The sequence below is a fragment of the Nonomuraea sp. NPDC050547 genome, assembly GCF_044457345.1.
GTDB lineage: Bacteria > Actinomycetota > Actinomycetes > Streptosporangiales > Streptosporangiaceae > Nonomuraea.
Map to the genome: position 1 here is coordinate 1 of NZ_JBITGW010000037.1, position 56,947 is coordinate 56,947.

The window sequence follows — 56,947 nt, forward strand, 5'->3', positions numbered from 1 at the left end:
CTGCGTGGGTGAAGTCAGCAACTCCACTACGCCGGAGGTCTTCTTCATGATCAATCAATCATGGCCACGTGTCATCAAGATCATGGCCAAGTACATCTAGCGGGCGCGTGAGCGCCACAGGAGCCAGACGAAGTACGGCGTGCCGATCAGCGCCGTCACCAGCCCGGCCGGAACCTGGGCGGGGGCGATGACCGTGCGGCCCAGGGTGTCGGCCAGGCTGACCAGGAGCGCGCCCAGCAGCGCGGCGACCGGGAGCACACGCGCGTGCTTGGCGCCGACCAGGGCCCGCGCGGCGTGCGGGGCGACCAGGCCGACGAATCCGACCACGCCGACGGCCGACACCGCCGTCGCGGTCAGCACGACGGAGGCGGCCAGGGCGGCCAGCCGTACCGGCTCAAGGGGGACGCCGAGCACGCGCGGCGTGTCCTCGTTGAGCGCGAGCAGGTCCAGGTCGCGGCGGAGCCAGGCGATCAGCGGGACGGACACCACCAGCGCCAGCGCGACCGGGATCAGCTGGATCGGCATCCTGCCGTAGGTGGAGCCGGACAGCCAGGTCAGGGCCTTCGCGGTGTTCCAGGGGTCCGACTTGACGATGATCAGGACGGTCATCGCCGTGCAGGCCGCCTGGACGGCGACGCCGATGAGGACGAGCCGGTCGGAGTTCAGGCCGCCGCGCCACGACAGCAGGTAGACCAGGCCGAACGCGACCAGCGCGCCCGCGCCCGCCGCCCCCGTCATCGCCCAGATGCCCGCCATCGGAACCGTCGTCAGCAGGGCGATCGCGCCCACTCCCGCGCCCGTGGTCACGCCGAGCACGCCGGGCTCGGCGAGCGGGTTGCGGCAGACCGCCTGCACGGCGGTGCCGGCCACGGCGAGCGCCGCTCCGGCCAGCAACGCGGCGAGCACGCGCGGGTAGCGCTGGTCGAGCACGTAGGTGAGGGCCCGTCCGGTACGGCCCTGCAGCCAGTTGGCCACGTCCCCGGTGAGCAGCCACGTGTCGCCGCCCAGCATGCCGAGCACCGCGGCCCCGGTCAGGAGCGCGAGGCAGATCGCGACGACGACGAGGAAGGCGACGCGGGAACGGCCGACGACCGTGCGTACGGCGGGCGGCTGCCGGGTGGGACCGGCGTCGCGGTAGCGGCGGGCCAGCCAGATCATGACCACCGCGCCCAGCAGCGTCGTGACCACGCCGGGCGGCACGTCCACCCCGGCCTGCGCGCCGAGCACGGCCCGCAGCAGGATGTCGGAGCCGAGCACGATGAGCGCCCCGGCCAGCGCGGACAGCGGCAGCAACGAGCGGTTGCGGTGCAGGCCGGGGATCGACCTGGGCAGCAGCCGCACGATCACCGGCGCGCAGAGGCCGACGAAGCCGATGGGACCGGCGATCGTCACGGCCGCCGCCGCCAGCACCACGGCCAGCAACGTCAGGACGAGGCGCAGCCTGCGCACGTTGACGCCGAGCACGGAGGCGGTGTCGTCGCCCAGGCCGAGGATGTCCAGCTTGGGACCGGCGGCCATGGCGGCCAGCAGGCAGGCCAGGATTACCGGGCCGAGCTGGGTGACCGCGTCCAGGTCGCTCTGGACCAGCGAGCCGCTGCCCCAGGCGTACAGACCGGTCGTGCCCTCCTGGAAGAGGATCATGACGAGGTTGGTGAGTGAACCGAGCGCCAGCGCGGTGGCGGAACCGGCCAGGATGAGCCGGGTGGTGCCAGTACGCCCGCCCGCCGACAACGCCAGCACCAGCGCGGCGGCGGCCAGCCCGCCGAAGAAGGCGAGGCCGCCGGAGAGCACGACCGGCAGCGAGAGGCCGAACGCGGCCGCCGTGGCGACGGTCAGGTAGGCGCCGTTGCTGACGGCGAGCGTGTCCGGCGAGGCCATCGGGTTGCGGGCGACCGACTGCAGCAGTGAGCCCGCCGCGCCGAGCGCGACGCCGACCGCGACCCCGGCGAGCAGCCGGGGCAGCCGGGAGGCCAGCAGTACCCTGACCGCCTCGTCGCTGCCGCCGAAGACGCCGGACAACACGTCCATGGCGCCGACCGACGAGGTGCCCTGGGTGATGTGCACGGCCGAGACCAGCACGAGCGCCGCCAGCGCGAGGAGGAAGACCCCCGCGGTCCCGACCCGCCTCAGCGGCGTGATCGGGACCTCGACGGACGTGAGCGTGCTCAAGCGGTGAGGGCCTTGACGAGCGCCTCCGCGTACTGCTTGCACGACGCCGGGCCACCGAAGGTCCAGATGCCGTCGGGCAGCTTGGTGACGCCCTGCTTCTTCACGAACGGCAGCGACTTCCAGATGGCGTTCGAGGCCAGGCCGTCGGCGAAGACGTCGACGCCGTCGGAGGCGCTGTAGAAGAAGCGGGTGTCGGCGTCCTTGAGCGCGGTCAGGCCCTCGACGTCGGTGTTGCCGAGGCCCCAGACCTTGTCGACCTTGCCGGTCCAGGCGTTCTTGAGCCCGAGCCCCTCGGCCACGTCGGAGACCAGCGCGCCCTTGCCGAACAGGCGGACGGAGATCGTGCTGCCTTCCTTCCACCCGTCGGCCATGGCGAACGGCTTGCCCGCGACGCCGGCGGCGGCCAGCTTCTGCTTGCCGTCGGCCAGGGCGGCGTCGAAGTCCGACAGCGCCTTGTCCGCCTCCGCCGTCTTGCCGACCGCGGTGGCGAGCGTCTTGAACTCCTCGCGCATGCGCTGGAAGTTGCCCGTCGCGTCGCTGCCCTTGAAGACCAGCACCGGCGCGATCTTCTCCACCTGGGCCACCAGGCCCTCGTCGTCGGTCTCCATGACGACGAGGTCGGGCTGGAGGGAGGCGATGGAGTCGACGCTCGGCTCGGTACGCAGGCCCACGTCCTTGACCGACGCGTCGAGCGGGGCGGCGGTCACCCAGGTGGCGTAGCCCTTGACGTCGGCGGCGCCGACCGGCATCACGCCGAGGCTGGCCAGCATCTCGGTCTCGCCCCATTCGAGGCTGACGACTCTGCTGGCCGCGCGCTCAAGGGTGATCGGCTTGCCCCGCGCGTCGGTCACGGTGACCGGGGTGGCGGTGGCGGGAGCCGTACCTCCGGAGGTGGAGGACGCGGCGGGGGCGGGGGTCTCGGTGGTGCCGCAGGCGCTGAGAGCGGCGATCGCGGCCAGGGCCGCGAGGGCCGTGCGCAGGGGGAGCATGTCTTTCCTGTCAGGTCGCGACGGGCAGGTGCCGGCCGATCGGCCGGGTGCGCACCGTGCCCGTCTGGGGGTCTTGCGTGACGTCGATGCGGATGCCGTAGGCGTCGGTGAGGAGCTCTTCGGTGAGCACCCCGGCCGGCGGGCCGTCGGCCCGGACCCTGCCGCCGTGCAGCAGCACGATGCGGTCGGCGATCTCGGCCGCCTGGTTGAGGTCGTGGAGCACGAGGCCGATGGCGACGTCGTGCTCGTCGGCCAGGTCGCGGACGAGCTCCAGCAACTCGACCTGGTAGCGCAGGTCGAGGAACGTGGTGGGCTCGTCCAGCAGCAGGACGGCGGTGTCCTGCGCCAGGCAGGTGGCCAGCCACACGCGCTGGAGCTCGCCGCCGGACAGCTCGTCCACCGGGCGTTCGGCCATCGCGGCGACGCCGGTGAGCGTCATCGCGCGGGCGACGGCGGCGGCGCCGTCGGGGTCGCCGGCCTTCCAGCGGCCCCGGTACGGGTGGCGGCCGTAGCCGACCACGTCGCTGACCTGTACCCCGCTCGGGGTGGGGCGGCTCTGCGCGAGCAGCGTGACGCGGCGGGCGAAGTCGCGGGGCGACAGGTCCAGTGCGGACCCGCCGTCGCCGAACGTCACCGTGCCCGCTTCGGGACGGTGCAGCCTGGCCAGCGCGCGCAGAAGCGTGGACTTGCCGCTGCCGTTCGGACCGACCAGAGCGGTCACCTGGCCGGGGCGGAGGTCGATACGGCCCTCTTCGACCACGCACGTACCGTGGTAGCTGAGGCGGAGATCGGCTCCGGCCAGCGAGATCTTCCCTGTCACGGGCATAAGGTTAGGCTACCCTTGCTTAAAGTCAATCCTTTGTGACCAGCTGTCGATTTCCGCTCGCCTCGTTTGTCGGATGGGTAAAGCACCGGACGACGAAGGAGACCGATCATGTCCAGAGCCATGAGGTGCGCTGGCAGGGCGAGCTGGAGGGCTCGCCGGAAGAGGTCCGGGAGGCCATCACCGTCCGCGCGGACGGCCGGCTGTGGAAGATCGACTACGAGCCGCGTGTGGGCGGCAGTGAGACAGGACTCACAGCGGCGGGCGGCACCGTGACGGTCTGGCCGCGGATCCTCATCCTGTACGGCGAGCTGCTGCGGATCTGGGCGTCACCCGTGGTCGCGCTCAACCGGGCGGTGGCCCTGGCCATGGTCGAGGGCCCGGCCGCCGCGCCGGAGCTCAGCGACAACGCCGCCGAGCAGGAGTTCCTGCAGGAGCGAGCCAGAACTGTCGGTGCCATGTGGCACGGTGTGGAACTGTGGCCCAACCCCTGAAAGAGCTCGTCAACGCCGCCTCCGTCGGGGTCCTCGCCGACGGTCTCGCCGCCTCGCTGCCCGGCTTCGCGCGCGAGCGCTTCGTCCACGAGGCCGTCTCCGGCCTCGGCCCGCTGGAGCTCAAGGACCGCGTGCGGCACGTCGCGAGCACGCTCGGCCTGGTCGCCGGCCTGCCGTTCCCCTCCGTGGCCGCCGCCCTGCGGGCCGGCGCGCCCAAGCTCGACATGTGGAGCGGCTGGCCCGCCACCGACTACGTCGCGCTCCACGGGCTCGGCCACCTCGACGTCGCGATGGAGACGCTGGCCGCGATCACGCCGCACGCCACCGCCGAGTTCGCCGTGCGCCCCTTCCTGGAACGTCACGGGCGGGCCGCCCTGGAGATCATGTACGGCTGGGCGGACTCGGCCGACGAGCACCTGCGCCGCCTGGCCTCCGAGGGCACCCGGCCGCGACTGCCCTGGGCCACGCGGGTGAGCTGGCTGATGGAGCCGGGGCCGACGCTGCCGATCCTCAACCGGCTGCGCGACGACCCGAGCGAGTACGTGCGCCGGTCCGTGGCCAACCATGTCAACGACTTCACGAAGGGGCATCCGGAGGCGGCGATCGCGTTGCTGGCCGGGTGGCGGGCTTCGGGCGGGTCGTATGTGGAGAAGGTGGTGCGGCATGCCGTACGGGGGTTGTTGCGTGAAGGGCATCCCGAGGCGCTGGGGCTGGTCGGGGCTCGGGCGGGCGGGGGCGCGGTGGAGTCGCTGACGCTGGCGGCCGGGCAGGTGGCGGTGGGGGAGAAGCTGCCGTTCACCGTGGTGGTCACGGCCTCTGAGCCCGGACCTGTGGTGTTGCGCTACGCGGTGTGCCGTGAGGGGTCGCGGCGGGTGTTCCACCTGGGCGAGCGGGTGGCCGGGGTGGCGGGGGAGGCCTTCTCCTTGACCAGGTCCCACTCGTTCCGGCCGGTGACCACCCGCGTGGAGCCTCCGGGGCCGCGCACGCTGGAGATCATGGTCAACGGCGTGGTCAGAGCCAGCGCCGCCTTCCACCTCACCCCCTGACCCGGCCTGCCCGCGCCGCTGAACCCCCACCCCCGAAATCCCGGCACCACCCGCGGCACGACCTGCTGAACCCCGCTAACCACCGGATCCCCAACACACCCAGCCGGCCCCCGGCACTCCGCCGAATCCCCCGGACGGTTGCCGGGGCCCGACCCGTGATCTGGGACGCCCGCCGGATCCCCGGCTCGACCAGCCGGGCTCCGGATTGCGGTCAGAACTCCGGGACGGTTGTCGGGGCCCGATCCGTGCTCAGGGGCACCCGCCGGATCTCCAGCTCGACCAGCCGGGATCCGGCGTCGCTGCCGGAACGCCGGGATGTCCGCCGGGACCGCAGGGCGGTCGCCCGGCGTTCGGAGGGGACAGGCGCCCGTGGGGTGAGCGGTCGTAACTCAAGGGGACCGGGGCGTGGGTCGGCTGGGGGGTGTGCGGGCCGGGCGGTGGGCTCGGGGGTCTGGGCACGGGGTGTGCGGGCGGGGCTGTGGGCGCGGGGTCAGGGTGGGGTGGGGCGGTCGCGGCGGGACTGGCGGCGGCGGGTCATGCGGTCCGTTGGGTCCGTGGGGGACGGGGTGGGTTCGGGGGTCGGCCGCTGGGTGAGGTGGTGGGCCAGGGTGGCGATGGTGGGGTGGGTGTAGAGGGTGGTCAGGGGGAGGCGGCGGCCCAAAGTGGTTTCGAGGTGGAGCTGGACCTTGGCCATCAGGAGCGAGTGGCCGCCGGTGTCGAAGAAGTTCTGGTCCCTGGGCACCTCGGGGAGGTCCAGGGCGGTGCGCCAGGCGGCGGCGATCACCTCTTCCAGGGCGGTGAGGGTGGACGGCGTGGCGACCGGCCGGGGTGCGGGGAGCGCGGCGGTGTCGACCTTGCCGGTCGGGGTCAAAGGGAAGGCGCTGAGGGCGGTGAACGAGGTGGGCAGCATGTACTCGGGCAGCACCTCGGACAGGGCGTCGCGGAGCCCGGCCGCGGATTCGGCGATGACGTAGGCGTGGAGGTGTTCGTCTCGGGCCACGACGGTCGCCTTCGACACGCGGGGGAGCGCCGACAGGGCAGCCTCCACCTCGCCCGGTTCCACGCGGTGGCCGCGGATCTTCACCTGGCGGTCCAGGCGGCCGAGGTAGGAGATCTGGCCGTCGGGCAGGAGGCGGCCCAGGTCGCCGGTCAGGTAGAAGCGGGTGCCGTCGGCGTCCGTGCCGAACCTGGCGGCGTCCCCGGCCGGCGCGCACCAGTAGCCGGCCAGGTAGGGGCTTCTGATCACGATCTGCCCCTCCGGGCCGGCCGGCTCCAGGGTGACCCGGGTGCCGGGGAGGGGGCGGCCGATGGGGACGACTCCGGCCGGTACGAGGGCGGCGTCGGCCTGGGTGAGGTGGTTCTGGACGGCGAAGGAGATCTCGGTGGCGCCATAGCCGTTGACGAAGACGCAGGAGCCGCCGAAGTGGCGGCGGAAGCGCTCCAGGTCGGCGCCCACCACGGCCTCGCCGCCCAGCACGATGGCGCGCATGCGCGACAGCCGTTCACCGTCCGCGAGCGCATCCACCAGATAACGGAAAACCGTCGGCGTGGAGTGATAAATGGTGATCTCTCGGGCGGCGACGGCCAGCTCCGACAGGCCCGCCGCCCGCACGTCCACCGGCACCACGCACGCCCCGTTCAGCAGGGCGGAGAACGTGTCGGTCACCGCCATGTCGAAGCTGAACGACGACAGCACACTGACCCGGTCGGACGGCCCGATCCGCAGGTTGTTCGTGTGGGCGGCGACCTGGAACAACACCCCCCGATGCGTCTGCACGACCCCCTTGGGCTCCCCGGTCGAGCCGGAGGTGAACAGGATGTACGCCGCCGAGTCCGGATCCACCGGCACCCAGCCGGACGACGACTCCCCGGCCAGGGCGGTCACGTCCACCACGCGGCACCCCTCCAGCAGCTCACCCGCCGAAGCCAGGTGGCCGGGCGAGGTCAGCACCACGTCCGCGCCGGCCAGGGCGGCCATGCGGCGCAGCCGTACCGGCGGATAGCGCGGATCGAGCGGAACGTAGGCCGCGCCCGCGCCCAGCGTGCCGAGGATCGCGGCGATCGTCTGCGCGCCGTGGTCGAGCAGCAGCGCCACCCGCCGCGCCCCGCGCACCGCGGACGCCACCCGCCCGGCGCGGCGGGCGAGTTCGGCGTAGGTGAGGCCGTCGAGCGCGGGCCGGTCGGGGTGGGTACGGGCGGCGGCCAGGAAGCGGGCGGGGATCGACTCCGCCAGCCACTCGGCGCGGAACTCCCGGTGCTCCGGGACGACGAGCGTGCTCACGTCATCGCCACCAGGACCTTGCGCGTGCCGGTGAAGGCGTGCCGGCCGTGCAGGACCAGCATGTTGTCGATCACCAGGACGTCGCCCTCCCGCCACGGCTCGGCCCACTCGCCGGCGCGGGCGACCTCGCGCACGTGGTCGAGATCGGCGGCGGGGATGGGGGCGCCGTCGCCGTAGAGGGCGTGCAGGGGGAGTTCCTCCTCCGACTCGACCAGGCCGAGCAGCGCCTCGGCCTCGTCGGCGGGCAGGGAGGAGACGTGCCACTGCTCGGCCTGGTTGAACCAGACCTCCTCGCCGGTCAGCGGGTGTTTCCTGGTGGCCGGGCGCGTCTGCCGTACGCGGAGATCGCCCTCGTCGCTCCAGGCGAACCGCGCGCCCGCCGCGCGCAGGACCGACTCGACCTCGGCGCGGTCGGCGGTCTCGTAGGTGTCCTGCCAGGACTTGCCCAGGCCGAAACCGCCGTGGAGGTTCTGGAGGTAGGTGACGCCGCGGGTGGTGAAGCGTTCGCGCACCTCGGGGTCGAGCGCGGCCAGCAGGACGCGGCCGTCCGAGATCGGGGTGGCGCCGCCGGTGTCGGCGGCGTCGAGGCAGCAGAAGAACAGGCGCTCGGGCCACAGCGCCGCCTGCGAGAGTTCGTTGTGCAGGGAGATGCGGTATTCGGCCGGGTACTCGGTGGAGGTCCAGACGCCTTCGTGTACGGCTTCGCGCGGCGAGTTGCCGTGCCGGTAAGTGGTGAACGGCTCGCCGAACGCGCGTACCACCGTGTGGAACTCCTCGGCGGATGAGACGCCGAGCCCGCGCAGGAGCACGGCGCCGTGCTCGAGCAGGAGTTCGGCCGTCTTCACCGGGTCGGCGTGGTCGAGCGTGGCGACGGTGGTGGCAGGCATGGTCACTCCTGAGGGGTGGGCATCGCGCGGGTACGGGGCACGGGGGACAGGGCCAGGATGACCACGGGGACGAGCGCCCCGAGCGCGCAGATGATCAGCGTGGGCCGGACGCCGATCCCGGCGGCCAGCAGTCCGGCCAGGGCGGCGCCGACGGGCGCGAAGGCCAGCGCGACGGCGCGCTGCGAGGCCATCACGCGGCCCTGAAGCCGGTCGGGTGTGGCGCCCTGCCTGAGCACGGTGTGGTTGACGCCCGCGATCGGGCCGGTCACGCCGAGCAGGAACTGCGAGATGCCGATCATGGTCAGCGCGAGCCAGAACGGCCCGGTGGCCAGCGCGATGAGGATGAGCGAGCCGTTGCCGACCACGGTCGCCCAGAAGAAGCCGGGCCCCATGCCGATCCGCTTCATCACCGGTACGGCCAGCAGCGACCCGAGAATCGCCCCCGGAGCGCCGACCGCGAACATCACACCCACCCAGTACGGCTCCATGCCCAGGCTCTTGGTGATCCAGAACGGCAGCAGCACCTGGATGCCGGTGAAGAAGAACATGTAGAAGCCGCTGGCGATGACGCCGGGCCGTACCAGAGGCTGCCGCCAGACCCAGACCAGCCCCTCCTTGATCGAGGAGATCACGCCCGGCCTGTCCTCGGAGGGATCCTGCCGCGGCTCCTCCTTCTTGATCAGCGCGCACAGGACCGCGGAGGCGAAGAACGAGACCACGTCGATGACCAGGATCACGGCGGCGCTGACGGTGGTGACCAGCGCGGATCCGAGCGTGTTCCCGGCGATCTTGCCGACCGAGGTGCTGAGCTGCAGCTTGGCGTTGCCGTCGCCGAGCTGCTCGCGCCCCACCAGGAACGGCAGGTGCGACATGTTGGCCACCTCGAAGAACACGTACATGGTGACCAGTACGAACGACACCAAACCCAGCCAGACCAGGTTGAGCGAGCCGGTCAGCCAGAGCACGGGGATGAGCATGAGCGCGAACCCGCGCACCACGTCCGTGACGATCATCGTGGGCCGCTTGCGGAACCGGTCCGCCCAGAACCCGGCGAACAGGAACAGCAGCATCGGCACCCGCCCGATCGCGCCGAGGAAGCCGAGCTGCTCCTCCGAGGCGCTGAGCAGGACGATCGCGACGAGCGGGAAGGCCACCTCGGTGACGGCGTTGCCGAAGGCGGAGGCGGTGAACCCGCTCCACAACTTCAGGAAGTCCCTGTGCTTCCACAGGCTGGGCGTCTCGGGCGGCGCATCACTGGCCGTCGTCTCCTGTGCCATGATCCATCCACCTCCTCCATTCGGTTGCGGTGCGGGCGACGTAGGGCGGGAAGAACGAGCTGAAGCGGGCGCCGGGCAGGTAACCGGCGTCGAGCCGGTCGCAGACCGCGCGCCAGCCGTAGTCCTCGTCGAGGGAGACGCCGTCACCCTCGGGGATGAGCAGGACGGCGCGGCCGTCGTAGGGCTCGTGGGTGTAGTGGCCGACGGCGTGGGCGTTGGCGCGGAAGACGTCCAGGTAGCGCCGGATGTAGGCGAGGTCGTCGGGTCGCTGCCGGAGTGTGCCCTCGCTGGAGGCGGCGTTGATGACCGACAGCAGTTGCTCGGCCGGTTCCAGGTGCCTGAACTCCTGGATGTCCACCGTGGTCAGCCCGCCGGCCAGCGCGTGCCCCATGAGCTCCAGGTCGTCCTCCAACGACCTGCGTACGACCGGTTCGTCGGCCGAGGACCAGGCCAGGAAGACGGCCGGAACCTCCTCGCCGTCCGAGCGCAGCCGCCTGGCCACCTCCAGCGCGATGTTGCCGCCGATGCAGAACCCGCCGAGCACGTACGGGCCGTGCGGCCGCACCGAACGGACATAGGCGGCGTAGGCCTCGGCCATCTCGGCGATCGTCGCGTGCGGCGTCTCGCCTTCGGCCAGGCCGTGCGCGGGGATCGCGTAGACGGGCTGGTCCTCGCCGAGCGCTGTGGCGAGCGGCTGGTAGCGGAAGACCTCGCCGCCGAGCGCGTGGACGAGGAAGACGGGGGTACGGTCCCCGCCTTCGCGCAGCGGGACGATCCACCCCTTGCCGACCGGCGTGTCCGCGTCGTGCCGCAGCGCGGAGGCGAGCTGGGCGACCGTGGGCGCGGGCAGGATCGTGGCGACGGGCACCTCCCGGCCGAGGTCCTGGCGCAGCCGCATGGCCAGGCGCAGCGCGAGCAGGGAGTGGCCGCCAAGGGCGAAGAAGTCGTCGCGGATCCCGACCTCTTCCACGCCGAGCACGTCGGCGAACAACGTGGCGAGGTGCTCCTCCAGCTCGTCCCGCGGCGCCTCGTACGGCGGGCGCGGCGCCGGAGCCGGATCGGGCAGCGCTTTGCGGTCGAGCTTGCCGTTGGCCGTGGTCGGCAGCCGCTCCAGCGACAGGAACGCGCCCGGCACCATGTGCTCGGGCAGCCGCGCCCGCAGGAACGCGGTGACGTCGGACAGTTCGGCCACGGTGCCGGGTTCGAGCACGACGTAGCAGGCCAGCCCGCCCTTGTACGGCACCACGACGGCGCTCCTGATGTGCGGATGCAGGCTGATCGCGGCCTCGACCTCGCCCGGTTCGACCCGCATGCCGCGGATCTTGACCTGGTGGTCGATGCGGCCCAGGTACTCGATCTCGCCGTCGGGCAGCCAGCGGGCCAGGTCGCCGGTCCGGTACATGCGCCCGCCGTCCGGGTGCGGGGTGAACTGGGCGGCGGTCAGCCCCGGCCGCCCCCGGTACCCGTCGGCCAGCCCGGCTCCGGCGATGCACAGCTCGCCCGGGGTGCCGATCGGGATCCGCTCGTTGTTCCGGTCGAGGATCTCGACGCGGACGCCGGTGATGGGTCTTCCGATGGGGGTACGGCTCTCGCCCGGTTCGCAGGCGTGCCAGGTGACGTCGACGGCCGCTTCGGTCGGGCCGTACAGGTTGTGGAGTTCGACGCCGGGGAAGGCGGTGTGGAAGCGTTCGGCCAGTGAGGTGGGCAGGGCTTCGCCCGAGCAGATCACCCGCCGGAGCGACGGCAGGACCGGGGTCTCCTCGACCAGGGCCTCCAGCATCGACGGGACGAAGTGCAGGGTGGTCACGGCGTGTTCGCGGATGAGGCGGGTCAGGGCCGCCGTGTCGCGGTGGTCGTCGGGGCCCGCCACGATCGTTCCCGCGCCGGTGATGAGCGGCCAGAACAGTTCCCAGACCGAGACGTCGAAGGTGAACGGCGTCTTGTGCAGGATGCGGTCGCCGGGGGTGAGGGGGAAGGCGTCCGACATCCAGAGGAGGCGGTTGGAGATGGCCGCGTGGGAGACGACCACGCCCTTGGGGTTGCCGGTGGAGCCCGAGGTGTAGATCACATAGGCCGGAGCATGTGGCGAGATTTCCGGCATCGGGCCGCCCTCCTGCGCGGCCACGGGGGAGAGGGTCGTGCGGCCGGGGAAGCGGCCCGCCTCCTCCGTGATGATCACTTGGACGTCGGCGTCGCCGGTCAGGAAGGCGAGCCGTTCATCGGGATAGGCAGGCTCCAGCGGTAGATAGGCGGCTCCGGCGGTCACCACCGCGTGTACCGCCACCAGCAGGTCCACGCTCCGTGGCAGGCACACCCCCACCACCGACCCGGCCCCGGCCCCGGTCGCTCGAAGCGCACCGGCCAACTCCCGGACCCGTCCCGAAAAATCGGCGTAAGTCAGGGTGTCGCCGGAGGGCCCCACCACGGCCACGGCCTCAGGCGTCCGTTCCGCCTGCGCCGCCAGCAGCGCGGGCAGGGTGCCGGGGACGCCCGGCCCGGTGGCGTTCCACCCGGCGATCATCGCCGCGTCCGCCGCCACGTACCCGCCGCTCTCCCGCGGATCGATGGCCAGGTCGGCGGCGACGTCGGCGAAGGCCCGCCGGTAGTACGCGGCAGCCCGCTCGATCTGGCCGGCGGCGAACTGCGTGCGGTCGTACTTCAGCGTCAGCCCGAGCCGCCGCGTCCGCGGCGACCAGGTGAAGTTGGCGGCGTAGGCGAGGTTCGTCTGCTCGAAGAACTCGGTCTCCGACACGGCCAGGCCATCCCCGCCCAGCTCGCGGTAGGCCTTGAAGTCCCGGTAGTCGAAGAGCGCGTCGAAGGCCGGGGCCCGCCCGGTGAGCCGCTGGATCTCGAAGAGCGGGTAGTGGCGGTGGGGATGGAGCGCGACCTCGGTCTCGAAGACGCCCCTGATCAGTGCCTCCCAGGTGGGCACGTCGGTGCGTACCCGCAACGGAACGGTGTTGAGGAACAGCCCGAGCACCTCGCCCGCCGCCTCGTGCTCGGGCCGCCCGTGTGTGACCACGCCGGTTACGGCCTCGCCCTCGCCGGTGAGCAGGGCGAGGACCCGCAGGTGGCAGGCGAGCAGCACCGTGCGCAGCGGCACCCGCAACCGCGTGGCCGCCTCCGCCAGGCCCGCGACGACGGGCTCGTCCATGGCGACCGGGCGGGACACGGCCTGCTCGGTGTCACCGGCCCGGTAGCCGGGCAGCCGGGGAAGGACGCCGTCGGGGGCCTCGTCGAGCAGGTCCCGCCAGAACCCGGCGGTCTTCTCGTCGGCGATCGCCGCCTTCTCCGTGGCCACGAAGTCGCGGAAGCTCGGCTCCAGCGGCTCCACCGGCAGCGGGGTCCCCGCCAGGTGCGCGGAGTAGCGGCGCAGCAGGTCGCCGGTGAGCGTGGAGACGCTCCAGCCGTCCAGGATCGCGTGGTGGAAGCTGAGCCCGAGCCCGAACTCCTTCGCTCCCCTGACCTCCACCGCCACCCGGAACAGCGGCGCGTCCCCGTAGTCGAACGCCCGGCCACGCTCCGCCTCGCCCCAGGCCCCGATCGGCTCGGCGACCTCGGTCAGCGGCGGCTCGACCTCGTCCCACACGAGCTGGAGCGGTTCCTCGAAGCCGGTGAGGTCGAACGACGTGCGCAGCACCGGGTGCCGCGCCATGACCTCCCGCAGCGCCGCACGCAGCGCCGCGGCGTCGTAGCGTCCGTGCAGCACGAGCGTGAACACGTCGTGGTACGTCGGCGACCCCTCCTGGTAGGAGCTGTGGAACAACATGCCCGCCTGCAGCGCGGTGAGCGGGTAGGCGTCCTGCAGCGCCGTCATGGTCGCCCTCCTTGGAAGCGTCGCTTGATGCGGTCCAGGTCACCGGCCCCGAGCAGGCCGAACGCGGCGCGGGTAGCGCTCTCGGCGGCGGGGCCGTGCTCCAGCGTGGTGGCCAGTTCGCGCACGGTCTGGTGTGTGAACAGCCGCTCCAGGGCCAGCAGGTAGCCGCGGCCCCGCAGCCTGGCCACGACCTTGAGCGACTGGATGGAGTCGCCGCCCAGGGCGAAGAAGTTGTCGTGCGCGCCGACGTCCCCGACGCCGAGCACCTGTGCCCACACCTGTGCGACCGCCTCCTCCTCCGGCCCGGCGGGCGGCTCGTGGACGGGCGCGGCGGCCGGACGGGGTTCGGGCAGCGCGCTGCGGTCGAGCTTGCCGTTCGGGGTGAGCGGCAGCTCCTCCAGCACCGCGTACTGGGCCGGGACCAGATGCTCGGGCAGCCGGGCGCGCAGGTGGGCGGTGAGCGCGGGCAGGTCGATCTCCGGCTCGGCGACCAGGTAGCCGACCAGCGAGCCGCGCCGGGCGAGGACCACCGCGGACCTGACCGAGGGGTGCGCGGTGAGCGCCGCCTCGGTCTCCCCTGGTTCGACCCGGATGCCGCGGATCTTGACCTGGTGGTCGATGCGGCCCAGGTACTCGATCTCGCCGTCGGGCAGCCAGCGGGCCAGGTCGCCGGTGCGGTAGAGGCGGCCGTGCGGCGACGGCGTGAACTGCCGCGCCGTCAGCCCCGGCCGCCCCAGATACCCGTGGGCCAGGCCGACGCCGCCGATGCACAGCTCGCCGGGCGCGCCGATCGGGACCCGCTCGTTGTTCCGGTCGAGGATCTCGACGCGGACGCCGGTGATGGGTCTTCCGATGGGGGTACGGCTCTCGCCCGGTTCGCAGGCGTGCCAGGTGACGTCGACGGCCGCTTCGGTCGGGCCGTAGAGATTGTGCAGCTCGACGTCCGGCAGGGCGGCGTGGAAGCGCCCGGCCAGTGAGGTGGGCAGGGCCTCGCCCGAGCAGATCACCCGCCGGAGCGAGGGCAGCGCGGGCCGTTCCTCCAGCAGGGCGTCCAGCAGCGAGGGCACGAAGTGGACCGTGGTCACCCGGTGCTCGCCGATCAGCCGGACCAGCTCGGCGGTGTCCCGGTGCGCCCCGGGTCCGGCCACGACCATGCCCGCGCCGGCGATGAGCGGCCAGAACAGTTCCCAGACCGAGACGTCGAAGGTGAACGGCGTCTTGTGCAGGATCCGGTCGCCGGGGGTGAGGGGGAAGGCCTCGGACATCCATCGCAGCCGGTTGGAGATGGCCGCATGCGAGATCACGACCCCCTTGGGCGTGCCCGTGGAACCCGAGGTGTAGATCACATAGGCCGGAGCATGTGGCGAAATTTCCGGCAGACCACCCCCCGCGTCCCCGCCCGCCGCGCTCGGCAACAGAGATGCGGTGGGCAACAGAGATGCGGTGGGTGACTGGCGGGCGGTGGCGGGGAGAGAGGCGGTGGGGGGCACGGTCGTGTGGCCGGGGAAGCGGTCGGCCGCGTCGGTGATGATCACGTGGGCGCCCGCGTCGCCGGTCAGGAAGGTCAGCCGTTCGTCGGGATGGGAGGGCTCCAGCGGCAGGTACGCGCCCCCGGCGGTCACCACCGCGTGCACCGCCACCACCAGATCCACGCTCCGCGGCAGGCACACCCCCACCACGGACCCGGCCCCGACCCCGGCCGCTCGAAGCGCACCGGCCAACCCCCGGACCCGTCCCGAAAAATCGGCGTATGTCAGGGCGTCACCGGAAGGCCCCACCACCGCCACCGCCTCCGGCGTCGCCGCCACCTGCCGGGCCAGCAGCTCGGGCAACGACGGCGACGACGCGAACGAGCCGGTGTCGTTCCACTCCTCGATCAGCGCGTTCTCGGCAGGGGTGAGCAGCGGCAGCGAGGAGACCGGCCGGTCCGGATCGGCCACCGCGGCGGTCAGCAGCGCGAGGAAGCGGGCGGCCAGCCGTTCGACCGTGCCCGCGTCGAACAGGTCGGTGCGGTACTCCAGGATGCCGTGCAGCCCGTCCGACTCCCGCCGCAGATAGAGCGTGAGGTCGAACTTGGCGTGCGCGGTCCCCGACGGCAGCCACTCGAACCGCAGCCCGCCCGCCGACACCGGCGGCCGCTCGGCGTCCTCCAGGCTGAGCATCACCTGCACCAGCGGTGTGCCGCCCAGGTCACGGCGCGGCTGCAGGTCCTCGATGAGCACCTCGAACGGCACCTCGTCGTTGGCGAAGGCCTCCAGCGACGTCGTCCTGACCTGCTTGAGCAGCTCGCGGAAGGTCGGGTCCGCCGACAGGTCCGCCCGGACGGCCAGCGTGTTCAGGAAGAAGCCGAGCAGCGGCTCCACCTCGGGCCTGGGCCGGTTCGCCGCGGGCGTGCCGACCAGGATGTCGTCCTGGCCGGAGTGCCGGGCCAGCAGGACCGAGAAGGCCGCGAGCAGTGTCATGAACAGCGAGGCGTTCTCCTCGGCGCCCAGCCCGCGCAGCCGCTCGGCCAGCGGCGCCGGAACGCTGATCGGCACGTTCGCCCCCGCGTAGCTCCGCCGGGCCGGTCGGGGCCGGTCGGCGGGCAGTTCCAGTCGCTCGGGCCGCCCGGCCAGCCGTTCACGCCAGTACGCCAGCTGCGTCTCCCGCAACGGCCCTTCGACCCGGGCCCGCTGCCAGGCGGCGTAGTCGGCGTACTGCACCGGGAGCTCCGTCAGGCCGGGCCGCCGGTCCTCGCCCAGGGCCGCGTAGATCTCGGCCAGCTCGCGCTGGAACAGCACCGCCGACCAGGCGTCGTTGACCACGTGGTGCAGCGTGACGAGCAGGACGTGGTCGTCGGCCGCCATACGGACCAGGTGGGCGCGCAGCGGCGGCTCGGTGGTCAGGTCGAAGCGCCGCGAACCCTCCTCCTCCAGCAGCCGCAGGGCCCGTGCCGGTCCGCCGCCGGGCAGCTCGGTGACGGCGAAGGGCACCTCGGGCTCGTCCTCGACCCGCACGATCAGGTCGTCGTCGCGTTCTTCCAGCCGTGTTCGCAGCACCTCGTGGCGGTCGGCGACGCCGAGCAGGGCGCGCGCCAGCCGTACCGGATCGAGGTCGCCGCGCACGCGCAGGCAGACGTGCGTGTTGTAGACGGCGGCGGCCTGTTCGAGCTGGTCGAGGAACCACAGGCGGCGCTGGCCGTAGGAGGCGGGCAGGCCGGTGCCGCGCGGGACCGGCACGACCGGCGGCAGCCGCTCGCCCCGCCTGCTCAGGGCCGCGTCGATCTTCGCGGCGAGCCCGGCGACGGTCGGGTTCTCGAACAGGGCGCGCAGTGGCGGCGCGGCCCCGAAGGCGGTTCTGACCCGGCTCATCAGCTTGATCGCGAGCAGGGAGTGGCCGCCGAGCTCCAGGAAGCTGTCGTCCCTGCCGACCGGGCCGCAGTCGAGCAACTGCCGGAACAACGCGGCGACCAGTTCCTCGCTCGCGCCGGACGGCGGCGCGCCCGCGCTCGCGGCGGCGGCGGCCGGCGCGGGCAGTCGGGAGCGGTCGAGCTTGCCGTGCGCGGCCAGCGGCAGCCCGTCCATGGAGACGACGTGCGCGGGCACCATGTAGTCGGGCAGCCGCTCGGCCAGGTGCGCCCGCAGCGCGGCGGCCTCGACCGCGCCGACCACGTACGCGGTCAGCTCGCCGTCGCGGGCCACGACGGCACACTCGCGCACGGCCGGGTACGCGGCGACCGCCGCCTGCACCTCACCGGGCTCCACGCGGAACCCGCGGATCTTGACCTGGTCGTCGGCCCGGCCCAGGAACTCCACGGAGCCGTCGGGCAGCCGCCTGGCCCGGTCGCCGGTCCGGTAGAGCCGGGCGCCCGGCACGCCGGAGAACGGATCGGGCACGAAGACCGCCGCGGTCGCGGCCGGGCGGCCGAGGTAGCCGCGGCTCACGCTCACGCCGCCCACGCACAGCTCGCCGGGCACCCCGTCGGGCACCGGCCGCAGGCCGACGTCCAGGACGTAGGCCGTGGCGTGGGGCAGCGCGTGGCCGACCGGGGTGATGGTTCCGGCGCCGTGCGGCGTCTGGTCACCGGCCAGGGCGAGCACGCCGACGGTCGTCTCGGTGGGGCCGTAGTGGTTGACGACCGACCGTTCGGGACCGGCCGCGGCGCGCAGCTCGCGTACCCACTCCCAGCGTGAGGCCTCGCCGCCGAGCACGAGCGTGCGGCGGGGCAGGAGCGCGGCCGGGTCGGGCAGCCCGCTCTGCAGCGCGGCCAGGTGCGACGGCGTGACCTTGTAGATGTCGACGGCCTCGCGGCGCAGGTGCTCGGCGACCCAGTAGGCGTCGGTGGCCAGCTCGCGCGGCACCAGGTGGAGCGTGCCGCCGGTCAGCAGCGCGCCGAAGAAGACGGTGATCGCGAAGTCGTAGGTGAGCGGCTGCAGCATCGACAGGCGGCGGCCGGGCGCGAGGCCGAGCAGGCCGGTGACGCCGGAGACGTAGGCGGTCAGCTCGCCGTCGGCGACGCCCACGCCCTTCGGCCGCCCGGTCGAGCCGGAGGTGTAGATCACGTACGCGAGCTGGCCGGGATGCCGCGCCACCGCGGGCGCCGCCTCGCCGGGCGCGTCGGCCGGGTCGAGGATCGGCAGCCCCGTCTCGGGCAGCCTGGTCGCCCGGCCGGTGACGATCGCGGTCGCCCCGGAGTCGGCCAGCTGGTAGCGCACCCGCTCCACCGGATGCCGCGCGTCCAGCGGCAGGAACGCCGCGCCCGCCTTCAGCACGGCCAGCACCGCGACGGCCAGCTCCACCTCGTTGCCGAGCAGGACCGCGATCGGCGTGTCCGGCCGCGCGTGCGGGGCCAGGAGCGCGGCCAGCCGCCCCGAGCGCCGGTCCAGCTCGCCGTAGGTCAGCGCGCCGCCGTCCGCGTCGGCGACCGCCACCGCGCCGGGCCGCTCGCGCACGAGCGCGGCGAACACCTCCGTGACGCTCCTGCGCTCCGGCATCTCCCCGGTACGGCCCCGCGGCTCCTCCCCGGGCAGCAGGATCGGCAGCCGCCCCACCGGAGTGGCCGGATCGGCGAGCACGCCGCCGAGCATCAGCCGGTACCGGGCGGCGAAGTTCTCGGCCCACTCCAAGTCGAACAGGGCCTTGGCGTACTCCATCCGCCCGCTGATCCGGTCGCCCTCCTCGACGAGGTCGATCAGCAGGTCGACCTTGGCGGTGCCGTTGCGCAGCTGGATGTTCTCGGCCAGCGGCAGCAGGTTGAAGACGATCTGGTGCAGCGGCTCGCCGTCGGCGCCCTCGGTGCGTACCTCCTCGACCAGGCGCTCGTAGGGCACCTCCTGGTTGTCCAGCGCGTCGAGCAGGTTCGCCCGCACCTGGGCGAGCAGTTCGGTGAACGGCACCTCGCGGCGGCAGTCACCGCGCACCACCACGGTGTTGACCATGATGCCGATCAGCCCGGCGGTCTCGGGCCGGTCCCGTCCGGAGACGGGCGTGCCCACGAGCACGTCCTCACGGCCGGTCAGCCGCCCGACCAGCGCCTGCAGGGCGGCCAGCAGCACGGCGAACGGCGTCGCGCCGCGGGCGGCCGCCAGCTCGCGCACCCGCCGCGTGAGCTCGGGCGGCAGGTCGAAGCCGACGTCGCCGCCCGCGTGCCGGGAGATCTCCGGGTCGGGGGCGCGCGGGGAGAGCTCCAGCGGGGGCGGCGGCTCGGCCAGCTGCTTCTTCCAGTACGCGAGCTGGTCGGCCAGTTCGCCGTTGTCCCACCGGCCGCGCTGCCAGGCGGCGAAGTCGCCGTACTGGATGGGCGGTTCCGGCAGGGTCTTGCCGTCGTAGAGGGCGGCCAGGTCGGTGATGAAGATCTCCACCGAGGTGCCGTCGAAGATGATGTGGTGGAAGAGGAAGAACCCCTGCCACTCGTCCTCGCTCAGCCGGAAGAGCTTGGTCTGCCACAGCGGCGCCCGGTCCAGCGGGATGGGGCGGGCGGCGTCGGCGGCGTGGATCTCCGCCAGCCGCGCCGCCTGCTCGCTCCCGTCCAGCCCGCGCAGGTCGGTCCGCTCGACGTCCACGTGGAGCTCGGGCAGCACGATCTGCGCCAGCTCGCCGTCGCGCAGCTCCAGCCCGGTGCGCAGCGTCTCGTGCCGCTTCACCAGCTCCCGCAGCGCCGCCTCGAACCGGTCCGGGTCCAGGCCGCGCCGCAGCAGCTTGACGAACGCGATGTTGTACGCCGTCAGACCGGGCTCCATCTGGTCCACGAACCAGAGGCGCTCCTGCCCGAACGAGGCGGGGAGCACGTAGCCTTCCATGCTCATCCGCCCATGGCCGTACGCAGGCTGAGCGGCCGCATGTCCGTCCAGACCTGGTCGATGTGGTCGAGGCACTCCTGCCGCGAGCCGGCGAAGCCGGACTCCCGCCAGCCTGCGGGCGCCGGGCGGTCGGCGGCCCAGACGGAGTACTGCTCCTCGTCGTTGATCACTACCTTGAAGTCCGGCATCGCGAGCTCCTTTCCGGGTGGGTGGGTTCTAGGACATGCGCCGGGCGACGCGGGGGATCGGCGCCGACGCGGACGGGGCGGCGGCGGGGGCCGCGCCGTCCTGGGCGGCCCTGAGCGATTCGATCTTGGCCGCCATCTGCGCGATGGTCGGCGCCTCGAACAGCGCCCGCATCGGCAGCCGCACCCCGACCGTGGTTCTGACCTGCGCGATGAGCTGGACCGCGACGAGCGAGTTGCCGCCCAGGTCGATGAAGTCGTCGTCGGCGGCGATGTCCTTCACCCCGAGCACCCCGCTCCAGATCCCGGCCAGCGTCGTCTGCAGCTCGCCCTCCGGCGCCAGGAAGTCGCCGTCGCGGACCACCCGCACCGCCTCGGCCGCCTGCTCCGGCGCGGGCTCGTCGGCGGAGAAACGCCGCTCGCCCTCGATGATCTCGGCGATCGCCATCGAGCTGATCACGATCTGCGCGCCCGCGTCGGCGGCCAGCGCGCGGCGGAACGCCTCGACGCCGTCCACCGGCCGGATGCCGTCGCTCGGCTCCCCGCTCGCCCCGGCATAGCTCCAGCCGGTCGGCGCGGACTCGGGCACGTCGCCCAGCGCGCTCACCGTGCCCGGCTCCACCTGGCGCACCTCGAAGTCCTCGATCTCCACCAGGACCTTGCCCGACTCGTCGATGAGCGTGAAGTTCAGCGCCACCATCCGGCTGTCCCTGCGGAAGTCGCCCATGCGCAGGTGGCTGTAGAAGCGGTCGGGCAGCCGGTCGTGGACACGCACGGTCCCGTACGCCAGCGGCATGTAGGAAAGCCCCGTCTGGCGGCCGTCGCCGGTGCCGAAGGAGGTGGCGATGTCGAGCAGCACCGGGTGCAGCCCCCACCGGTCCAGGTCGGCGGCCACCGCGTCGATCGCCTCGACCAGGCCGATCTGCTCGCGCTCGCCGAACCAGACGTGCTCGGGGTGGTGCCAGCTCGGCCCGAAGTTGAGCACGCTGTCGTGGACGCCGACGATCTCCTCGGCGGTGGCCTTGCGCAACCCGCCCAGCAGCGCGTCCAGGTCCACCCGCGCGGGCGGCCGCGCCTCGGCCCAGACGGCGCTGCCCCGGGCGTGCATGCCCTCGTGGGTACGCAGCTCCAGCTCGCCGCCGTCCGCTGTCGTGACCACCTCCACGACCACCTCGCCGGTGGTGCCGGGCCGTACGGCCAGCGGCTTGACGAAGGCCAGGTCGCGCAGTTCGATGACGTGGCCGGGACCCGGGCTGGGCACGACCGCCTCGAACGCCGCCCGCACGCACTCCAGCTGCCCCGTCCCCGGCATGATCGGGACCTCGCCCATCCGGTGCTCGTCCAGCATCGCGTGGGTCTCCGCCGAGATCGGGCCGCGTACCTCGTGGCCGATCCGGCTGCGCAGGATGCCGTGCTCGACGGGCACCGCGGCGGTGACGCCGGCGTTCCTGCCGACGGCGGCCGGGGCGTCGGTGTCGGCGGCCATGCCCACCTCCAGCCAGACGCCCCAGTTGAGCGAGAGGACGCGCGGGCCGCCCTGGCGGGAGCGAGCGAAGGCGTCCTCGAAGGCGTTGCCCGCCGTGTAGTCCACCTGGCCGAAGCCGCCGGCGATGCCGGTCACCGAGGAGCACAGGGCGACGAAGTCCAGGTCGAGGTCGCCGAAGGCGTTCCAGAGGGCGAGCGTGCCGTAGATCTTGGGGGCGAGGACGGCCTGCGCCTCCTCGCGCTCCTTCAGCTCGACCATGCCGCCGCCGGGCAGGCCGGCCGCGTGCACGATGCCGTCGAGTCCGCCGAGCTCGGCCACCGCCTCCTCGCGGATCCGGCGCAGCCGTACGGGGTCGGTGACGTCGGCGGCGACGACCTTCACCGAGCCGCCCGCGGCCTCGACCCGCCGGATCGCGGCCGAGGCCCGCGCGGTGCGGGGGTCGCCCTCGGGCAGTCCCGAACGGCTCAGCAGCACGATCCGCGCGCGCAGCCGGGTGCCGAGCTCCTCGGCCATGGTGATGCCGATGCCGCCGGTGCCGCCGGTGATCAGGTAGCGTCCGCCGGGCTTGAGCACGTCGCCCGGCACGTCGGCGGGCAGCGGCGCCGGGCGGAAGCCGCGCTGCCAGCGCCGCCCGTTGCGCAGGGCCAGCGTGCCCTGCTCGGCGGGCCGGCGCAGCTCGGCCAGCAGCGCCTTCACCGGTGTGCCCGCCGGGTCGAGGTCGAGGTGGCCGACGGTCAGGCCGTCGATCTCCACCGGGGCGACCTGGGCGATCCCGGCCACGGTGGCGTGCTCGGGACGGGTCAGGTCGTGGCCCAGCACGTCCTGGGTGCCGTCGGTGACCACGTCGATCCGCACGCCCGCGGCCACCTGCGCGGCGGCCAGCGCCTGCGTCAGCCAGAGCAGGCTGTAGAGACCGTTCTCCTGGGCGGCGGCGGTGGCCTCCGGGTCGGTCCCGGCCGGGTGACCGGTCAGCGGCCAGGCGTGCACGATCCTCGCCGGTACGCCGCCGTCGTTCACCAGCGCCTCGACCAGCGCGTCATAGCCCGCCCGATCGCCGGGCACGAGCGTGTACCCGTCCGCGAGCCGGGCGAAGCCGGAACCGGGACGCACGGTGACGACCTCCGTGCCCCCCGCCCGCAACGCCGCGACCAGTTCCTCGCCCCGGGCGTCGCCGGCGAAGGCCAGGCACCGGGCGAACGGCTCACCGGCCGCGACCGTCGGCACCTCGTTCCAGGCGGGCACCTCGAACCAGTCGTCGAGACCCCGCGGCCCCGACGGCAGCACCGGGGCGGCGACCGCCTCCGGCGCCGACGGGCTGAGGAAGTGGTACTCACGCTCGTACGGATAGCCGGGCAGCGGCGCCCGCCGCCCCGGCACCGGGATGTCCACCGCGACCCCGGCGGTCCACAGCCGCCCGGCCGAGGTCAGCAGCGTCTCGGCCGCGCCCGCCCGCTCGGTCGCCGCGGGCAGGCTGGCCAGCGGCGCCAGGCCGTCCTTCGGCGTCTGCATCCTGGCCAGACCGGCCAGTTGCTTGCCCGGCCCGCACTCCAGCAGCACCCACCGGCCCTCGGCCAGCAGCGTCGCCACGCAGTCGGCGAAACGCACCGGCCGCCGCAGATGCCGGGCCCAGTACGCCGGGTCCACGGCCTCCTCCGGAGTGATCCAGTCGCCGGTCACGTTCGACAGGAACGGCAGCAGCGGCGCCTGCCTCGGCACCGCGGCGACCACCTCGGTGAACTCGGCCAGGATCGGGTCCATCATCGGCGAGTGGAAGGCGTGCGAGGTGCGCAGCGCGGTGGTCTTGACGTCCTCCTCGTCCTTCAGCCGCGCCGCGAACGCGTCCACCGCCGCCGCGGGCCCCGCCACCACGCAGACGCCTGGGCCGTTCACGGTGGCGATGCCCACGCCCTCGGGCAGCCGCGCCGCCACCCACTCCTCGTCCCGCTGTACGGCCAGCATCGACCCGGCCGGCATCGACTGCATCAGCCGGCCACGGGCGCACACCAGGCGCACCGCGTCGGGCAGGGTGAAGACACCGGCGAGCGTGGCCGCCACGTACTCGCCGATCGAGTGGCCGATCATGGCCGCCGGCTCGACACCCCAGTGCCGCCAAAGCTTGGCCAGGCCGTACTCGATCATGAAGAGGGCGGGCTGGGTGCGGCGGGTCTCGCGCAGCAGCGCGTCGGACTCCGGGCCGCGGCCGAACATCGCCGCCCGCAGGTCCTCGCCCAGCTCGGCCGCGGCGAGCTCGGCGCACTCGTCGATCGCCGCGGCGAAGACCGGCTCCGTCTCGTACAGGTCCGCGCCCATGCCCGCGTACTGGGCGCCCTGGCCGGAGAACAGCAGCGCGACGCCCGGCGCCGGGTCGCCTGCGGTGCCGGTGAGGAAGCGGCGGCGCTCGCGCAGCGCGCTCACCGCGTCGGTCAGGTCGGCGGCGACCACGCCCGCGCGGTGTTTGTAGACCGAGCGGCCCACGTCGAGCGTGTGGGCGACGTCGTCCAGGACCAGGTCCGCGGTCTTCTCCAGGTGGGCGGCGAGCTGGTCGCGGGCGGTGCTCAGGGCGCCGGCCGTACGGGCGGACAGGCGCAGCAGGCGGGGACGGCCGGCGGGGGCGGGACGCGGCTCGGGCGCGGGCGCCTCCTGGAGCACCACGTGCGCGTTCGTGCCGCCGATGCCGAACGAGCTGACCGCCGCCCGCCTCGGCTCGCCTCCCGCCAGCCACTTGGTGGGCGCGGTGACCACGTAGAACGGGCCGGCGTCGAAGTCGATGGCCGGGTTCGGCTCGTCGAAGTTGATGCTCGGCGGGATCATCCCGTGCTCCAGCGTGAGCACCGCCTTGATCAGGCCGATCACGCCGGAGGCCTGGCTGAGGTGGCCGATGTTGGACTTCACCGAGCCGATGCCGCACCAGCCGGTGTCCTGGGCGTCGCGGCCGTAGACGCTGGTCAGCGCGGCCACCTCGATCGGGTCGCCGAGCGCGGTGCCGGTGCCGTGGGCCTCGACGTAGCCGACGGTGCGCGGGTCCACGTTCGCGACGCCGAGCGCCTCCTGGATGACCGCGGCCTGGCCCTCGACGCTCGGCGCGGAGAAGCCCGCCTTGCCGGCGCCGTCGTTGTTGATCGCGTTGCCCAGGATCAGGCCCCTGACGTGGTCGCCGTCGGCCTGCGCGTCGCTGAGCCGCTTGAGCATGATCACGCCGGTGCCGCTGCCCCAGATGGTGCCGTCGGCCTTGGCGTCGAACGGGCGTACGTGGCCGTCGGAGGAGGTGAACCCGTCCATGGACGGGTAGCCGAGCCCCCACGGGAACTCCAGGCACACGCCGCCGGCCAGCGCCATGTCGCACTCGGCGCTGCGCAGCGCCTCGCAGGCCAGGTGGACGGCCACCAGCGAGGACGAGCAGGCCGTCGAGACCGTCATGCTCGGGCCGCGCAGGTCCAGGCGGTAGGAGACGGTGGTGGCGATGTAGTCGATGTTGTTGCTGACCGCCACGCCGACGCCGATGGCGCCGAGCGACTGGGCGGCGTGGGTGCGGATGTTCAGCCACTGGTAGACGCTCGGGCCGGTGCCGGTGTAGACGCCGATGTCGCCGTCGAAGCGGGTGGCGTCGTAACCGGCGTTGAGCAGCGTCGCGTGCGCCTGCTCCAGGAAGACGCGCAGCTGCGGGTCGGCGATCTCGGCCTCGCGCGGGTTCATGCCGAACAGGCCCGCGTCGAAGTACTCCATGTCGCTGATGATCTGGGCGGCGGGCACGAAGGCCGGGTGCTCGACCATCTCGCGGTTGGCGCCCAGCGCGAGCTGCTCCTCCAGCGTGGTCACGGTCAGCGAGTCGTGGCCGGCGACGAGGTTGCGCCAGAACTCCTCGATGCTGGCCGCGCCCGGCACCCGGGCGCTCATGCCGATGATGGCGATGGGCTCGGCGGCGAACTCCGTCACTAGATCCTCCTGCGCTTTTCCTGCCGGCTCCGGCGGGCCTGGGCGCGCCGGTCGGCTCTGTTCAGTTCTGGCGTGCCGGACTCCCCGTCGAGGAAGGCCGCGAGTCCACGGACTGTCGTGTGCTTGAAGAGGTCGACGATGGTCAGCTCCCGGCCGAGCAGCGCCGCGAGGCGGGCCCTGACCCTGACCATGGCCAGCGAGTTGCCGCCGGCGTCGAAGAAGTTCGCGGTGGCGCCGACCTCGTCCTCGCGGTCGAGCACCTCCCGCCAGACCCGGGCGACCAGCCGCTCGGTCACCGTGACCGGCCGCGCCGAGCCGGCCATCGGCGCCGCCCGCGCCGGGCCCTCGCCCGGCACCTTGCCGGGCAGCTCGCGGACGCCTTCAGCCGGTGCGCCGGCGCCGGGCAGCTCGCGGACGCCCTCGGCCAGTGCGGCGGCGCCGGGCAGCTCGTGGGCTCCGATCGGGGCGTGCGGGTCGGCCGCCGCCGCCGCGAGCAGCGCGCCGTAGGCCGACAGCAGCCGCTCCACGCGCGCGTCCGTGTACAGGTCGGCGTTGTAGACGCAGTCGATCGCGTACGCGCCGTCGCGCTCGACCGCGTAGATCGTCAGGTCGAACGGCGAGCCGGCCACCCCGGGCACCGCCCGCTCCGAACGCACCCCGGGCAGCGGCAGCCTGGGCTCGGGGAAGTTGTAGACGTTGAACAGCACCTGCACCAGCGGGGCACGGCCCGGGTCGCGGGGCACGGCGACGGCGTCCACGATCCGGTCCAGCGCCACCGCGTGGTGACCGAGGGCGGACAGGAACTCGCCGGCGGCGGCGCGTACCCGGTCGGCGAAGCTGTCGCCCGCGTCCGCGCGCAGCCGGAGCGGCACCACCTCCAGGAAGAAGCCGACCAGGTCGTGGAAGGCCTCGTGCCTGCGGTCGGCCGACGGCGTGCCGACCAGGATGTCGTCGCGGCCGGTGACCCGGCGCACCACCTCGGCGAACGCGGCCAGCATGGCGGTGGGCGGGGTCGTGCCGAGTTCGACGGCCAGCGTCCTGAGCGCGCCCGAGGTGTGCGCGCCCAGCGTGAGGCTCGCCCGGCCGCCCGCGTAGGTCTGCACCGGCGGCCGGGGGCGGTCGCGGGGCAGGTCCAGCACGACGGGGGCGCCGTCGAGGTGCGCCTTCCACCAGTTCAGATGGTCCTGGCCGTGTTCGCGCTCCTGGCGGTCGCGCCAGGCCACGTAGTCGGCGAACCGCGCGGGCGGGGCGGGCAGGTCCTCGCCCGCGTAGGCCCGGCCGAGGTCCTCCAGGAACGGGCGCTGCGACCAGCCGTCGAAGACCGCGTGGTGGAAGGTGAGCGCCAGCACGTGCTCCCGCTCCCCGAGCCGCAACAGCCTGGCCCGCCACAACGGCCCAGCCGCCAGCTCGAAGCGGTGCCCGGACTCCTGCGCCAGCACCGCCTCCAGCCGCTCCTCGGAAACGTCCTCCACCGCCAGCCGCACCGCCGTCGGCGGGTCCACCTCCACGTACGGCACGCCCGCCGCGTCCGGCACCCGCCAGCGCAGGACCTCGTGCCGGGCGATCACCGTGGCCAGCGCGCCGCCCAGCGCGGCCACGTTCAGCGGCCCGTGCAGGCGTTCGGCCAGGGCGAGGTTGTAGGCGGTGGCGCCGGGGGCGAGCTTGTCCACGAACCACAGGCGGCGCTGCGCCGGTGACAGCGCGGGCGGGTTGCCGGTGGGGAGCCGCTCCGCCCGTGGACCGGCGGCGGCGGCGCGGGCCGCGAAGCCGCCCAGGGTGCGCCCGGCGAACACGTCCTCCACCGCGACGGCCAGCTCCAGCGTGCCGCCCACGGCCGCGACCAGGCGCATCGCGGCCACCGAGTCCCCGCCCATGGCGAAGAAGTCGTCCTCCATCGCGGCGTCCCGGTAACCCAGCACCTGGGTCCACAGGTCGGCCAGCGCGCGTTCCAGCGGGGTGGCGGGCACGACCGCGGCGACCGCGCCGCCGGGTGTCCGGCCGTCCACCAAGCTCCCGTCCGGCGTCCGGCCGTTCTCGGTCAGGGCGCGCAGGGCCAGGCCGTCCACCTTGCCCGAGGGGGTCAGAGGGAGGGCGGCGAGCCGTACGAGCTGGGCGGGGACCATCGCGGCGGGCAGGCGCTCGGCGCAGTGGGAGAGGAGGTCGGACGCGTCCGCGTCCGGGCTGCAGAAGGCGACCAGCCGCGGACCCGAGGGTCCGTCCACGGCCTCGACCACCGCGTGCTCGACCGACGGATGGGCCCGCAGGACGGTCTCGACCTCGCCGATCTCCACTCGCTGCCCGCGGATCTTGACTTGGCGGTCACTCCTCCCCAGGAAGTGCAGGCCCTCCTCGTCGCGCCTGGCCAGGTCGCCGGTGCGGTAGAGGCGGGCGCCGTGCCCGGAGGGGTCGGGCACGAAGCGGTCGGCGGTCAGCGCGGGCCGCCCCAGGTAGCCCCTGGCCACGCCGGTGCCGCCGAGCAGCAGTTCCCCGGTGCCGCCGTCGGGCACCGCGCCGACGGTCTCGTCGAAGACCGCCGCCGTGTAGCCGGGCAGCGGGGCGCCGATCGGGAGGGAGCGCTCCCAGCGGCCGCGCGCCTCGAAGGAGGTGGCCCAGACGGTCGCCTCGGTGGGGCCGTAGCAGTTGAGGAAGCGCTTGCCGGTCGAGGTCCAGCGCTCGACCTGCTCGGGCCCGGGGGCCTCGCCGCCGGTGATGACGGTACGCCACTCCGGCAGCCCGGCCGGTTCCAGAAGGGTCAGCAGCACCACCGGGATCCAGCCCCAGTCCACCCGGTGCCCCGCCACGAACCGCTGCAGCCGGCCGGGGTCGGCCCGGTCGGCGTCCCCGGCCAGCTGCAGCGCGCCGCCGGTGGCCAGCGTGACGAAGATGTCGAGCACGGACAGGTCGAACGTGAGCGCGGCGAACCCCAGCGCCCTGGTGTCCTGCCCCGCCCCGGTGTGCCGGGCGAAGCCGTCGGCGAAGGCCGCCACGCTGTGCTGCTCGACCACGACGCCCTTGGGCCGCCCGGTCGAGCCCGAGGTGTACAGGACGTAGGCGGCGTTGCCCGGCCCGGCGCCCGACGGCGGGCACGGGCCGTCGTCGCCGTCGTCGGCGCGCACCCGCCGCACACCGGTGAACCCGGCCGCGGTGTCGTCGTCGACGATCACGGTGGTGATGCCCGCGTCGGCGAGGATCTCCTCGCGCCGGACGGGCGGGCCGTCCGGGTCGAGCGGCACGTACGCGCCACCGGCACGCAGCACGCCCAGAATCGCGACGATCATCGACGGCCTGCGCCGCAGGCACACGCCCACCAGCGTCTCGGGGCCGACGCCGAGGGCGCGCAGCCGTATCGCCAGCCGCTCGGCACGGGCGGCGAGCTCGCCATAGGTGAGCACGTCCGCCCACTGCCGGACGGCCACCGCGCCGGGCCGCCGCGCGGCCCGGGAGAGGATGAGTTCAGCCAGGCTCACGCGAGACCTCCGGGAGTCGCGGGATCGACCAGGTGCAGGCGCAGTTCGTTGAAGTAGCCGCGGCCCCGCGCGTCGGGCAGCCACGCCTGCCCGGGGCCGGGCAGCAGCTCGGTGATCGTGACCTTCACGCCGCCGCCCGCGCGCGCCTGGGCCGAGCGCAGCATCATGCAGAGCATCGAGGCGTAGAACGGGCTGGTCAGATCGACGTAGGTGGGTTTGATCTCGCTGCTCAGCTTGACGAAGACGTGCTCCGGCAGGCCGAGTGCCAGGCGCCAGCGGCGTACGGCGAGGTAGCGTTCGCGCTCGCCGGTCACCTCGGTCAGGCCGCTCTCCCCGGCCGTGGTCCGCCAGGTCTCCCGGGCGACGACGAGGCGGCCGATGGAGATCCGCGGCGTGTGCCCACCGGCGGCGGCCAGCTTGAAGCCGTCGACCGCGTGGATCGCCAGCAGCTCGGAGAACACCTCGACCAGCGGCCAGCGCTGCCCGTCCGGCGCGACGGCGACCAGGTCGCCGCCGACCTCGCGGACCTGGATCGAGGTCGCGGGCAGGATCGTGGCCGGGTCCGCGCCGGGCGCGGCGGTCCAGCCGAGCCGCCGCAGGCCGGGACCCGCCAGCGCGCGCGAGACCCTGCCGGTGTGCAGCGGCCAGGTGTCGGGGTAGAGCGGCGCGAGGCGGTTCGGCCCGATGTCGGCGTCGAGGGCGTCGGCGAGCGCGCCGGGGTCCGGGTGCGCGCCGGTGAACACCCAGGTGTCGAACGTCGGCCAGGCCGCGTGCATCTCGCCGAGCACGACCGTGTAGTCGCCCCGGTTGACCGCGTCCGCGTCGGGCGCGCAGAGCTGCAGGTCGGGGGCGTGCAACCGGCCCGCCCACCAGCCGGGGCGGGCCGCCGGGAAGGTACGCGCCACCACCCCGGCCAGCTCGGCGGCGGTCAGCCGTACCTCGGAGGCGTCCTCGGGCAGGTCGTCCAGGCCGAACACCGCGCGCCAGCGGGCGGCGAAGCCGGCCGCCACCTCGTCCACCGGCCGCCGCGCCGAGCCGAACAGGGCGCCCTGGGCCAGGTACCACACGTCGGCCAGCAGGACCTCGCCCTCGGTGTCGGCCCGCAGCTCGTCGAAGAGCTCGCGCAGCGCGTCGCCGTAGACCCTGACCAGTTCGACGGTCAGCCAGCGGGCGGCCTGGAGCATCAGCGCCATCGGCTCGGCGAGGTCGTCGAGGAGCTGACCGCCGAAGACCACGCGCAGGTCGCGGGTGGTGTCCTCGTAGAGCAGGCCACGACCGGCGTAGGTCTGCCCGGGGCGGCGCACGGTCTCGCCGACGACCGAGGTGAACCGGTCGTTCAGCGCCAGCAATGCGGCCAGAAGCTCGTCGGGATCGCCCGCCGCGTCGGCCACCCGGTCCCTGGCGGCGCGCAGGTCCTTGAACACGGCCAGCGCGCCGGCGTGGCCCGCGCGGGTCAGCAGCTTGTGCACGTGCCGCTCGGCCTCCTCGGTGACCGGCACGTTGCCCGTCCAGTCGATCAGCTCGCGCTCGGCCAGCATGTCGAGGGTCAGGTAGACATCGTCGGGCGACCTGAAGCCGGCGGCGCCGATCAGCTCGCCGGCGATCTCCACGGCGGGCCGCCCGTCGCAGCGGCTCAGCACGGCCTCCTCGGCCGCCGAGATCGGCACCGGCGGGAAGGCGGGGCGCAGAAGCTTGCGTCCGGCCAGGGTCAGGTGGGGCTGCAGGACCGGCGGGTAGCCGCGGCGTACGGCGGGGTCCTCGGCGAGCTTGGCGGCCAATGCCCTGAGCGCCCAGTCCTCGAAGCGGACGCGGCGGCTCGCCAACAGGCCGGGGCCGGGTTCGGCGGTGACCGCGGGGCCGTCCGCGCGGATTCCGGCCCAGGTGACCGGGCCGAAGAAGCCGACGCTGTCGTTCTTGGCGGTGTAGCGCTGCCAGTACTTGAGGATGATCTGTTCGCGTTCGCGGCGCTTGTTGTTGCGCTTCTGGCCGGGACCGCCCTTGACCAGGCCGTCGAGCGCGGCGAGGGCGGTGCGGTTCTGCCAGGTGACGGCCTCGCGGAACAACGGGTCGGCGGCCAGCTCGCAGGCGTCCTCGCTGCCCGCGGCGAGCGCGGCGGCCAGCGTCTTGGCGAAGGTCTCCTCGTCGAGTTCCCCGGCGAGGAAGGCGTCGGCGGCTCGCGCGCACTCGGGGGCGGAGAAGCGCGCCAGACCGTCGGCGGGGAAGCCGGTGCTGCGCAGCACCGCGTCCTTCCACACCGACCAGCCGGTCCCGCCCAGCGGCAGCAGATGGCGCGGCTGCCTGCCGAGGTCGTGGCAGATCGCGTCCAGGATCTGCGGGGCGCGTTCGTGCACGAAGAAGTGGCCGCCGGGCTCGGTCCGCAGCTCGAAGCCGGCGGTGCTCTCGCGGCGCCAGCCGTCCACGAGCCCGGGGTCGATGGAGGGGTCGTCCCGGCCGGCGAAGGCCGTGATCGGCACCTCCAGCGGGGCCTCGCGCTCGTAGACGTAGGTGTCCAGCCAGGCGAAGTCGGCGCGGAAGACCGGCAGCAGCAGCTCGCGCATCTCGGGGTCGTCGAGGATCTCCCGCGGCATCCCGCCGAGCTCCGTCAGCCGCGCGAACAGCGCCTCGTCGTCCGCCCTTGCCAGCTCCGACAGCGGTTCGACCGTGTCGGGCGCGCGGCACGCGCTCACGTACAGCGCCAGCGGCAGGCCTTCGCCGCGCCTGCGCAGCTCCCGCACCACCTCGAAGCCCAGCCGCCCGCCCATGGAATGCCCGAAGATCGCGTACGGCCGGCCGCCCGCCTGCCCGGCGATGTCGTCGGCGAGCTGGGCAACGTTCACGTCCGGCGGCTCCAGGAACCGCGCCTCCCGTCCGGGCAGCGCCACGGCGCGCACGTCCAGCCGGTGCCCGGCGATCGCCTGCCAGGCGCGGAAGGCGCTCGGCGCGCCGCCGGCGTAGGGGATGCAGAAGAGGATGGGGGTGGTCATCGCGGGATCTCCGACCAGTACGTGCGTCGCTCGAACGGGTAGCCGGGCAGCGGGACCCGGCGGGCGCCGGGATGCTCGGGCGGAGTGACGGGCTCGCCTCGCAGCCACCGCTCGGCCGGCTCGTGCGGGGCGTCGCCCGTCCGGGGAGCCGGGGCCACGGTGCCCGGCGTGGCGGTGGCCAGGGCGGCGACGGCGCCGGGGAGATCTTCGGCCAGGACGGCCGTGCGGTGGGTGAAGAAGCGGCGTCCGTTCCACAGGGTGTGGGCGACGTCGTCGAGGCGGAGGCCGGGATGGGCGGCGAGGTGGGCTGCGAGGGCGGCCGCGAGCCGGGAGAGCGCCTCGGGGGTGCGGGCCGAGAGGGGGAGCGCGTACCGGCCGGTGAGCGGGGGGCGCTCGGGTGGTTCCGGGGGCTGTTCGACGATCACGTGGGCGTTGGTGCCGCCGAGCCCGAACGAGCTGACTCCGGCTCGCCGTATGGGATCCTCCCAGGTCACGGTCTGCTGGGGGATCACGAACGGCACGTCCCCCAGATCCGGATTTTTCGTCTTGAAGTGGAGATTGGCCGGAATCAGCCCGGTCTGTACGGCCAGCACCGCCTTGATCAGCCCCACGGCCCCGGCGGCGGCGTCAAGGTTGCCCAGGTTGGTCTTGACCGACCCCAGTACCAGCGGCCCCCTGAACACCCGCGCCAGCGCCGCCACCTCGATCGCGTCACCGACCGGCGTACCGCTGCCGTGAGCCTCCACGAACCCGATGTCGCCCGGGTTCAGCTCCGCCCCCGCCAGCGCCTCGGCCACCACGGCCGCCTGGCCCTCCAGCCCGGGAGCGGCGAACCCGGCGCGGGCCGCGCCGTCGTTGGCGACCGCCCAGCCGCGCAGCACGCCGTACACGTGGTTGCGGTCGGTGAGCGCGTCCTCCATGCGCTTGAGCGCGAGCACCGCGACCCCGCTGCCGTAGGCGGCGCCCTGGGCGGCGGCGTCGAACGCGCGGCAGCGGCCGTCCGGGGCGACCATCCCGCCCTCGACGTGCTTGAAGCGCGGCTCGATGACGCTCACCCCGCCCGCCAGCGCCAGGTCGCAGCGGTAGTCGAGCAGGCTTTGCGCCGCCTGGCAGACCGCGACGAGCGAGCTGGAACAGGCGGTCTGCACGGCCACCGCCGGGCCGGTGAGACCCAGCCGGTAGGCGGCCTGCGCGGGCAGGTAGTCGGCCGTCCAGCCGGGGGCCAGCCGTTCCTCCCAGTCGTCGGGCTGGCCTTCGGCCAGCAGCCGGTACAGGAAGTACCGGTTGACCGAGGAGCCGGCGAAGACGCCGACGACGCCGTCGTAGGAGCCGGGGGCGTGGCCGGCGTCCTCCATGCACGCCCACGCCTGCTCGACGAAGAGCCGCTGCTGCGGGTCCATGCGCACGGCCTCGTCCGCCGGCACGCCGAAGAAGCCGGCGTCGAAGCCGTCCACGCCGTCCACCCGGCCGCCGGACGGCACGTGCGCGGGGTCGGCGATCAGCTGTTCGGGCAGGCCGAGCGCGCGCAGCTCGGCCTCGGTGTAGTCGTGCACGCAGTCCACGCCGTCGAGGAGGTTGCGCCAGAGCTCCGGCACCCCGGCCGCGCCGGGGAAGCGGCCGGCCACGCCGACGATGGCGATCTCGTCGCCGGTGTACGAGCCGTCCATCAGCCGAGGACCGCCCGCGCCACGTCCTCGGCGCCGTCCACCATGATCTGGGCGGAGCGCGGCAGCACCTCGTAGTCGGCGGTGGAGTAGCTGCCCGAGCCGTGCACCACCACGTCGCGCGGCGCCTCGACCAGGCCGCGGTCGATCGCGTTCAGCACCCCGGTCAGCGCCATGACCAGCGACCATTCGCGTAGCGTCCGGAAGTCGGCGGGCAGCTCGCGACCGGTGCCCGCGAGCATCTCGCGCAGCCGCGGATAACGCTCGACGCACTCGGCCAGCGAGACCACGATGCCGTCGCCGCCGTGCCTGGCGATCAGCTCGTTCATGGCCGGGGAGGTGGCCGGGCGGTGGGTGTAGAAGGTCGGGTCGAGCACCTCCGCCGGGTCGTAGGTGACCTGCGGGAAGCGGGGGTCGGCGCTCTGCACGTAGCGACCGTCCACGGCCTCGTAGACGGGCGCGTTGTCCCGCTCGAAGCCGCCGTGGCGCAGGTTGAGCACCATGTCCGGGGTGCCGAGGTGCTGCACCAGCAGGCTCGCCGGGCGGGCCGCCGGGTCGGCCAGGCCGGCGAGCTCCAGGACCTCGCGGCCGCGGTGGTAGCCGAGCAGGCCGAAGGCGCTGGAGACCGCGTGCGCGTGCAGGCGCGGCCCAGCGTCGGGGGCGGCGCGCTGCTCGAAGAACGCGCGGGCGGTGTCGGCCACCAGGTAGTTGCCCAGCTCCAGCGAGAACCACAGGTTGCCGCCGGCGGCGCGGAACTCGCCGGCGTACTTGTCGGCGAAGCGGCGGCCGATGGCCTTGACGTCCTCCGGGTGCTCGCCGCCGTAGACCAGCATCGGGTTGAGCGCGGCCAGGGCCGGATCGGACGACAGGCGCGAGGCGCGCAGCTTGGCCTGGCACGACTCCGGCGCCAGGATGACCACGCGCAGCTGGGCGGGGTCGGCCAGGCCGTGGTCGATCGCGCGCAGCACCGCGTCGCGCAGGGCGGTGCCCTTGTTCGCCGAAGTGGGGGAGAAGATCGTGATCGGCTCGCCGTGGCGGCGGATGTACTCCACCGCGCGCGCCACGATGAGCAGCGAGGCGAACGTCTTCGTGGTGCCGGTGCCCGGGTTTCCGGTCAGGTCGAGGAGGCTGAGGTCGTGCCCGCCGTAGTCGCCGAGCGGCCGCCACGCCGCCGTCGCCACGTCGAGGAAGCCGCGTACGTCGTCGTCGAGCTCCGGTAGCAGGAAGCCGGGGGAGAAGCCGGCCGGCTCCCTGACCGGCTCCGGGTCGGCGACGCAGGCCGCGATCGAGCGGGGCAACTGGTCGTAGAAGTCGGTCAGCAGGTTGGCGGTCGTCTCGACGGTGCGTAAGGAGTTCGGCATGGCGTCAACGCCCCTCTTCCTGGCGATGGTCCTGGTGGGACCGTGGTGGTGCGGCGGTTCCGGGTTCGGGACCGCTGAAGTGGTTCAGGCCGGTTCGCGGCCGGTGTCCTGCCGGCCGGCCGCCGCGCGGCGGAGCCGGGTTCTGAGCTGCTCAAGGGCGGCGGTGGCCGGCTCCAGGTCGGTGACGGGGAAGCCGTCCGCGAGGTCGGGTGCGACGGCGGCCAGCTGTTCTCGTGCGGCGGGCGCGAAGGTGACGCGGCCGTCTTCGACGACCACCCCGTCGCGCAGGGCCGCCCGCTGGTTGAAGTCGACCGCCTCCTTCTCCTCCACGCCGTACGGCAGACGCAGCCGTATCCCCGAGGCGAGCGAGGCGTGGACCGGATACCCGCCGGGCAGCCCCAGCGGTCCTGGCAGGTGGGTGGGCACGTCGTGGCCCGCGATCAGGGCGGCGACCAGCCGGGCGGAGGCCAGGCCGGTGACGTGGTTGAGCTCGGCGCGCCCGGCGGCGCGCTGCGCGGCCAGCAGGCCGCCCACGTCCGCCAGCTCCCGATCCTCTTCCCGACCCGCTCCCCGATCTCCGCCCCGATCTTCGTGCCGGTCTCCGCCCCGATCTTCGTCCCCGAGCCAGGCGCGCGCCTCCGGGTGGCCGTCCCGCGGTGGATAGAGGTGGCTGTGGTGGGCGAGCATCCGCAGGTCACGCTGGTCGGACAGGCCCAGCGCGGCCTGTGCGCTCGCGGCGAGCAGCGCCGCGTTGCCGATGCCACACCACAGGGGCAGGCCCAGCGCCGCGGCGAGGGGGTTCACCGCGTCGGGGAAGCAGGCGTTGATCACCCAGGTCCCCGCCGGGGCCGCGCGGGCGACCCGGAGCGCGGCCTCCGCCTGGAAGGGCAGAGTGACCCCGAATCCCGCCTTTTCCAGGAATTCCGTCCATTTGGAGGGGGAATTCTGGCGTTCCCAGGGTGACTGGGTGGAGGCGGCGACGAGCACGCCATTGGGAACGATCTGACCGAGTGTCTCCGCGAGTGCTTCATTGCTGGTCAAGCTGCTTTTTCGGGCCTCGAAGACGACCGGGGCGCCGGAAAGTGCGGCGCGAGTTGACGACACATAGGCGGCTTCGTGTGTTTTGTCGATGTTACGGCCGAGTATCACAACACGGATCGGACTGGTCGCGACCACGGCGAGCGAGTAACAGAATGCGCGAGCCAGGCTCCCCGTCCCGACCAGGGCCAATACGGTGGCATCGCTCATGCTGAGCAGGCCTGTTTGAAAATTGAACGACAAAGAAGGCGGTGCACGTTCAGACCCCCAACGGACCGACTGGCAATGCAGTCGCTAAGGGTGTTTCCCCGTCGGCCACCACCCGCAGTCGGGTGACCGGGGACCCATACTGGTTGTGGGTCATCTGACATGTCAATACCGGGATATGTCGCGATATAAAGTCGGCATCATGGATATTTCGTGGAATGAAGTAGGGGCGTGAGCTGGCATTTCCTTTGGTAAACAAACTTTTCTTCCAGGGGTAATGCCAGGTCAAGGGTGATCATCCTGAGTCGCGGCTCGAACGCCGGCCCCATGGGATACTTCCGGCCATGTTCACCCGAGGCGAGACCGCGCTGACGGTCACCGTGCCCGCCGCCGAGCAGGTCGTGGGCCCGTGGCGGCAGCGCTACGACCCGTCGACCGCCTACGGCGTGCCCGCCCACGTGACCGTGCTCTACCCGTTCCTCGACGCCGCCCGGGTGGACGAGGACGCGCTGCGCGAACTGTTCGCCTCCTGTGAACGCTTCGATCTGGTCTTCGAGCGGTTCGCGCGGTTTCCCGGCGTGGTCTACCTGGCTCCCGAGCCGGCGGAGCCGGTCAGGAAGCTGACCGAGGCCGTGGTGGCGCGGTGGCCGCAGGCGCAGCCGTACCAGGGGAAATATGGGGAGATCACGCCGCACCTCACGGTCGGGCAGGGGATGGACGACGAGAGCGCGGACGCGATCGAGCGCGGCCTGAGCGGGCTGCCGGTGCGGATGCGGGCCAGCGGCGTGACGCTGGAGGTCTTCGACGGCGAGACGTGGCGGCGGCGGGCGTGCTTCCCGTTCGGGGAGGTCGGGGAGGCGGAGTTCGCCTACCCGGGCCCGCTGCGGGACGAACTGGTCGCGGCGATCCTGGCCGGGCGCAAGACCGCGACGAGTTCGCTGCTGGCCGACTACGAGCACGAGGACGAGCCGCTGCCGGTGGCGGGCTCCTGGGACGCGCTGATCGACTCGGCCGGGCGGCGCGTGGCGCTGCTGGAGACCACCGAGGTGAAGGTGGCGCCGATCCGGGAGATCGACGAGCGCTTCGCCCACGACGAGGGGGAGGGCTACGCCGGCGTCGCCGAGTGGCGGGCCGGTCACGAGCGCTTCTGGCTCAGCCCCGAGCACGTGGCCCACCTGGGCCGCGCGCCCGTGATCGACGACGACACCCTTGTGGTGACCGAACGCTTCCGTGTCCTGGAGACCCTGTGAACGACGGAGACTACGGCCTGCCCGGCTCGCTGGCGCGCGTCCTGGACGAGATCGCCGGGGAACGACGGGCCCAGGACGCGCGCTGGGGCATCCAGGACATGCCCGACGGAACCTCCCCATCCCGTACGCCCGCCGCCGACGAGGCCAAGCGCGAGACCTCGGCCGCGGCCGACGACGGCACGCTGACCTGGCGGCACATCCTGGCCGAAGAGGTGCTGGAGGCGTTCGCGGAGTCCGGCTCCGAGGCGCTGCGCACCGAACTGATCCAGGTCGCGGCCGTCGCGGTCAAATGGGCGCAGGCGCTCGACCGCCGCGCGGTCACGGCGGGAACGTCCCCAGCCCCTCGTGCGACACCCGCCACCCCTCGGGAAACCGGCCGGCCATGAGCGCCACGGCCGCGAGCAGCCCGCCGTTGGCCGGCAGGTAGACCGACAGCCCGCCGGGAAACTGCGGCACGTGCCCGGTGGGCAGGTAGTGGTTCTTGTACGTCTCCATGAGCAGCGCGTCGACCGCGTCGCCCGGACGGCCGAGCCGGGTGGCGCACATGGCCAGCACCGGGTAGTCCCACCCCCACGTGCTCCCCAGATCCCAGGTACGCAGCACGTGGTCGAACGTGGCCGACATGATCCCGGGATCGATCAGCGGGGTGGCGGGCAGGAAGCCGAGTGCCATGAGCATCGACGGGTGGTCATCGGGCAGCGTGTACGGCTCGGTGGCGACCGCCGCGTACACGCCGTCGCGCACCAGGGGCCTGGCCAGCCCATGCAGCACCGCGTCCCACCCGGGCTCCCGCTCCAGGCCGAGCCGCTCGCGCCATTCCTGCGCGACCCGCAGGCCCCAGTGCCAGTAGGCCAGCTCGAAGGTGGGGTCGGCGGTGCCGGCCCGGCCGGGGAAGTACGTCTCCTGCGCCGGGACCAGCGGCGGACCGAGGTGGTGGACGCCGTCCTCGTCCGGTTCGGCGTAGGAGGCCATGAAGTCCGCCGTGGCGAAGACCAGGTCGGCGTAGCGCTCCAGCGCCCCGGGCACGCCGTTGTGCCGGAGCAGTTCGGCGTAGTGGATCGGGTGCGGCTGCTGCCAGATGAGGAAGGCGCCGATCGGGCTGGGCGCCTCGCGGCCGTCCGGGCCGACCTGCTTGGGCCAGCGGGCGCCGGAGTAGCCCTGCTCCGCGGCGGTCCGCCGGGCCTGGCCCAGGATCTCGCGGTACCAGCCGAGACCGCGTTCGAGCAGTTCGGGCCGTCCCCACAGGACGAAGTGGGCGGCGTGCCACCAGTGCATCTCCAGATGGAACTTGCCGCCCCAGGAGTTGTGCACGAGCCCCGACTCCTGCGGCGGCGCCGACCCCGAGCAGTGCACGGCGGTCAGGTACTGCGAGAGCACCACCCGCCGCTCCAGCTCGCCCGCCCGCGGATCGGCGCTGCCCTCGAAGCTGACCGCCGCGCCGGACGTCCAGTACGCCCGCCAGTACCCGGCCGCCGCCTCCTCCACCGCGTCGAAGGCGGGCGGCTCGTCCGGCGGCTCGGCGGAGAAGGCGGCGCTCAGCCTCAGCTCCGCCGCTCCGGTGCCCACCACCGGGCCCGGCCCCCAGCGCCCGTCGGTCCGCACGCGCACGTGGTAGCGCGCGTCGCCGACCTCGCGCGAGATCCCCTCCGGCCCGTAACAGGTGGTCTGCGCCAGCCGCTCGCCCGGCGAGAGCGGATCGCGCTGTCCGGGAAAGGTGATCGCGACGCCCAGCGCACCGGCCGCGAGCAACGGCGAGCGCACCCGCGTGGCGACCACGTCCAGCTCGGGATGGACCACGGTCCGCACCTCGACCGGCTGCCCGCCGAGCAGGAAAGCCGAGCGCACGCTGCCCGTCCACAGGTCGAGCTCCACGCGCGTCTCCGTCAGCTCCAGCGCCGGGTCGAACCGCAGCCCGATCCGCCCGAGATCGAGCCGCCGCGGATTGGCGTAGAGCCAGCCGCCCGCGTCGGCGGAGGCCACGCCGTCCGCCCCGATCCGCATCCGGTCGGGGTAGCGCACCATGCGGGTGCGGGTGGAATAGCCCGTCCCCGCCTCCTCCAGCCGGTACGGCACGCCGGGGTCGGTGGAGTACCAGCCCCAGCTCGACTGGATCCGCAACGGCACCGGGAAGTCGTCAGGATCGAAGACCCCGGGCTCGCGCCGGGGCGGCAGCTCGTGCGCCTCCGGGAACGTCTGCAGCCCGGTCACGTCCACGTTGACCGCGAAGTCGCCGTTGCCCAGGCTGAGCGTGCACGAGGGATGCCAGGACGTGAGCACCACCGCGTGCCGTCGCACCAGCCGCTCCCTGTCGATCACGTCCGCTCCTTCACGCCTGCTCCTTCACGCCTGCTCCTTCGCGGCCAGGCCGAGCCGGGCCGCGCGCCGGGCCGCCTGCCGGTCCGGGTCGGGCACCAGCGCCGACAGCAGCAGCCGCCGCGTGTACGGATCACGCGGCTCGGTGGTCACCTGCTCGGCGTCACCGGTCTCGACCAGCACGCCCTGCGACATGACCGCGACCCGGTCGCTGACGTTGCGCACCACCGCCAGATCGTGCGAGATGAACAGATAGCTCACCCCGGTGTCGCGCTGGATCTCGGTGAGCAGGCCGAGCACCTGCGCCTGCGTCGAGACGTCGAGCGCGGAGACGGGCTCGTCGCAGATGATCAGGCGCGGGCCGAGGGCGAGCGCGCGGGCGATGGCCACCCGCTGGCGCTGCCCGCCCGACAGCTCGCGGGCGCGCCGCGCGCCGGTGCCGGTCGGCAGCTCGACCCGGTCAAGCAGCAGGGCGATGCGCCGGTCGGCCTCCGCCCGGTCGGCCACGCCGTGCGCGAGCAGCGGCTCGACCAGGATGTCGTGGATGCTCATGGCCGGGTTGAGCGAGCTGAACGGGTCCTGGAAGACCGCCTGGATCTGGCGGGCGCGCGCACGGCGACCGGGTAGGGGCTGCCCGCCGTACCGGATGGAGCCGCCGACGACCGGCGCGAGGCCCAGCACCGCGCGGCCGAGCGTCGTCTTGCCCGAGCCGGACTCGCCGACCAGCCCGAGCGTCTCGCCCTCGCCGACGGTCAGGCTGACCTCCTTGAGCACCCGCACCGGCGGGCGCCCCAGGCCGCGCTGCGGGTAGTCCACCCGCAGCCGGTCGATCTCCAGCAGCGGCGCCCCGACCGCCGCACTCCGTTCGCGTGGCGCGGCGTTGTGCGGGTTGGCCGCCAGCAGATCCTTCGTGTACGGCTGCGCCGGCTGGGCGAACAACGTCCGCGTGGGCGCGCTCTCCACGAGGCGCCCGTCGCGCATCACCGTGACCCGGTCGCACATGTCCGCCACCACGCCCAGGTCGTGGGTCACCAGCAGCACCGCCATGTCGCGTTCACCGCGCAGGGAACGCAGCAGGTCGAGCACCTCGGCCTGCACGGTGACGTCCAGCGCCGTGGTGGGCTCGTCGGCCACCAGCAGCTCGGGGTCGCAGGAGATGGCTCCCGCGATCAGCACGCGCTGGGCGGTGCCGCCCGAGATCTCGTGCGGGTAGGCGCGGTAGATGCGCTCGGGCTCGGCGATCCCCACCCTGGCCAGCAGTTCGAGCGCCCGGCGCCGGGCGGCCCGCCCGGACAGGCCGAGGTGCGCGCGCAGCGGTTCGACGAGCTGGCTGCCTACGCGGAAGCTCGGGTCGAGGTTGGACATCGGCTCCTGGGAGACGTAGCCGATGCGGGGGCCGCGCACGCGGTTCAGCTCGCGTTCGGTCAGCTCGGTCAGTTCGGCCCCGGCGAAGCGGACCGATCCGGCGGCGACCCGGCCGCTCGGCGGCAGCAGGCCGAGGGCGGCCAGGACGGTCTGGGTCTTGCCCGAGCCTGACTCGCCGACGAGGCCGACGACCTCGCCCGGCCGTACCTGGAGGTCGACGCCGTCGACGACGGTGACCTCGCCGCCGGCCGTACGGTGCGTGACCGTGAGGCCGGAGACGGTGAGCAGGGCGCCGTCGGCGGGTATCGGGGCGGGGGAGGAGGCGGCGGGCCGGCGGGTAGAGGGGGCGCGGCCCGCCGCCTGGATCGGGGTGTCCTCGAGCGCGTCGCGTACGGCGTTGCCGAGGACCGTCACCGCGAGCACGGTCGCGGCGATGGCGAGGCCGGGCCAGATCGACAGCCACGGGGCGCGGAAGACGTTGGCGGCGGCGTCGTTGAGCATCGCGCCCCAGCTGGCGGCGCCGGGCTCGCCGAGGCCGAGGAAGTCGATGCCGGCCTGGAGCAGCAGGGCCGCGCCGAACAGCAGCGGCGCCTGCACGATGATCGCCGAGCGGACCACCGGCAGCACGTGCCTGCGCACGACGTGCAGGTCGGACAGCCCGGACACGCGGGCGGCGTCGATGTAGAACTCGCCGCGCACCCGCATGGTCGCGGCGCGGACGAGCCGGTAGATGGACGGCGAGGCCAGGAAGCCGACGAACGCCATGGTGCCGACGAGGTCCGGGCCCATCACCGCGACGAAGGCCAGCACGACGATGAACGCCGGCAGCGCCATGAGCAGGTTGAACAACCAGCTCGCCACCGCGTCCGCCCATCGAGCGAAGTATCCGGCCAGCGTCCCGGCCACGACGCCCATCACCAGTGCCACCCCGGCCGCCAGCAGCGCGCCCGACACGGTGGCCCGGGTGCCGTGCAGCAGCCGGCTGAGCACGTCGCGGCCGGAGCCGTCGCCGCCGAGCGGATGCCCGGGGCCGGGACCGGCCAGGGCGGCCCGCAGGTCGACCTGGTCCGGCCCGTACGGCGCCAGCCACGCCCCGGCCACCGCCGCGACGACGACCAGCAGCAGCACGACGGCGGCCACGAGCGCGGCGGGCCTTTTGAGAAGAGTTCTGCTCATGAGGGGCGCAGCCTTCGGGCCCGGGAGAGTTCCGCTCATGGGGTGCGCACCTTCGGGTCGAGCCAGCTCACCAGCAGGTCGACGACCAGGTTGACGGTGAGCACGATGAGCACGCCGACCACCACCACGCCCAGCACCACCGGGATGTCGGAGCGGCTGGATGCGGCGGCGGCCAGGCTGCCGAGCCCGTTGATCGCGAAGATCTGCTCGACGATGATGGCCCCGCCGAGCAGACCGATGAACTGCAGGCTGACCACGGTCAGCGCGGTGGGCGCGGCGTTGCGCAGCACATGGCGCAGCAGCAGCCGGCGCCGAGGCAGGCCCCGGCCGCGCAGCGTGCGCACGTAGTCCTGGTTCAGCACGGCGGCCACCGCGTTGCGGGTCTGCGCCGCCACGGCCGCCACCGACCCTGCGGCGATCGCCACGACCGGCAGCAGCAGCGAACGCGCCCAGTCGGCCGGGCTCTCCGCGAACGCCACGTACCCGGTCGCCGGCAGCCACCTCAACTGCACCGCGAAGACGATGACCAGCAGCAACGCCACCCACATCCCCGGTACGGCGAAGCCGAGCGCCGCCGCGACCTGCAGCGCCCGGTCCAGCCAGCCGCGCCGCAGCGCCGCCGCCATGCCGAAGGCGATGCCGGTCACCGCCGAGACCAGCGTCGCGATGACCGCCAGCGAGACCGTGATGGGCAGCCGGGCGGTGATCGTCTCGACCACCGGCAGCCCGGTGAACCACGACACCCCCAGATCCCCCCGTACGGCCCCGCCCAGCCAGTCCAGGTAGCGCACGCTGACCGGCCGGTCCAGCCCGAGCTCCACCCGCTTGGCGGCGATCTGCTCGGCCGTGGCCGTCATGCCGAGCAGGTTGTGCGTGGGGTCGGGCACCAGCGTGGTGAGCAGCGAGGTGAGCGCGGTGATCACGACGAGCAGGACGCCCGCCGCGATCAGCCGCCGCGACAGCAGCCTGAGCACCTCAGCCCACCGGGTGGTAGTCGCGCAGGAAGACGAAGATCTGGTCGGCGGCGGCGTCGATCCTGACCTTGTCCTTCTTCCACACCATGAGGTTGGTGGCGGCGTACAGCGGGGCGAACCACGCCTGCTCCACCACATAGGTGTTGAGCTCCTGGAACAGCTTGCCGCGCTCGGCCTCCTCCGCGACGGCGATCCGGTCCATGAGCTTGGCGACCACCGGGTCCTCCACGTGGAACGGGTTGAACACCCCGCCCTTGGCCAGGAACAGCGAGGCGTCCAGCCAGTTCTCGGTGGCGGTGTAGGTGTACATGAAGGCCGGGTAGGTGCCGGCCAGATACTGCTGGGTGATCAGGTTGCTGGAGACCGGCTTGTACTTCACCTTGATGCCGATCTGGCCCAGTTGCTGGGCGACGATCGGGTACAGCGCGGGCACGTAGGTGTTCTCGCTGGGCAGGGTGAGCTCGAAGCCGTCCGGATAGCCCGCCTCGGCCAGCAGCCGCTTCGCCTTGGCCGGGTCGTAGGGGTAGCGGGAGTTGAGCGCGGCCACGTAGGCGGGGGTGCCGGCGGCGAACATCTGGGTGCGCCGGTCGCCGTTGCCCTTGTCGACCGCCTTGAGTATCCCCTCGGCGTCGAGACCGTGGTTGACGGCCTGCCGTACCTTGAGCTTGGCCAGCGGGGGAGCCAGCATGCCCGCGCGGTCGACGATCCACATGCCCATGATCAGGCCGGGCATCTTCCTGTGCTCCAGGCCCGCGCCCTGAACCTGCGGCAGGCTCGCCATGGGCACGCCGCCGGCGTCGACCTGGCCGCTGAGCGCGGCGTTGGCCATCGCGTTGGTGTCGGGCAGCGCCTTCATCACCAGCTTGTCGAAGCCGAACGTGGCCGGCAGGGAGTACTTGGGGTTGCGGGTGAAGGTGTAGGACGTGCCGCGGGTGCTGGCGTTCAGGTCCAGCACGTACGGCCCGCTGCCCACCGGGTTGGTCTTGAGCGTGGCGAAGGCCTTGGGGCTGGCGATCATGCCGGGGACCATGGAGAGCTGGTAGAGCAGGCCGGGATCGGGCTTCTTGAGCTTGACCATCAGCTCGGCCGGGCCGGTGGCCTCGACGCTCGCGATGCCGGCCAGCGCCGACTGGGTGGCGCCCGGTGTGCTCAGCCCGCGGTCCAGGTTCGCCTTGACCGCGGCGGCGTCGAGCGGGGTGCCGTCGGAGAAGGTCAGGCCGTCGCGGATGGTCATGGTCAGCGTGGTCTTGGGCTGGTCGTAGGCCCAGGTGGTGGCCACGCCGGGCGAGACGGAGAAGTCGGCGTTGAGCGTGGTCAGGGACGAGTAGACGGCCTGCAGGTAGCCCAGGGAGTTGCCCCCGGCGCCGACGGCTGGGTCCCAGGACGAGACGTCGGCCGCTACGGCCAGGGTGAGCATGCGCTCCGCCGTGGCGGCGCGTTCGGCAGCGCCGCCTGAACATGCGGTGCCCGCGACTGCGAGGGCGACGGCGGCGGCCGCCAAGGCCGTCCCGCGAGATCTCGGCATCGGAACCTCCTCGGATGGGGGTGTGGCGAGGCTAACAAAAACTACCTATCAATTGGTAGGCTTTTGGTAACGATGCCGATCCGAGGAGTTCACATGCCCGTCGACCCGCAGATCGCCCCCCTGATCGCCATGATCCACTCCCAGCCTCCGGCGCCCCACGACCCCGTCGCCCGGCGCCGCATGAACGCCGAGCGCAAGGCGGAGGGGGCCGACCCCTACGGCGACTACGTGCAGGTGGAGCCCGAGATCGCGACGGTCTTCGAGGAGAAGGTCAAGGTCGCCGACCCGGACGGCGAGATCACCGTCCGCGTCTACCGGCCCGCGGAGGAGAACGCCGGGGCGATGGTGCTCTTCCACGGCGGCGGCTGGCTGATGGGCACGATCGACGACAGCGACCGCCGCTCACGCGCCATCGCCGCGGGCGCCGGCGTCGTGGTGGTCAACGTGGACTACCGGCTGGCGCCCGAGTTCCCCTTCCCCGTTCCCGCCGAGGACTGCTACCGCGCCTTCGAGTGGACCGTCGAGCAGGCCGGGCGGTTCGGGTTCGACCCCACGCGGGTGGGCGTGGGCGGCGAGAGCGCCGGCGGCAACCTGAGCGCGGCCGTGTCGCTCCTGGCCAAGGAGCGGGGCGGGCCGATGCCGGTGATCCAGGTGATGGAGATCCCCGCCTTCGACCTGACGATGTCCTCGCCCACCGTGGAGACCTACGCCGAGGGGCACGTGCTGACGAAGCCGGAGCTGGAGTGGTGCGTGGGCACCTACCTGTCCGGGCACGACGCCACCGACCCCATCGCCTCGCCGCTGCACGCCGCCGACCTGGCCGGGCTGCCGCCCGCGGTGATCCTCTCGGCCGAGTGCGACCCGCTGGCCGGCGACGCCCGCCGCTACGCCGCGCGGCTGGCCGAGGCGGGCGTGCCGGTGACCTTCCGCGAGTTCCCCGGGCACGTCCACGGCTCGCACACCCTGACCGGGATGCTGGCCTCCTCGCGCGAGTGGCGCGCGACCGTCGTGAACTCGATCGCCACCGTCATGACCCGCTGACCCGCAGCGCTGACCTTTGGTCCTGACCTGCGGTGGGCAGCGCATCGCGCTGTTGACGTGCGGTGCGGCATGCCGCTGACCTGCTCTCATGTGCGGGGGCACAAGGGGTGGCCGTTATGCTGCCGCGCATGGGTGACCCACGGATCGCGCGCCTGGCCGCCGAGCTGCTGGAGGACGTGCAGGGGCTCGCCGACCGCATGTTCGCCGCCATCGTGGCCGAGGACGAGACCTACGCCGCCATGCCGGAGGAACGGCTGGCCGAGGTGCGCGAGTACAACCGGCGCAACCTCGACGAGCACCTGCTCGACCTGGCGGAACAGCGCCCGGTCAAAGCCGTGGTGTCCAGGGAGACCGCGCGCCGCCGGGCCGGGCAGGGGGTGCCGCTCGGCACGGTGCTGCACGCCTACCGCATCGGGTTCCGGGTGGTCTGGGAGAGCCTGGTCGCGCGGGCCATGGCCGACCCCGGCTACCCCGTCGAGACGCTCGCCACCTCGATGACCGAGGTCTGGTCGCTCATCGACGGCTACTCCGTGGCGGTCACCGACAGCTACCACGAGGCCATGCTGGAGCTGGCCAGGCAGGACGAGCGCGAGCGCCAGGTGCTGCTCGACGCCCTGATCGAGGGGCGGGTCACCGACTGGAGCGTGCTGGGCGGCAGCGCGCACGCGCTCGGGCTGCCGGCGCGCGGGCCGTACGTGTGCGTGGTGGCCGACCCGGCGGTGCCGTTGTCCACGATCGGGCTGCGCGGCGCGTGGCGGCTGCGCGCCGACGACCAGGTGGGCATCGTGGCCGACTCGGGCGCGGTGCGGGCGGCGCTGGCCGGGCGCGGCAGGATCGGGATCAGCGCCCCCTACGAACGGCTGCCGCAGACCGCCGCCGCCTTCCGCCTGGCCAGGCTCGTGTGGGCGGGCCTGCCGCCGGGCAGCAGGGAGGCGGCCACCGTGGACAGCCGCCCGATCGGCGCGCTCGTCGCGGCAGCCCCCGACCTGGCGGAACGGGTCACCGCCGCGGTGCTCGGCCCGGTACTCGACCGCCCCGACGCCGGGGCCCTGCTGGAGGTGCTGTCGGCGTGGATGGAGAGCGGCGAGTCCACGTCAGAGCTGGCCCGCAGGCTCTACTGCCACCGCAACACCGTCCGCAACCGGCTGAGCAGGATCGAACGCCTCACCGGCCGGTCGCTGGAGCGCCCCGGGGACGTGGCCGCCCTGTACGCCGCCCTGATCGGCCACCGACTTGTGCCAGCGCCCAAACCCTGACCGGAAAGCCGTGTCTATGGCCCAGTGCCGGTAGAACGAGGTTCCAGGAAAATGGAGCCACCGCCCTTATCGCTGAAGGCAGGCGCCATGGAGATCATCGTCGAGACCCGGCCGGGCAAGCTGCGCGGCCTGCTGGAGGATGGCGTCGCCGTCTTCCGCGGCGTGCCGTACGCCGCACCGCCCTTCGGCGAGCTGCGCTTTTGCGCGCCCGAGCCGCCCCCACCGTGGGAGGGCGTGCGCGACGCGCTCGCCAACGGCCCCACGGCGGCCAAGCGCGGCTACCGCCCGCCGCTGGACGAGATCCTCGCCGAGGTGGCCATCCCGGGCGAGGACTGCCTCAACCTCAACCTCTGGACGCCCGGCCTCGACGGGCGGCGCCCGGTCATGGTGTGGATCCACGGCGGCTCCAACCGCAACGGCTCCAACGCCGTCCCCCTGTATGACGGCAGCACGTTCGCCCGCGACGGCGTGGTGATGGTGGCGATCAACTACCGCCTGGGCGTCGAGGGCTGGGCCAGTTTCCCCGACGCGCCGGACAACCGCGGGCTGCTCGACCAGATCGCCGCGCTGACCTGGGTGCGGGAGAACATCGAGGCGTTCGGCGGCGATCCGGACAACGTCACCGTCTTCGGCGAGTCGGCCGGCGCGATCGACCTCGGGGTACTGCTCGGCATCCCGGCGGCCCGGCGGCTGCTGAACCGGGCGATCATCCAGAGCGGCGGGCCGGCCGCCGGCCATCGCGCGGCCGTCAGAAAGGCGACCGGTCAGATCGCGCGCCGCCTCGGCGTGCCCGCCACCGCCGCCGCCTTCGCCGACGTGGACCAGGAACGGCTGCTCGACGCGCAGGCCGCGGTCATGAGCAGGAGCGGCCTGGCCGGCGGGCCCGAGCTGGGGCCCGTGATCGACGGCGAGCTGGTCGCCGGGCCGCCGGAGGAGAACGTCGACCCCGAGGTGGAGGTGCTGATCGGGCACACCACGGAGGAGTACCGGCTGTGGTTCGTGCCGACCGGCGGCGTCGACCGTATGGGGCCGCTGATGGCCCGCCTGGCGATGCTCAAGATGGGGGTGAAAGGGCGGATCTGGCGCGGCTACAAGGCGTTGTATCAGGGAGCCAAGCCGGGCGAGGTGTTCGGGCTCGTGCTCACCGACCGCCTGGTACGGCTGGCCAACCGCCGCCTGGCCGAGGGGCGGCCGATCGGGCGCACGTGGCTGTACGAGTTCGCCTGGCGCTCGCCCGAGCGTGACCTGGGCGCGGCCCACGCCATGGAGATCCCGTTCGTCTTCGACGCGCTGGCCATGCCCGAGTCGCGCTGGATGGTGGGGGAGAACCCGCCGCAGGGCCTGGCCGACGAGATGCACGCGGCGTGGGTGCGCTTCGCCATCACCGGGGAGCCGGGCTGGCCCGCGTGGAACCCCTCGACCCGGCCGACGATGGTCTTCGACGCCGAATCGGCGGTCGTGGAGGACCACCGTGCGGAGGTGCACGCCCTCTGGGTTTAGGGCAGATCGCGCTGGAGCGACAGCGCGTACGCCTCGATGCGCTCGACCAGATCCACCTGCTCGGGATCCAGCAGCCATTGGGTCGCCAGGCCGTCGAGCGTGGCGATGATCTCGGCCGCCTTGCCCTCCGGGTCGAGGTCCGCCCGGATCTCGCCGCGTTCCTGGCCCGCGCGCAGCGCTGCGGCCACCAGGGCGCGCATCGCCCGGTAGCGCTCGCGGAAGTACTCGTGCGCGGGCGCGCCGGGCTCCAGATTCTCCGCCACCAGGACCGCGAACAGTTTGGTCAGCCCGCGTTCCTCCCGGTTGCGCCGGGCGAAGGCGGGCATCTCGCGGATCGTGTCCAGCCCGCCGAGCGCCGCCGCCTCGCGGGCGAAGTCGAGGCTCCTGCCGTCGCGCCACTCGATGACCGCGCGCAGCAGGCCCTCCTTGTTGCGGAAGTGGTAGAGCAGCCCCGGCTCGGTGATGCCCACACGCTGGGCGATCTCGGTCATTCCGGTGCCGCGGAAGCCGGTGCGGGCGAAGAGTTCGGCGGCCACGGCCGCGATCTCCTCCTTGCGGTTCTTCATATGGACAACTTACTTAGTTGTAAGTAAGCATGCCTCATGGACATCGCAGCTCCCCGCTTCGAACACCTCGACGAGGCTCTTGGCCTGGGCGAAAGCCGTCCGAGACTCTCCTGGACCGTTGACAGCGAAAGCCCAGGATGGCGCCAGAGCGCCTACGAGATATCGGCCCGGGGCGAGCGTGTCCTGGTCGAGTCGGCGGAGTCGGTGTTGGTCCCGTGGCCGTTCGCGCCGCTGGCCGCCCGCGAGCGCGTGGAGGTCGGCGTCCGCGTGCGCGACGCGGAGGGCGCGTGGACGGACTGGAGCCCGCCCGCCGTCGCCGAGGCCGGCCTGCTCGGCCCGGCCGACTGGACCGCGCGCTTCGTCGCGCCGCCGGGCGAGGAGCAACTCCTGCGCGGCGTGTTCACGGTACGGCCCGCCGTAGCGTCGGCCAGGCTCTACGCCACCGCCCTGGGCGTCTACGAGATCGAGCTCAACGGCGTCACGGTCGGCGACCACGTCATGGCGCCCGGCTGGACCAGCTACACCCACCGCCTGCGCTACCAGACTCACGACGTCACCACGCTCCTGCGCCCCGGCCCCAACACGCTCGGCGCGATCCTGGCAGAGGGCTGGTACCGGGGCCGCCTGGGTTTCCAGGGCGGTACCGTCGCCGTCTACGGCGAGCGCCTCGCGCTTCTGGCCCAGCTGGAGATCACCTACACCGACGGCACCGTCCAGCGGTACGGCACCGGCCCCGACTGGCAGTGCGCCCCCGGCCCCATCCTGGCCAGCGGCATCTACGACGGCGAGACCCACGACGCCCGCCTGCGAACCCCCACCGGATGGCGCCCCGTGGACACGCTGGAGCACGACCTGTCCACGCTGGTGGCTCCCAGCGGCCCGCCGGTGCGCCGTACCCAGGAACTCGCCCCGAAAGAGATCCTGACCTCGCCGTCGGGACAGACCATCCTCGACTTCGGCCAGAACCTCGTCGGCCGCCTGCGCATCACCGCACGCGGGCAGGCGGGCGAGCGCGTCGTCCTGCGCCACGCGGAGGTGCTGGAGGGCGGTGAACTGTCCATCCGCCCCCTGCGCACCGCCGCCGCGACCGACGTCTACATCCTGCGCGGCGACGCGGAAGAGGTCTGGGAACCGCGCTTCACCTTCCACGGCTTCCGCTACGCCTCCGTCGAAGGACCCGTGGACCCGGCGCTGGTCCGCGCCGTCGTCTGCCACACCGACATGGAGCGCACCGGCCACTTCGAGTGCTCGGACCCGCTGGTCAACCGCCTGCACGAGAACGTGGTGTGGAGCATGCGCGGCAACTTCCTCGACCTGCCCACCGACTGCCCCCAGCGCGACGAACGCCTCGGCTGGACCGGCGACCTCCAGGTCTTCACCCCCGCCGCCGCCTTCCTGCACGACTGCGCCGGGATGCTCACCTCCTGGCTGGGCGACCTCGCCGCCGAACAGGCGCCGAACGGTGCCGTTCCCGTCGTGGTCCCCAACGTGCTGGGGGAGCGCGCCGTGATCGCCGCCGCCGGGTGGGGCGACGCCGCCGTCCTCGTCCCCTGGACCCTCTTTCAGCGGTACGGCGACGCCGGGCTCCTGGAGCGGCAGTTCCCCAGCATGCGGCGCTATGTCGACCATGTTGCGGAGCTGGCGGGTGATGGGCGGCTTTGGGATAGCGGCTACCAGTTCGGCGACTGGCTGGACCCTGCCGCGCCGCCGGACAAGCCGGGCGACGGGCGTACACCCAAGGAGGTTGTCGCCACCGCCTACCTCGCGCACTCCGCCAGGGTCGTCGCGGAGGCGGCGGCGGTGCTGGGACAGGACGCCGGGCCCTACACCGCTTTGTCCGCCCAAGTCCGGCAGGCCTTCGCGGACGCCTATGTCTCGCCGGAGGGAATGGTGCTGGGGGATTCGGCCACCGGCTACGCGCTCGCCCTGCGCTTCGACCTGCTTCCCACGCGGGAGCAGCGGACGTTCGCCGGTGAACGGCTGGCCCGAGTACTCGCCGACGGCGGCCACCACATCGCCACGGGCTTCCTCGGAACCCCGGAGGTGTGCGACGCCCTGACCGAGGCCGGGCAGGTGGAGGCCGCGTACCGGCTGCTGCTCCAGCGAGAATGCCCGTCCTGGCTGTACGCCGTGACCATGGGCGCCACGACGATCTGGGAGAGATGGGACAGCATGCTGCCCGACGGCACCGTGAACCCGGGCGAGATGACGTCGTTCAACCACTACGCGTTCGGCGCGGTGGCCGACTGGCTGCACCGCGTGGTGGCCGGAATAGCCCCGGCGGCGCCGGGCTACCGCCGCATCCTGCTGGCCCCCCGTCCGGGCGCGAATCTGACACACGCGAAAGCGACCCTCCGCACCCCGTACGGAAGGGTGGAACTCTCCTGGACCCTGACCAGGAACACCATGACCACCAACGCCACCATCCCCCCGAACACCACAGCCCAGGTCACCCTCCCCCACACGCCCCCCTTCGACATCCCATCCGGCACCTACCACTGGACCACCCCTTGGCCGGGGGCGGACGGCACGGCCAAGGGCTTGGCATAGGGCACTTCGCGCTTGGGCTCAAGGGCTCCGCATGGGGCGCTTCGCGCTTGGACCCAAGGGCTTCGCATGGGGCGCTTCGCGCCTGGGGCTCAGGCTGTGTTGAGTGGGAGCGCGGCCCCCACGCCCCGGCTCAAAGGGCGAGGGCTTCGCATGGGGCGCTTCGCGCCTGGGGCTCAGGCTGTGTTGAGTGGGGGCGCGGCCCCCACGCCCCGGTGGGGGCCTGCCGCCCGGGTGCAGCCCTAGAAGGCTCGCAACACGCTCCAGGGTGACATACACAAGCATTGAGCCCCGGGATCCTCTGTGCTTGCAGGTCACACCTGTAGCGCAAAGACCTTCGCTGCGAAGGGCCGCGAAGGGCCGCGAAGGGCCGCGAAGGGCTCTGCGCGACCTGCCGTGGGCCGACGCGATCCGCCCCCGCAGGCGGCAGCCGTACCCTCTCGAAGGTCTTGAGAAAGCGTGGTTTTGGGGCGTTGACCGGAATGACATAGCTCACCTAGCCTGTCTGCTACCAATCAGTTGGTAGGTTTTTGGAGGGCGCATGGAAGACCGGCCCGGTCTGGTGGAAAAGCTCGCCTTCTTCGGCGGCGTCGCGGGTGGGGCGCTGATGGGCGCGGCCTCCGGTTTCCTCCTGCTGTACCTCACCGACGTGGTCGGCATCGGCGCCGCAGCCGTCGGCACCCTGATGCTGGTGGCCCGGATCGTCGACGGCGCGAGCGATCCGATCATGGGCTACCTCGTCGACCACCTACCAGTCACTCGGTGGGGCCGGTTCCGCCTGTACGTGCTCATCGGCGGCATCCTCTGCGCCGTCTGCCTGGTGGCGCTCTTCGCCGCCCCCGCCTGGTTCCCGAACGCCCTGCTCGCCGCCTGGATCACGTACCTGCTGTGGGGCCTCCTGCTCGACCTGTTCCAGATCCCGTTGACGTCGTTGCTGCCCGTGGTGGCCGGCGACGCGCGTACCAGAAGTCAGCTCGCGAGCATCGTCGGCCTCACCGGCCTGCTGGCGGCGGCGCTGAGCACCGGCGCTACGCTGCCGATCGTCAAGGCGCTCGGGGGCGGCACGGGCGGCTGGCTCACGTACGTCAGCATGATCGCCCTGGTGGGCTGCGTCCTGGTGACCGTCATGGCGGTGCGCGTGCGCGAGCGCGTCAAGCCGTTGTCGCCGGAGCGCTACCGGCTGTCCGATGTACGCCGCGTCTTCTTCGCCCACCGAGCCGTCCCGATCCTGCTCACCTCAAAAGTGGCGGTACAGGCGGCCAGCGGCTCCCTCACCGCCGCCATGCCGTTCTTCTTCCTCTACTACATCGGCGACCAGGCCTACCTCTCCGCCGCAGCCCTGGTCATGGCCGTGCCCATGGTCATCGGCGCGATCGTGGTCCCCGTCATGGCCAGGCGGCACGGCGCCAAACCCTGGTACCTCCTCAGCCTCGCCGTCTCCATCGCCGGCCTCGCCCTGCTGATGGCCGTCCCGCCGACGCCCCTGCCCGTGATCGCCTGCTTCGCGCTGACGGGCTTCGGCTTCGGCGGCGCCGTGGCGCTCGGTCTGGTCCTGCTCGCCGAACTCGCCGACTACACCGAGTGGCGGTACGGCTTCCGCACCGAAGCCTCCCTCGCCGCCATGACCTCGTTCGCCACCAAGGCGGGCAGCGGTGTGGGCGGCGGCCTGCTCGCGTACACGCTGGCCGCCACCGGCTACCGCAGCGGCGGCGTCGCCCAGGGCTCAGAAGCGATCCAGGGCATCCTGTACGCCCAAAGCCTGATCCCGGCCGCCATCGGCATCGTCGGCGCCCTGGCCTTCGCCGCGTACCCGATCACCCGCGAAGTAGCCGCCCGCGCCGCCGCCGACCTGGCCGCCCGCAAAGTCCCCCTCCCCCAGCCCTGACCCCGTCCGACCCAGGGGCCGCATGCGGTGCGCCGGGTGAGTGCACGCGGTACCCGCTGGGGTGGGTGGACGCGGTACGCGCTTGGTTGGGTGCACGCGGACCCTGCCCGGCGGCGGGGAGAAAGCTACCGAGTGCTTGGTAGCTGGGAAAACCTACCTACTGATAGGTAATTTTTGGTAAGGTTTGTTGCATGGTAGCCAAGAGGCGCTATGCCGTCGGGGTGGCTCGCAGGGAGCAGATTCTCGAGGCCGCTCGTGAGGTGTTCAGCGTCAGGGGCTATCGCGGTGGGTCCATGCGGGACGTGGCCGCGCGCGTGGGGCTCAGCCTGGCGGGGGTGTTGCATTACTTCCCGTCCAAAGAGGATCTGCTGGCTGAGGTGCTTCAGCAGCGTGATGACATCGATATTCCGTGGTTCGAGGAGAAGTGGGCTGAACTGGGGAGCTTCCGGCTGGCGGTGCGGGAGCTTCAGGTACGGAACATGGGGCGGGCCGGGGTCATGCGGTTGTTCGTCACGTTGTCGGCCGAGGCCGCTGATGCCCAGCATCCGGCGCACGACTTCTTCGCGAAGCGGTACCGGACGAGTCGGGAGCTGTTCTCGGCCACGCTGGCCAAGGCTCAGGAGCGGGGCGAGGTGGTGGAGGGCGCGAGCGGGCCGTTGCTGATCGCCGTGCTGGACGGGCTGCAGGTGCAGTGGCTGCTGGAGCCGGACTTCGACCTTCTGACCGCCTTGGACGCCTACCTCGACAGCATCACGCGATAGGCCTCGCCAGGAGCGAGGTGGTTCCGCGTCCCATGGGCGCCGGCGTGTGATTCTGGTGGGTTCGCGGGTGCTTCGCAGGCTTGCGGGCTCACGGCTCGGTGGCGGTGGTTGGGCGTCATGTCGGAACGGGGTTGTTGGGGTTCTGGTGTCTGGGCGGGCGGGGAGGTTGGCCGCGCGGGGAGGGCGAGCGGTTGGGGAGGGCGGCTGTTCGGATGTGCTCACCGAGATGCGCGTGCTGGCCGAGCGGCAACCGTGGAGGCGCGGTGTCGACCGAGCGGAACACCGGCGGGCGGTGTCGGCCGGGGCGGGGCGGTGTCGGCCGGGAGTTGTGGCGGGGCGGGGCGGTGTCGGCCGGGAGTTGCGCCGGGGCGGTGCTGGCCAGGAGTTGTGCTGGAGCGGAAAAACGACCTATCGGTTGGTTGATTTGTTAGGGTGGCGGGTATGCCGTCGAAACGACCGTACGCCGTGGGGATCGCCCGGAGGATGCAGATCCTTCAGGCGGCCCGAGAGCTCTTCAGCGTCCGTGGTTACCGGGGCGCGTCGATGCGAGACGTGGCGGCGGAGGTTGGGCTGACGCTGGCTGGAGTGTTGCACTACTTTCCGTCCAAGGAAGAGCTGCTGGCCGAGGTGCTTCAGCAGCGGACCGACATGGACGTCCCCTGGTTCGAGCAGACGTGGGCCGAGCTGGGGAGCTTTCGGCTGGCCGTTCGCGAGCTGATGGTGCGGAACATGGCCGATCCCGGGGTCATGCGGCTGTTCGTGACGCTTTCGGCTGAGGCCACCGATCCCGGGCATCCCGCGCATGACTTCTTCGTCAAGCGGTACCGGACGAGTCGGGAGCTGTTCTCGGCCACGCTGGCCAAGGCCCGTGCCAATGGGGAGATCACCCGGCCGGTGAACGGGCCGTTGCTGATCGCTGTGCTCGATGGTCTGCAGATCCAGTGGCTCATTGAGTCGGACTTCGACCTGCTTGGGGCGCTCGACGCCTACCTGGACTCCATCACCGGGTGATTCCCGACGCGTACGTGCCCGACCGGCTCCCTCACCGCCCGGCCCCGGTCACCCGGTTCCGGACGTGCCGGTCGGGCCCCACCTACAGCACCGGCCGGCTCGCGTCGGCCGGACCCAAGCCGCTACTTCGCCTCACGCGGAGAGCGCCGTGTGGAGAGCGCCGCCGGGTGGGAGCGCGGCTCGCGGTCGACCTCAGCAGGGGAACGGTTTCACCAGCCCGCCCGTTCATTCACCTCGTCAGCCAGTTTGTCCAACCGCTCCGGATCCAAATAGGCCCCGGGGAACCGGGCGAGCCGCCGCACCGGCACCGACCCGGCCATCCGCAGAGCCGGCTCAGTGAGAAAGCGCGAATGGGACTGCCCGGTCTCGGCAGGCGGTCGCATCTCCCGTCGCAGCACGTCCAGCCCACCCGGTGCCGCAAGCCAATCAGCCAAGGGCGAATCAGGGGTGATGGCCGCCGGTAGCGGCTGCTTGGTGCCCTCCATCTCCACCGTGGCCGCGACCCGCAGGTCCCGGGAGGAAGCGCCGACGTGGATGGTGGCGGTGCCCGGGTCGATGGTCCAGCGCCGCCGTACCGGATGGAAGTAGGCGAAGTCGCGGAAGGAGAGGTAGAAGCGCACGGTCGTGGAGGCACCCGGCTCTAGAGGGACTTTTCGGAAGGCGCGCAGTTCGCGGGCGGGGCGGCGGACGTCGTGGCTGGGGGCGGCGACGTAGACCTGCGCCACCTCCTGGCCGGCCCGGTCGCCGAGGTTGGTGATGCGGACGCTGACGCGGACGACGAGCTCCTCGCCGGAGCCGCGGGTGTGGACATCGAGGTCGGAGTAGCCGAACTCGGTATAAGACAGGCCGTGCCCGAACGGGTAGCTGACCGGCGCGTCGAGCGCGTCGTGGTAGCGGTAGCCGACGAAGACGCCCTCGGTGTAGCGGACGGTGCCGAGTTCGCCGGGAAAGTCGAGGTAGGAGGCGGTGTCCTCCAGGCGCAGCGGGATGGTCTCGGCCAGGCGCCCGGACGGGTTGACCGCGCCGTAGAGGACGTCGGCGATCGCGCCGCCGCCGGCCTGTCCGAGCAACCATCCTTCCAGTACGGCCGAGGCCGCCCCATCCCAGTCCGCCACCCTGACCACACCGCCGTTGGACAGCACGACGACCACCCGCGTCCCGGTGGCGGCCACGACGTCGAGCAGCGCCCGCTGATTGTCCGGAAGCTCCAGATGCGTACGGTCGTATCCCTCACCCTCGTCCTCCGGCGGCAACCCGAGGCAGACGACCGTGGTCGCGGGGCGCGCCCCCCCCGCCCCCCCCCCCCCCACCCCCGGGGGGGGGGGGGCGGCCGGGCGCAACCCGGCAGCCGGCCGCGTCAACACCAACCCCCCCCCCCCCGCCCCCCACAA

The 56,947-nt window shown here is 72.9% G+C and carries 32 protein-coding genes; 11 read left to right on the forward strand and 21 right to left on the reverse strand.

Annotation, left to right across the window (positions count from 1 at the left end):
- Window positions 1-96: 96 nt before the first annotated feature.
- The 3 genes from ACIBHY_RS52935 to ACIBHY_RS52945 are packed head-to-tail and all read right to left on the reverse strand — an operon-like array spanning window position 97 to window position 3,978.
- A complete protein-coding gene (locus tag ACIBHY_RS52935) occupies window positions 97-2,169 on the reverse strand; it encodes an iron ABC transporter permease (protein WP_397244619.1) in 2,073 nt (690 codons plus the stop codon).
- Window positions 2,166-3,158, reverse strand: coding sequence for an ABC transporter substrate-binding protein (locus tag ACIBHY_RS52940; protein ID WP_397244617.1), 993 nt, complete (start codon window positions 3,156-3,158; stop codon window positions 2,166-2,168). Before ACIBHY_RS52940 ends, ACIBHY_RS52935 begins: the two co-directional genes overlap by 4 nt.
- Window positions 3,159-3,168: 10 nt before the next feature.
- Window positions 3,169-3,978: an ABC transporter ATP-binding protein gene (locus ACIBHY_RS52945; protein ID WP_397310845.1), complete on the reverse strand. Its 810-nt coding sequence runs from the start codon at window positions 3,976-3,978 to the stop codon at window positions 3,169-3,171.
- A gap of 131 nt (window positions 3,979-4,109) precedes the next feature.
- On the opposite strand from ACIBHY_RS52945, the gene ACIBHY_RS52950 reads away from it, so the two are divergent.
- Both ACIBHY_RS52950 and ACIBHY_RS52955 read left to right on the forward strand, forming a co-directional pair.
- Complete coding sequence (locus tag ACIBHY_RS52950; protein ID WP_397310846.1) at window positions 4,110-4,475, forward strand: hypothetical protein; 366 nt, start codon at window positions 4,110-4,112, stop codon at window positions 4,473-4,475.
- Complete coding sequence (locus ACIBHY_RS52955; protein ID WP_397310847.1) at window positions 4,460-5,521, forward strand: hypothetical protein; 1,062 nt, start codon at window positions 4,460-4,462, stop codon at window positions 5,519-5,521. Before ACIBHY_RS52950 ends, ACIBHY_RS52955 begins: the two co-directional genes overlap by 16 nt.
- A gap of 490 nt (window positions 5,522-6,011) precedes the next feature.
- Here the strand turns inward: ACIBHY_RS52955 and ACIBHY_RS52960 are convergent, their stop codons facing one another.
- The 12 genes from ACIBHY_RS52960 to ACIBHY_RS53015 form a co-directional block, all read right to left on the reverse strand.
- The gene (locus ACIBHY_RS52960; RefSeq protein ID WP_397310848.1) at window positions 6,012-7,802 is read right to left on the reverse strand and encodes an amino acid adenylation domain-containing protein; all 1,791 of its coding nucleotides are present in this window, start codon (window positions 7,800-7,802) and stop codon (window positions 6,012-6,014) included.
- Window positions 7,799-8,689, reverse strand: coding sequence for a TauD/TfdA family dioxygenase (locus ACIBHY_RS52965; RefSeq protein ID WP_397310849.1), 891 nt, complete (start codon window positions 8,687-8,689; stop codon window positions 7,799-7,801). Before ACIBHY_RS52965 ends, ACIBHY_RS52960 begins: the two co-directional genes overlap by 4 nt.
- Before the next feature lie 2 nt (window positions 8,690-8,691).
- On the reverse strand, window positions 8,692-9,966 hold the full coding sequence (locus ACIBHY_RS52970) for an MFS transporter (RefSeq protein ID WP_397244605.1): 1,275 nt from the start codon (window positions 9,964-9,966) through the stop codon (window positions 8,692-8,694).
- A complete protein-coding gene (locus ACIBHY_RS52975; protein WP_397310850.1) occupies window positions 9,941-13,783 on the reverse strand; it encodes an amino acid adenylation domain-containing protein in 3,843 nt (1,280 codons plus the stop codon). The genes ACIBHY_RS52970 and ACIBHY_RS52975 overlap by 26 nt, the downstream gene beginning before the upstream one ends.
- Window positions 13,780-20,067 carry an amino acid adenylation domain-containing protein gene (locus ACIBHY_RS52980; RefSeq protein WP_397310851.1) on the reverse strand — a complete coding sequence of 2,096 codons (6,288 nt, stop codon included), beginning with the start codon at window positions 20,065-20,067 and terminating at the stop codon, window positions 13,780-13,782. Before ACIBHY_RS52980 ends, ACIBHY_RS52975 begins: the two co-directional genes overlap by 4 nt.
- Entirely contained in the window at window positions 20,064-20,249 is a 186-nt protein-coding gene (locus ACIBHY_RS52985; protein WP_379610453.1) for an MbtH family protein, read from the reverse strand. The genes ACIBHY_RS52980 and ACIBHY_RS52985 overlap by 4 nt, the downstream gene beginning before the upstream one ends.
- A gap of 28 nt (window positions 20,250-20,277) precedes the next feature.
- Entirely contained in the window at window positions 20,278-25,665 is a 5,388-nt protein-coding gene (locus ACIBHY_RS52990) for an SDR family NAD(P)-dependent oxidoreductase (protein ID WP_397310853.1), read from the reverse strand.
- A complete protein-coding gene (locus ACIBHY_RS52995; protein WP_397310854.1) occupies window positions 25,665-29,132 on the reverse strand; it encodes an amino acid adenylation domain-containing protein in 3,468 nt (1,155 codons plus the stop codon). The genes ACIBHY_RS52990 and ACIBHY_RS52995 overlap by 1 nt, the downstream gene beginning before the upstream one ends.
- The gene (locus ACIBHY_RS53000; RefSeq protein ID WP_397310855.1) at window positions 29,129-32,116 is read right to left on the reverse strand and encodes a thioesterase domain-containing protein; all 2,988 of its coding nucleotides are present in this window, start codon (window positions 32,114-32,116) and stop codon (window positions 29,129-29,131) included. The genes ACIBHY_RS52995 and ACIBHY_RS53000 overlap by 4 nt, the downstream gene beginning before the upstream one ends.
- A complete protein-coding gene (locus ACIBHY_RS53005) occupies window positions 32,113-33,783 on the reverse strand; it encodes a beta-ketoacyl synthase N-terminal-like domain-containing protein (protein ID WP_397310856.1) in 1,671 nt (556 codons plus the stop codon). The genes ACIBHY_RS53000 and ACIBHY_RS53005 overlap by 4 nt, the downstream gene beginning before the upstream one ends.
- Window positions 33,783-35,141, reverse strand: a complete 1,359-nt coding sequence (locus ACIBHY_RS53010) for a DUF6002 family protein (protein ID WP_397244590.1) — start codon at window positions 35,139-35,141, stop codon at window positions 33,783-33,785. The genes ACIBHY_RS53005 and ACIBHY_RS53010 overlap by 1 nt, the downstream gene beginning before the upstream one ends.
- Before the next feature lie 84 nt (window positions 35,142-35,225).
- A complete protein-coding gene (locus ACIBHY_RS53015) occupies window positions 35,226-36,182 on the reverse strand; it encodes a hypothetical protein (protein WP_397310857.1) in 957 nt (318 codons plus the stop codon).
- Between the two features lie 548 nt (window positions 36,183-36,730).
- On the opposite strand from ACIBHY_RS53015, the gene ACIBHY_RS53020 reads away from it, so the two are divergent.
- Both ACIBHY_RS53020 and ACIBHY_RS53025 read left to right on the forward strand, forming a co-directional pair.
- Window positions 36,731-37,636: a 2'-5' RNA ligase family protein gene (locus ACIBHY_RS53020; RefSeq protein WP_397244586.1), complete on the forward strand. Its 906-nt coding sequence runs from the start codon at window positions 36,731-36,733 to the stop codon at window positions 37,634-37,636.
- Window positions 37,633-38,022, forward strand: a complete 390-nt coding sequence (locus tag ACIBHY_RS53025) for a hypothetical protein (RefSeq protein WP_397244584.1) — start codon at window positions 37,633-37,635, stop codon at window positions 38,020-38,022. Before ACIBHY_RS53020 ends, ACIBHY_RS53025 begins: the two co-directional genes overlap by 4 nt.
- Here the strand turns inward: ACIBHY_RS53025 and ACIBHY_RS53030 are convergent.
- Genes ACIBHY_RS53030 through ACIBHY_RS53045 form a run of 4 tightly spaced genes read right to left on the reverse strand, consistent with a single transcriptional unit; the run spans window position 37,955 to window position 44,989 of the window.
- Window positions 37,955-39,952: a hypothetical protein gene (locus tag ACIBHY_RS53030; RefSeq protein ID WP_397310858.1), complete on the reverse strand. Its 1,998-nt coding sequence runs from the start codon at window positions 39,950-39,952 to the stop codon at window positions 37,955-37,957. The genes ACIBHY_RS53025 and ACIBHY_RS53030 overlap by 68 nt on opposite strands.
- Window positions 39,953-39,976: 24 nt before the next feature.
- Window positions 39,977-42,490: a dipeptide ABC transporter ATP-binding protein gene (locus ACIBHY_RS53035; RefSeq protein ID WP_397310859.1), complete on the reverse strand. Its 2,514-nt coding sequence runs from the start codon at window positions 42,488-42,490 to the stop codon at window positions 39,977-39,979.
- A gap of 35 nt (window positions 42,491-42,525) precedes the next feature.
- On the reverse strand, window positions 42,526-43,464 hold the full coding sequence (locus ACIBHY_RS53040) for an ABC transporter permease (protein WP_397244579.1): 939 nt from the start codon (window positions 43,462-43,464) through the stop codon (window positions 42,526-42,528).
- Between the two features lies 1 nt (window position 43,465).
- Window positions 43,466-44,989, reverse strand: a complete 1,524-nt coding sequence (locus ACIBHY_RS53045; RefSeq protein ID WP_397310860.1) for an ABC transporter substrate-binding protein — start codon at window positions 44,987-44,989, stop codon at window positions 43,466-43,468.
- 93 nt (window positions 44,990-45,082) lie between these two features.
- Between ACIBHY_RS53045 and ACIBHY_RS53050 the strand changes: the two genes are divergently transcribed.
- The 3 genes from ACIBHY_RS53050 to ACIBHY_RS53060 all read left to right on the forward strand — a co-directional run bounded on the left by ACIBHY_RS53050 (window position 45,083) and on the right by ACIBHY_RS53060 (window position 48,786).
- Complete coding sequence (locus ACIBHY_RS53050; RefSeq protein ID WP_397244575.1) at window positions 45,083-46,030, forward strand: alpha/beta hydrolase; 948 nt, start codon at window positions 45,083-45,085, stop codon at window positions 46,028-46,030.
- 128 nt (window positions 46,031-46,158) lie between these two features.
- Window positions 46,159-47,286, forward strand: a complete 1,128-nt coding sequence (locus tag ACIBHY_RS53055) for a PucR family transcriptional regulator (RefSeq protein ID WP_397244572.1) — start codon at window positions 46,159-46,161, stop codon at window positions 47,284-47,286.
- Window positions 47,287-47,373: 87 nt separating this feature from the next.
- A complete protein-coding gene (locus ACIBHY_RS53060; protein ID WP_397310861.1) occupies window positions 47,374-48,786 on the forward strand; it encodes a carboxylesterase/lipase family protein in 1,413 nt (470 codons plus the stop codon).
- Here ACIBHY_RS53060 and ACIBHY_RS53065 read toward each other — a convergent pair.
- Entirely contained in the window at window positions 48,783-49,352 is a 570-nt protein-coding gene (locus tag ACIBHY_RS53065) for a TetR/AcrR family transcriptional regulator (protein ID WP_397244567.1), read from the reverse strand. The genes ACIBHY_RS53060 and ACIBHY_RS53065 overlap by 4 nt on opposite strands.
- A gap of 36 nt (window positions 49,353-49,388) precedes the next feature.
- On the opposite strand from ACIBHY_RS53065, the gene ACIBHY_RS53070 reads away from it, so the two are divergent.
- From ACIBHY_RS53070 to ACIBHY_RS53085, 4 genes are all read left to right on the forward strand, one after another.
- Window positions 49,389-51,902 carry a family 78 glycoside hydrolase catalytic domain gene (locus tag ACIBHY_RS53070; RefSeq protein WP_397310862.1) on the forward strand — a complete coding sequence of 838 codons (2,514 nt, stop codon included), beginning with the start codon at window positions 49,389-49,391 and terminating at the stop codon, window positions 51,900-51,902.
- A 538-nt stretch (window positions 51,903-52,440) separates the two neighbouring features.
- Complete coding sequence (locus tag ACIBHY_RS53075) at window positions 52,441-53,784, forward strand: MFS transporter (protein ID WP_397310863.1); 1,344 nt, start codon at window positions 52,441-52,443, stop codon at window positions 53,782-53,784.
- Between the two features lie 191 nt (window positions 53,785-53,975).
- Window positions 53,976-54,545, forward strand: coding sequence for a TetR/AcrR family transcriptional regulator (locus ACIBHY_RS53080; RefSeq protein ID WP_184960145.1), 570 nt, complete (start codon window positions 53,976-53,978; stop codon window positions 54,543-54,545).
- A 483-nt stretch (window positions 54,546-55,028) separates the two neighbouring features.
- On the forward strand, window positions 55,029-55,556 hold the full coding sequence (locus ACIBHY_RS53085; protein ID WP_379610431.1) for a TetR/AcrR family transcriptional regulator: 528 nt from the start codon (window positions 55,029-55,031) through the stop codon (window positions 55,554-55,556).
- A 209-nt stretch (window positions 55,557-55,765) separates the two neighbouring features.
- Here the strand turns inward: ACIBHY_RS53085 and ACIBHY_RS53090 are convergent, their stop codons facing one another.
- Window positions 55,766-56,920 (reverse strand): glycoside hydrolase family 3 C-terminal domain-containing protein, encoded by a 1,155-nt coding sequence (locus ACIBHY_RS53090; protein ID WP_397310864.1) that lies wholly within the window; start codon window positions 56,918-56,920, stop codon window positions 55,766-55,768.
- Window positions 56,921-56,947: the final 27 nt, after the last annotated feature.

Bases quoted from the DNA above. Each gene is read 5' to 3' on its own strand.
- ACIBHY_RS52940 (WP_397244617.1), bottom strand. From the start codon at position 3,158: ATGCTCCCCCTGCGCACGGCCCTCGCGGCCCTGGCCGCGATCGCCGCT.
- ACIBHY_RS52965 (WP_397310849.1), bottom strand. From the start codon at position 8,689: ATGCCTGCCACCACCGTCGCCACGCTCGACCACGCCGACCCGGTGAAG.
- ACIBHY_RS52970 (WP_397244605.1), bottom strand. From the start codon at position 9,966: ATGGCACAGGAGACGACGGCCAGTGATGCGCCGCCCGAGACGCCCAGC.
- ACIBHY_RS52975 (WP_397310850.1), bottom strand. From the start codon at position 13,783: ATGACGGCGCTGCAGGACGCCTACCCGCTCACCGCGCTGCAGGCGGGC.
- ACIBHY_RS52980 (WP_397310851.1), bottom strand. From the start codon at position 20,067: ATGAGCATGGAAGGCTACGTGCTCCCCGCCTCGTTCGGGCAGGAGCGC.
- ACIBHY_RS52985 (WP_379610453.1), bottom strand. From the start codon at position 20,249: ATGCCGGACTTCAAGGTAGTGATCAACGACGAGGAGCAGTACTCCGTC.
- ACIBHY_RS53000 (WP_397310855.1), bottom strand. From the start codon at position 32,116: ATGACCACCCCCATCCTCTTCTGCATCCCCTACGCCGGCGGCGCGCCG.
- ACIBHY_RS53005 (WP_397310856.1), bottom strand. From the start codon at position 33,783: ATGGACGGCTCGTACACCGGCGACGAGATCGCCATCGTCGGCGTGGCC.
- ACIBHY_RS53010 (WP_397244590.1), bottom strand. From the start codon at position 35,141: ATGCCGAACTCCTTACGCACCGTCGAGACGACCGCCAACCTGCTGACC.
- ACIBHY_RS53020 (WP_397244586.1), top strand. From the start codon at position 36,731: ATGTTCACCCGAGGCGAGACCGCGCTGACGGTCACCGTGCCCGCCGCC.
- ACIBHY_RS53035 (WP_397310859.1), bottom strand. From the start codon at position 42,490: ATGAGCAGAACTCTTCTCAAAAGGCCCGCCGCGCTCGTGGCCGCCGTC.
- ACIBHY_RS53045 (WP_397310860.1), bottom strand. From the start codon at position 44,989: ATGCCGAGATCTCGCGGGACGGCCTTGGCGGCCGCCGCCGTCGCCCTC.
- ACIBHY_RS53050 (WP_397244575.1), top strand. From the start codon at position 45,083: ATGCCCGTCGACCCGCAGATCGCCCCCCTGATCGCCATGATCCACTCC.
- ACIBHY_RS53055 (WP_397244572.1), top strand. From the start codon at position 46,159: ATGGGTGACCCACGGATCGCGCGCCTGGCCGCCGAGCTGCTGGAGGAC.
- ACIBHY_RS53060 (WP_397310861.1), top strand. From the start codon at position 47,374: ATGGAGATCATCGTCGAGACCCGGCCGGGCAAGCTGCGCGGCCTGCTG.
- ACIBHY_RS53065 (WP_397244567.1), bottom strand. From the start codon at position 49,352: ATGAAGAACCGCAAGGAGGAGATCGCGGCCGTGGCCGCCGAACTCTTC.
- ACIBHY_RS53070 (WP_397310862.1), top strand. From the start codon at position 49,389: ATGGACATCGCAGCTCCCCGCTTCGAACACCTCGACGAGGCTCTTGGC.
- ACIBHY_RS53075 (WP_397310863.1), top strand. From the start codon at position 52,441: ATGGAAGACCGGCCCGGTCTGGTGGAAAAGCTCGCCTTCTTCGGCGGC.
- ACIBHY_RS53080 (WP_184960145.1), top strand. From the start codon at position 53,976: ATGGTAGCCAAGAGGCGCTATGCCGTCGGGGTGGCTCGCAGGGAGCAG.
- ACIBHY_RS53085 (WP_379610431.1), top strand. From the start codon at position 55,029: ATGCAGATCCTTCAGGCGGCCCGAGAGCTCTTCAGCGTCCGTGGTTAC.